The following is a 57,671-nucleotide window of genomic DNA, read 5'->3' on the forward strand; positions in this document are numbered from 1 at the left end:
ATATCATGGTCTATATCTACAATACCTCTTAGAGTGCCGTATGTTCCAACATCTATACCATAACCCCCTCCAGTTTTACCTATTCCAACAATATTATTGTTGGCGTAAAGCACACCTCGATCAAATGAAACGGTAAAAGCTCTTTGTAAAAAAGGAACCTCACCATTACCTTGAGTTGCATTTATGTCTATATACCATAAATCAAAACTCTGTAAAACTTGATCTGTATTAAAAGCAGATTCTTCAATAAAATCATCTTCTATGATTACATCTGCATAACAAGAAACCATTAAAGTGGCCAAAAGAAAATAACCTGCAAGTAGTTTTATTGTTTTCATATGATTTTATTTTAAGATTACTAACACAGAAACAATCACCATGCCAAAATTTATAAAACACTGATGCATAGCTAATGATGAGCACACAAATTATTGGTAAATTTGTACCATGGAAAAGGATGTGAAATTTGCAGTATTAGGTGGTGGTAGCTGGGCAACGGCCATCGTAAAAATGTTGACCAACAACCAAGAAATGGTAGGTTGGTACATGCGCAATTCAGATGCTATTGAACATATAAAAACTCAAAAGCACAATCCCAATTATCTTACATCAGTTGAATTTAAAACTGAACAATTATTCTTGACCGATGATATTAACGAAGCTGTAAATTTTGCAGATGTTTTAATCTTTGCTGTTCCTTCCGCATTTTTAGTCAGCGAATTAAAAAAACTTAAATCTCCTTTAAAGGATAAAATTATATTTTCTGCCATAAAGGGTATTGTACCAGAATCTGGTTTGATTGTCGGCGAACATTTTCATGAAATCTATAAAATTCCTTTTGAAAATATAGGTGTTATAACCGGACCATGTCACGCTGAAGAAGTTGCTATGGAAAGGCTTTCCTATTTGACCATTGCATGTGCTGATAAGGACAAGGCTGAATTAATTGCTGAAAACTTATCGAGCAACTATATTAAAACCAATATTAGTAAAGATATAATTGGTACAGAGTACGCGGCCATGCTAAAAAATATTTATGCTATCGCGGCCGGTATCGCTCATGGATTGGGTTATGGTGATAATTTTCAAAGCGTATTGATGAGCAATGCCATTCGGGAAATGAAACGCTATACAAAACGCATTCACAATATTGACCGAAATATTAATAAGTCTGCCTATTTAGGAGACCTTTTAGTAACCGGATATTCTATATTTAGTAGAAACAGAATGTTCGGCAATATGATTGGTAAAGGGTATACCGTAAAAAGTGCACAAATGGAAATGAGTATGATTGCTGAGGGATATTATGCAGCAAAAAGCGCTTATACTATAAAAGAGAGTTTCAAGAAAAAGGTTAAAACCCCAATTATTGATGCTGTTTATCAAGTACTTTATGAGAACAAAAACCCTAAGAAAGTATTTCTAGATTTAACCGATAAATTGGATTAATCACGGGTAAGCGAAAAATCTGAATGTTCCTTTAATTCAGCCTCTAGACTAGTTTTCCATTCTTGAACTATCTCATCAGAAACTCCAAATCTATTTTGGAATTCTTTTAGAATAGGTTTCATAAGAGTTCTAATGCTATCAATATCAAAATACAACCTACCAGTTCTACGGATAAAGAAATCCATAGGGTTCTGAACCATTTCATAATCGATACCAAAAGCAAGTTCTGCTTTTGCCAAGCGAACATATTTATCTTTCTCGACAATTTTTGCGTAATTATCTAGAATTATCTCTGTTTGCTTCCCGTAATTGGTTACTAAAAACCAAGCATCGTGTTCAGTAAATTTATCTCCTTTGATTCTATCGTATATTTCGGCGATGTATTTTTTTACGTGCTTAAACTTTTTAAAATCATCATTACCACACAAGAATATTTTCTCAGTATAGCAATCTTTCAGTTTAGTATCATATTCCTCTTCCATTCTTTTGGCAATGCGATCAACTACACGTTCGGCCATTTTTCTATAACCGGTTAATTTACCCCCAGCAATACTGATTAAACCAGTGTCAGAAACAAAAATCTCATCTTTTCTCGACAATTCAGAAGCAGATTTACCTTCCTCGTGAATTAATGGGCGTAAACCTGCCCACGACGACACAATATCTTCCAGTTCTAAATTAATTTCTGGAAACATATTATTTACAGCAGAAATCAAATAAATAGCATCAGCTAAATTTGTACGTACATTATCTTTACTGTCATTATAATTAGTGTCCGTTGTACCCACGTAAGTAACCTTACCTCTTGGAATGGCAAACATCATTCGGCCGTCTGGTATATCAAAATAACAAGATTGTTTTACCGGCAATTTCTCATAAGGAAAAACCAAATGCACGCCTTTGGTAAGATGTAATTGCTTTCCCTTTTTAGAATTATTTAAACTTCTTAATTCGTCTACCCAAGGACCAGCCGCACTGATTACAAACTTAGATTTAATGATAAATTCTTTACCCGTAGTTTGATCAGTAGCCTTTACACCTGCAACCTTTTCTTTATCATATATAAACTCATTCACCTTGGCATAATTTAATGCTTGAGCTCCAAAAAGCAAACTTGTTTTAATATTCTCAATGGTTAAACGGGCATCATCTGTTCTATATTCTGCATAATAACCTGCACCATTCAGAATTTTCTTTGGTAAAAGAGGCTCCAATTTCATGGCCTCCTTCTTTTCTAACATTTTTCGTTTATCATCTCCTGTTACCTGTGCCAAAATATCATAAACCTTTAGACCAATAGAAGTTAGCCATTTACCATATGATCCATTTTCAATTAAGGGTAACAACATTTTTTCGGGCAAAACCAAATGTGGTGCTAGTTTGTGAACAATAGCACGTTCTGAACCAACTTCTTTAACCAACCAAAAATCAAACTGTTTTAAATATCGAAGACCACCATGTATTAATTTAGTTGATTTACTACTGGTACCAGAAGCGAAATCTCCTTTTTCAAGCAAGGCAACTTTCAAACCACGTGACGCAGCATCTAAAGCTATGCCACCACCGGTTATTCCACCGCCAATTACTATCAAGTCAAATTCTTCTCTTTCTAAATTATCAATCGTTTTTTGACGTTCTAAATTGGTAAATTTTATGTTCTTCATCGGTGGATGTCTATTATAAATGTAAAGTCTAATTTTAAATTGAAATGTCGAATGCTATCTACACAGTATAGGATTCAGTTCATATCAAAGATATGAGGAGCATTTCACTAAACTTAGCTTGATTAATTATTTAATTGTAAAATTTGATGTCTAAGAATCACTCATCTTCCCATCCTTTGCATCTTTCAACCGCTTTTTGCCACTTTTTATATAATCGTTTTCTTTTTACCCTATCAAAAGTGGGTTTAAAAATTCTGTTCATCGGTCGGTTTTCATCAATATCAGACTGTTTCCAAAAACCAACTTGAATACCTGCTAAAAATGCAGCGCCCATTGCTGTTGATTCTATAATCTCTGGTCTGTGAACTTCAGAATCTAATATATCGGCCTGAAATTGCATTAAATGATTATTGGCACAAGCACCACCATCTACACGAAGATTTTTTAATTGAATGCCCGAATCATCTTCCATAGCCTTTAAAATATCCTTGGTCTGATAGGCAAGTGATTCTAATGTCGCCTTAGCAATATGCGCTTTGCCCGTATCTCTTGTTAGCCCAAATATGGCGCCTCTTGCATACATGTCCCAATATGGGGCACCTAAACCCGCAAAAGCAGGAACTACATAAACAGGGTTTTCACCTTCTATTGAATTAGCTAAATCTTCTGTTTCTTTAGCATCTTCAATTAGTTCTAAACCATCTCTTAACCATTGTATAGCTGCACCTGCTATGAAAACGCTTCCTTCCAATGCATAATTCACCTTACCATCTAATCCGTAGGCAATGGTTGTCAATAGTCCATTATTTGAAAATTGCGGTTCTTCTCCTGTATTCATTAACATAAAACAACCCGTACCGTATGTATTTTTTGCTGAGCCCTTCTTAAAACATCCTTGTCCAAAAAGTGCTGCTTGTTGATCACCTGCGATACCCGCAATCGGTATTTTAACACCATCATATTCAAAATAACCAAAATCAGCTGCCGAGGGTTTTACCTCCGGAAGCATGCTTTTAGGTATGCTCAATGCTTTCAGCATCTTATCGTCCCATTTTAAATTTACAATGTCATAAATCATAGTTCGAGATGCATTCGTGTAATCTGTGTAATGGTTATGTTCTTTTGTCATATTCCAGACTAACCAAGTATCTATGGTCCCCATTAATAAATCGCCTGCTTCAGCTTTATTTTTAGCGCCTTCTACATTATCTAAAATCCACTTAACCTTGGTACCCGAAAAATATGAATCGATTACAAGGCCCGTTGTTTTTTTAACATGTTCGGTAAGTCCTATTTTCTTAAGATGCTCGCAAATATCCGCAGTTCGTTTATCTTGCCAAACAATGGCATTATAGATTGGCTCACCAGTATTTTTATCCCAAACCACTGTTGTTTCTCTTTGGTTTGTAATACCAATACCCAGTATTTCTGAGGGTTTGACCTTCTCTTTCTTCAAGAGTTCTTGCAAAACTTCCATTTGCGAGGATAGTATTTCTTTTGGGTCATGCTCAACCCAACCCGATTTTGGAAAAATTTGCTTGAACTCCTTCTGAACCATTCCTTGAATAGCACCTGCATGGTCTACCAATAATGCCCTAGAGCTTGTAGTTCCTTGATCTAATGATATAATAAATTGCCTTGACATTTGAGTATAGTTATTTTTCTAAATATAGCTGAATTAAAAGCTATTTCAAAAAGGAAATAATTTAATAGATGAAAGAATAACTTAAACCAATTCAGGAATCTGAAATCTTAAAGTGAAGAATATTCTAGGCTGTATCGAGGAAAAAACCAAAGCTAAACATGGGCTTCCGTTTTTATTTTATATACTCTTTTTCTAAAAAGTAGCTAACAATAGCCTCTTTCATAAGAACAGTTTGCTCACCAGCCTTTAAAGGAGGTAGTTCTTCGTTGATAGTGTAATGCGGCCATCCATCTTCATCAAAAAAACTAAACTCATAAAATCCGTAAGGCTCCAAAAGTCTGCAGATTGCAATATGCATTAAATCTAGTTTATCGTCTTTCTTATATGTTCTATGGTATTGTCCTAGTTCTTGAACTCCAACCAAATATATAATTGCATCTAATTCTAAAGGGTCTCCATCCGAAAACTTTACAGAAAGCTTTTCGACCAAATAATCCCAACGCTCTTTTAATTGTATATCCCTTGCCATATTATTTATGTCTTGCTGTACTTATTTTGACTTTTCAAAGGTACAAATCAAAGTTCTATATTTGTTAAAACACTTCACGAATGGGGCTTTTAGATATACTTCTTGGAATACCTTTAATCTGGGGCTTATGGAAAGGTCTAAAAAATGGTCTTTTTATGGAAATAGCCTCAATAGTCGCATTAATTGCCGGTATTTATGGAGCTATTCATTTTTCGTACATCACCGGAAATTATTTATCTGAACACTTAGAATGGGATGAACGTAATATGAGTATTATCGCCTTTGTAATCACCTTCGTACTTATAATAAGTATCGTTCACTTAGCGGGTAATCTATTAACAAAAGTTGCAAACTTTGCCATGTTAGGTCTTTTAAATAAAGTTGCAGGAGGCATTTTTGGTATCTTAAAGGTTGCGATTCTTTTGGGTGCTGCCTTCATTTTTTTTGATAGAATGGACAGTACATTTAATCTATTGGACGACGAAACAAAAAAGCAATCTATTTTATATCAACCCATTAAGGATATAGGAGCCTTAATTTTTGAAAACGTTCTTAAAACCGAAGTTTTACCAAAGGAGTCTTCAGATGATCTTATTTCAATATGATCAAATAATACACTAATCTTACTTTTTGCACACTTCATCGAATAAGCTTTTTTGTTTCTAGACCGCATGTGTTTTTTCAATAATATTACTATATCGATACCCCTTTCGATAGAGAACATAGAACATTCTCGTCTTACTGACCTACTGCGCTAAGCCGAAAGGCTATAACAAAAAGACACTATATGAAAATGAGATTGCTTTATGCGGTCCCTGTCTTTTTATTACTTTTTCTTGATTCTTGTACAAGCGATTCTATTGAAGAAACGTCTATATTAGAAGCAGAAAATGTTGTAACTATAGAGCAGGACCTATTGGATATTGTAAATGAGCATAGGTTAACTTTAAATGCTAATACTCTAAAATTTAGTGATATAGCCTACAAATACGCTAACATTCATACCAATTATATGATTGCTAAAGGCAGTATTAGCCACGATAATTTTAGCTCAAGAGCTACTGATATCAACTCTGAAGTTGAAGTTGAAATGGTAGCGGAAAATGTAGCCAAAGATTATCTATCAGCTATAGATGCGTTTCAAGGTTGGTATAACAGTAGTAGTCATAAGAAAACAATGGAAGGCGATTTTACGCATACCGGTATTAGTGTAAAAAAAGATGAACAAGGTAATTACTATTTTACCCAACTTTTTTATAAGAAATAAGTAAAAATTTATACCCAACTTAGTTTTTAAACTGAAAAATCACCACGTTAAGCATCGTAATTTTAGCTTAACTAGGTTAATGTGTTTTGTTTTAAGGATAAAGTGGGAAAAATCATATTAAATGCATGTTTTTACGATGAAATCTAAAGTGCATTTAATCGATAAGGGCCAACAATAACTTATTTTACAGCTTAACGAGTTTTTTATAACCTCTATGGATATTCTACTTCTTTAAACAATCGATGGGATTACTTTTGGAGTATTATTAAATAAAAAATGTTCCCCAGCATGAGATTAGCATTACCTACAATAGCATTAATTATTACATTTTTATCTTCTTGTTCAAAAAATGAAAACTTTTCAGATTATGAAGATAACATCGAAAATCCATCTTCTAAAACAACTTTAGCTTCTTCAGAAACGCATAACGAGATAGAGACCGAACTTTTTAACATGATAAATAATCATCGATCTAGTATTGGTTTAAATGAAATGGAGTTTGAAAGCACTACATATTATTATGCAGGTCTTCATACCGAATACATGATTGAAAAAGGAAATACCAGTCATGCAAAATTTGGTGAACGAGCAGAAAACATTTCGAAAAGAACAGGAGCCGTTTTTGTAGCAGAAAATGTTGCGAAAGATTATGATACAATAACAGATGCTTTTGAAGCTTGGCTAGATAGCCCAGGGCACAGAAAAAACTTGGAAGGCAATTTTGATTATTCAGCTATAAGCATAAAACGAAATAGCAATGGAGACCTTTACTTTACTCAGGTGTTCTTTAGGTAGTCAGTTATAACTAATTTTTAAATGCCTTTGTTTTTCAAAGGCATTTTTTATGCTTAAGTTTTAGGTAAGAGGCAACGGTTTATTTAACTTTCAGATAAAATTAATTAGATGAGCATTAAAGCACCCTTCAACTTAAACAAATGGATTGAAGATAATAGAGCGCTACTTAAACCCCCGGTAGGCAATAAGAATCTTTACAAAGATTCAGGCGATTATATAGTAATGATTGTAGCTGGGCCAAATGCTAGAAAAGATTATCATTATAACGAAACAGAAGAACTTTTTTACCAGTTAGAAGGGAATATAGAAATTCATATTCAAGAAGATGGTAAAAAACGAACCATGAAATTAGGGCCAGGTGATATGTATCTACATCCTGCCAAAGTGCCTCATTCACCTGTTCGAAAAGAAGGTTCCATCGGTTTGGTCATTGAGCGAAAAAGAGCAGATATGAATGTTGATGATGGCCTTTTATGGTTTTGTGACAATTGTAATCACAAATTATATGAAGCTTATTTTACTCTTCATGACATTGAAAAAGATTTTCTATCCCATTTTAAGCACTTTTACAGCTCAAAAGAATTAAGAACGTGTAACAACTGTGGCACTGTAATGCCTGTAGACGAACGTTTCATTGTTAAAGAAGAATAATTGTTAGCCGCAAAGATAATTACCGCATTTGTTGCAATGATGCATATTTATATTCTATGGATGGAAATGTTTGCATGGACCACTAAAGGAAGAAAAGTCTTTAAAAATTTTCCTCAAGATTTGTTTGAACCTACAAAGCAAATGGCCGCCAACCAAGGTCTATACAACGGTTTTTTAGCTGCAGGCTTAATTTGGTCTTTAATAATTAATGACCCATTTTGGTCAGGTAACGTTGCCATTTTCTTTTTGGGTTGTGTTTTCATAGCAGGATTATATGGTGCCATTTCGGTCACTAAAAAGATTTTCTATATTCAGAGTGTTCCCGCATTTATAGGAATTGTACTATGGAGTATCATAAAATTTTCATTGTAGGCTTTTGGTTGGTATAAAGCATAATATTCTTCGTATTTTTGTAATAAATCTAACAGAAACCGCATAAAAAGTTATAAAATGTCAAAAATAGCAGCAGATTTTGGAATACATGATGCCCTAAAAAAATTGGGAATCAAGGATGTTAATGAAGGTACCTCAACAGGTTCCAATAATTTTTCATCAGGAGATATCATTTCATCATACTCCCCAGTAGACGGTTCATTAATCGCTAAAGTGAAAACAACAACTAAAGCTGATTATGAAAAAGTAATGAGTACAGCTACCGTAGCTTTTAAAGAATGGAGAACAAAGCCGGCACCGTTACGTGGTGAAATTGTAAGACAATTTGGTGACAAACTAAGGGAACTAAAAGAGCCTTTAGGTAAACTAGTTTCCTATGAAATGGGAAAGAGCTACCAAGAAGGTTTAGGTGAAGTTCAAGAAATGATAGATATCTGTGATTTCGCTGTTGGTCTATCTCGTCAATTACACGGACTAACAATGCACTCTGAAAGACCTGGACATAGAATGTATGAACAATATCATTCGTTAGGTGTGGTAGGTATAATTTCTGCATTCAATTTTCCCGTTGCCGTTTGGGCATGGAATACCGCATTAGCTTGGATTTGTGGCGATGTTTGTGTTTGGAAACCATCAGAAAAAACACCCCTTTGTGGTATTGCCTGTCAAAATATAGCTTCTTCAGTTCTTAAAGCCAATAATTTACAAGAGGGTATTTCTTGCCTTATTAATGGCGACTATAAAGTTGGCGAACTAATGACACAAGATAACAGAATTCCATTAGTATCTGCTACCGGTTCTATTCGTATGGGTAAAATTGTTGCACAAGCTGTCGCAGCGCGTCTTGGCAAATCATTATTAGAACTTGGTGGTAATAATGCCATTATCGTAACTCCAGATGCTGATTTAAAAATGACGGTTATTGGCGCTGTATTTGGTGCTGTAGGTACTGCTGGCCAACGTTGTACTTCGACCCGTAGATTAATTATTCATGATTCAATGTACGATAAAGTAAAAGACGCAATAGTTGCTGCGTACCAACAATTAAGAATTGGAAACCCATTGGACGAAAACAACCATGTTGGTCCATTAATTGATACCGATGCTGTTGCACAATACAAAAAAGCATTAGAAAAAGTAGTTGCTGAAGGTGGTAAACTAATTGTAAAAGGTGGCGTATTAGAAGGTAAGGGGTATGAGAGTGGCTGCTATGTAAAACCAGCTATTGCAGAAGCAAAGAACAATTTTGAAATCGTACAGCACGAAACTTTTGCTCCTGTTTTATATCTTTTAAAATACTCTGGAGACGTTGAAAATGCAATAGCTATACAAAATGGTGTTGTTCAAGGTCTTTCATCAGCAATAATGACCAATAACCTTCGTGAGGCGGAACATTTTCTTTCTGCATGGGGAAGTGATTGTGGAATAGCTAATGTTAATATCGGTACTTCAGGTGCAGAAATTGGTGGAGCCTTCGGTGGTGAAAAGGAAACTGGTGGTGGTCGTGAAAGTGGTTCAGATGCTTGGAAAGTTTACATGCGAAGACAGACCAATACAATTAACTATACCACAGAGCTACCATTAGCCCAAGGTATAAAGTTCGATCTATAACATAGATATCATTTCCTTTGTATGTTCATGCATTAAGCTGATTTCCATTCGATGATTCGGGTGACCAGCTGCCATGTAATAGGGCTTGAATGCCCAATATAACAAACATGCAAAGGAAATTTATTATACCCTTTATTTTTTTCTTCATTGGTATCGTATATTATCCTCAACAGTAAACTACCAATATTTGTTACACCTTCTTTCAAGATTTGTACAGCTTTACATAAATATTGTATAATCGGAATATTTGCATATCTATTTTGGGCATAAAAAAATCCTGTCGACATTAACGAAGACAGGATTTTTTAACCAACTAACTCAAAACTTTAAAAACGCATACTCAATGCCCAAACGTTGTGGGGAGAAATATACCTTTAAATATTTACGCAAAATTGCAAATAAAAGTTGTTCCAAACCCTAAAATTTTTGTTATCAAACTATATGATTGTATAGTTGGTATACATTTAAGTATAACTGGAAATTTACATAATCACTGACTGTAAGGTAATTAGGTTGCAATATTTTAACATTTTTAAGATTTTTTTAATACATTGTACGTTAAACACGAACATATTCTACAATGACAAAAGCAACTACCAATTTATTATTGATGTTGATTACCATTGTAGCTAGCACATTCTTTTACATAACCTGTTGTAGCGAATGCGGTACAACAGCTACAACAGATCAAGCTACAGAACAAGTAATCATTATAGAACCCGAAGCAATCGCATACCTTTTTGCCATTGATGGTAATGGATTTTCGTACAGCACTAATGGCAATTATAATTTTAATGTTTCCTCCCATACTATTTTAATGCCCTTGAGTGTAGAATTAACTAAAGGTATTACTGGTTTGCCAAATCATCTAGAAACCAATGAAAATAATGTTGTTAACATTACTGGATTTTACGCTAGTGATGAAAAAAACAATACTGCATTCCCTAATTTAGGACTTGCCAGGGCTAATACTATAAAAAATGATTTAGCCTCTAAAGGTATTTCTACCGCACAAATAAATACCATAGGTAAGTTAATAGATGATATGATTGCCAAAGATGGCACCTATTGGGGAGCAGCTGTTTTCGACATTGAAGAAGAGTCACAAACCGATAACTATGATCTAAAAGTATTATATGAGAAAATTAATGCAGATTCACTAATTCTTCATTTCAATACAGCAGAAGCTTCTATAAATTTAGATGCAGCACAACGCCATAAAGTAGCTGATATTTCTAGATACTTTGATAAGGTTGATGGTGCTACTGCAAATGTAGTAGGCCATACAGGTAATACTGGTAAAGCAAGTAGTACTAGCATGAGATTGGGACAAGATCGCGCAGATTTTGCAAAAGATTATCTAATGAAAAATGGTATTGCTTCAGATAAAATAGTGGCAGCATCTAAAGGCCAAACAGAACCAATTGCGAGTATAAAAAACAGAAGAGCCATAAATACCTTAAATTAAAACATACACTAATCTTATAAATAAGTAAATCATGAATTTTGAAAATATGAATATTTGGTGCTGGATTATTCCAGCTTTAGTTGGTATCATCTGCGGCATATTAGGCTATCTTATTGGCAAAGGATCTACGAAAGTGGAAGACAATTCTACCGAAATATTGAACCTTAAAACAAGTAACAGCAAATTAAAGGCTGATTTAGATGCCTGTAACCAAAAAGTTATTGCTGCTAGTAAAGTTGTGAAGACCGCACCAAGTACTACAAACACAAATCTTGGCGAATCTGCTGCCTCTTTTGCTTCTGGTGCTGCGACAAGTAAAGGAATAGCATTCGATGCATCTGCTGCAAAAGCTGTTTTTGGCAAGAACATTAAACAAGATGATTTAAAATTAGTGGAAGGTATCGGACCAAAAATTGAAGGTATGTTTAAAGATCATGGCATAAAAACATGGAAAGCCCTATCTGAAACGAGCCTTGCCGATTGCCAAAAGATATTAGATACTGGCGGAACAAGATATAAAATTCATGATCCAGCTTCTTGGCCAATGCAATCTAAAATGTGTTATGAAGGCAAATGGGAAGAATTAGCCAAGTGGCAAGAAGAACACAAACACGGTAAATTATAATATAGCATTCAATCCAAACAAAAAATCCCGATCATAACTGATCGGGATTTTTTAATTTTATAATGCTCCGTTTGCTTCAACCCATTTAAAATGGTATTGATCTTGCGGAAACTTCATGCGTTCTGCAATTCTTTCCAATCTTGCAGGTAGTTTAATTAAATATTCGCGAGCCTTTTCAGCTTCCTCGTTTAATGAACGCATACCTTCCAATTCCCAAAAGACATTCAATTTACTCAAAATTTCTACATAATCTTGCGCCGTATATACACCCAAACGCTGTGCGCAATTTGAGAAATTTTCAAAAGCAGAACCTATAGAACCACCAGACTCTCTTAAAAAATGCGCAGGCATTACAATTTTTTTCTTCATCATTTCCGCAAACGCAATCATCATTCCAGAAGGATCTTCACCAAAAATGGTTTTCACAAATTCTCTATATGCCAAATGATGTCTCATTTCATCACCTGCAATTATAGTACACATTTTACCTAAAAGGACATTTCCTTTTTTCTTAGCCATTTGGCCAACACGTTTATGTGAAATGTTGGTTGCTAATTCTTGAAATGAGGTATATACAAAGTTCTTATATGGGTCACGATCAGTTCCGATATCAAAACCATCTGAAATTAAATGCTGGGTTGTTAATTCTACTTCTCTCATATTTACCCTTCCAGATAAATAAAGATATTTGTTCAACACATCTCCATGTCTATTCTCTTCTGCCGTCCAAGCGCGTACCCATTTTGCCCAACCATTAGTTTTATGATCACCATGTTGGTCAATACCTACAACATCCATTAACCAAGACTCATAAGTTGGTAAGGCCTCTTCTGTAATTGTATCAGCTACCATGGTAACCCAGAAATCGTATCCTAAATCTTTAGATTCTTCTCGTAGTTCTTTTACTTCCTGCAAAAAAGTATCTTTTTCAGAATTAGGCAAAAAGTCTGTTGGCTGCCATATATCTTCAGGCTTTATAAGGAAAGATTCCATAAAACCCTCCACCTGTGGCTCTAGTGCCTGCATTACTTCTAATCTTATATTCTTAATTGGCATAATATGATTTTTATCAAAGTTCGTTAATATAATAACTCCTTTTTATGTAAAGTTAATGGTTTTCTCAGTTTCTGCCCTTTTCATTGGGATAAAACATATAAACAGGATCACTTTGCCAATATTTTTTAGTGTTTATATCAAATACCGTTAATGGACCTTTAAAGGCTGCCCCAGTATCAATATTCCAAACATTTGCTGCATTTTGTGGTGTAGTTTTTCCTATTCGTGTTACTGGCGTATGTCCTATATAAATTTCTGAGTAGTTTTTAAGCCTTTTTGGATAATGAATATGTTCTTGGTCCAATTCTTTATTTAATGAAAGAGCCAATTCCCATAAAGTACGATCCCAATAAAAGGTCTTCTTGAAATATTCGAATTCTATCCCTTTTAAATTAGTAAAACCAGCATGTAAAAACAATCTCTTTTCAGTATCTAAATAATAATTCTCTAAGTTTTCATAAAACTTGAGATGCATATTTTTTGTTTCTTCAGTGATGTTAGCGTAAGAATTCACTGTTGCTTCACCACCATGCATAAACCAAGTTGGGTTGTCAGCTGCACCCGTTAACCATTCATAACAGAGTTCATCGTGGTTTCCTCTTAGAAATACACAATTATATTTTTCCTTAAGTTGAAGTAGATAGTTTATGGTTTCAACGGCCTCACTCCATCCATCAATATAATCCCCTAAAAAAACTAGGGTATCGTTATTAGTAATCGTCGCCTTTTGAAGTACTTGTTTCAAAGCTTGTAATCCGGAATGGATATCACCTATGACCAGTGTTCTTTTTAAACTCATTTAGCAAAAATCGCAAATACTGCTATAATCACAAGGATAAAAAGCACTAAAAAAAAGATTTTCCAAAATGAATAAGGTCTATTGCCGCTTAATACACCTGTTTGGCCATTGATATAGAAATTATATTCCTTACCATCATATGTATATGAACTTAAGTAAATTGGAAGTAATATATGTTTGAATTTTTCATCTGATAACTTAATATCGGCATTTGCTATTCTTTGGGTATCGCCTCCAATGTCTCTTCGAATCCAATTATAAGCAATATTCTTAGCCTCTTGAAAAGATTTACGATGACCTTCCTTCAATGAAACGGTATATTTCTCGGTTACAAAACCCGACAGATATTTTGAATTAAAAACAACTAAATCTTTAAGGTTCCAAAATGCAACTTTAGCCGGAATTTCTTTTCTCTTTTTCTCAGAGGCATTGATTAGGATATCGTCTACAAAACCATCAACATTACCAGATACATAGGTCCATTTAGTTTTTCTAACCTGTCTTGTACGTTTACCCTTATCACTATTATACGTTTGAGTCTCATAATAATAATCACCCTTTTGCCCCTGATAAGAAGCGAACAGCTTCGCATCAAAAGTCCAGTAAGGCAAATAAAGTCCATGTAGTCCTTCTGGATCAAGGGCAGCCTTTTTAAGTTTATCAGGCGCAAACCATATTTTGTTTACCCAATCTTTAAAAATAGAATGAGCTTTTTTTGAATCAAGTTGAAAAGGCACTAATGCCCCAGGTAAAATCCATCCTTCTTTTTCAGTGTCTTCACGAATTAATGGCTCACCACAATAAACACAATTAAGCGATTTATAATTTTCCTCTACATGCTGATTGGCACCACAATTTTTACAATGTAAGAGCTCAATAGTTTCTGTGTAGGCATTCTCACCAACAATTTTTAAGTAATGTTCTAATTCAAGTTCCTCAAAACTACTTTTAGATTGTTCAATGAATTCTTCATACCCGCAATATTCGCATGTAAGTTGATGTGAGCCTGGTTTAAATTTTAACTCGGCGCCACAATTGGGACATGCTTTTTTATATTCCGATTTCTGAATATGGTCCATAGTGCGTATCCCTTATAATAAAAGGGCGTGTATTTCTGCTTTTAGAAACGTTATGATGTTGGTAATGGAGGCGGAGTATTACCTCCTAAAAACGATTTTAGCTCCTCTATTTCTTTTAACTCCTTCCAACTGGCCATACCTTGTTTCCAAATTAGCGAATCTCTATTAATTATTCTACTAGCAAACAGTTCTTTCAATTTCTCATAGGGAACTGGCCCCAATTGTTGACCGCTTACCGCATAAAAATAAACAACTTGAGCAGGAATTGGTGGAGGAGCTTGTGGCTGTGTTGCTTGACCGCCGAATGGTTGCGCACCGGGCTGACCCATCAAACCTCCCATTTGTTGTGCCAATACAAAGCCCATACCCATACCCATACCTGCACCTGCAGTACCACCTTCATTTTTAGCGGCCAATTCCATCGCTTTCGCAGCTTTAAATTGTGCTAATTTGGCCATATCTAACTTATCTAACCGGCTATATTCAAAAATTTCTTTTTTCAATTCTTCCGGCATCGATACATTTTCGATGTAGAATTTCTCTAACTCAATACCAACTCTATTAAATTCAGGCTGCATTACCACTTGGCATGTTTCTGAAAGCTCACTCGTATTTGCCGCGTACAATTCAATCGGTAAATTAGCTTCTCCAACTGTATCGGTAAAGCGAGTTACAATTAAACTTTTTAAGTGTTCATTAATTTCATAATTAGTGAAATTACCGTCAGTGCCCACTACATCTATGATGAATTTACCAGGATCACTAATTCTAAAGCTATAGGTTCCAAAAGCTCGTATCTCAACCAACCCGAACCTATCGTCGCTTAACATAAATGGGTTTTTCGTTCCCCATTTCTCATCGGTAAACAAGCGGGTATTTACAAAATAAATCTCAGCCTTAAACGGACTGTCGAATCCGTATTTCCACCCTTTTAAGGTAGTAAGAATAGGAAGGTTTTTTGTGTTTAATGTGTATGTTCCCGGTTTAAAAACATCTGCCAATTGCCCTTCATTGATAAATACTGCGGTTTGCCCCTCGCGAACAATTAACTGCGCATTATTCTTAATTTCATTTTGATAACGTTCAAAGCGGTGAACTATGGTTTCATTGTTAATATCTAGCCATTCGATTATATCAATAAATTCATGACTTAGTTTCTGTTTAATATCGTCAAATATGCTCATGGTCAGAGTGTTTTTTTAAATATGTAATTCAAGATATAAATTTCATCCTCAGACCCAAAAAAAAGAACCGTTTTAATTCCAATAAATAATCTGTTAACTACCAAAATTTAATAATTCCTTAAGATTATTTAGGAAGTAGAAACAAATTCTAATTAACTTAGGATTTCTAATTTTCATTTAGATTTATGAAAAAGATATTCTGCATTGGCGAATTGTTAATTGATTTTGTTGCTGAAAACCAAGGCAAAGATTTAACAAAAGCAAAGGAATTTTCAAAAAAAGCAGGCGGCGCTCCTGCTAACGTCTCTTGTGCTATTAGTAAATTAGGCGGTGACAGTGTGTTTATTGGCTGTGTTGGTAACGATCCGTTTGGCACCTTTTTATTACGGATTTTAGAAGATGAAAAAGTGGACATTTCGTTAGCACAAAAATCTGATACATTTACCACATTAGCTTTTGTTTCCTTAGATGAAGACGGTGAACGTGATTTTGTTTTTAGTCGTGGGGCAGATAGAGAACTTGCCTATGATTCGTCTCATAAATCTTATTTCAAAAACAACATCATTCATTTTGGTGCTGCTACCGCTCTTTTAGGTGGCCCTTTAGAGGAAGCTTATAGTAGGTATTTATTTGATGGACTTACCAAAAATGCTTTTATCAGTTTTGATCCCAATTATAGAGTAGACCTCTGGAAAAATAAAGTTGATAGTTTTAAACGTAAATGTGAACCTTTCATTGAAAAATCACATTTGTGTAAATTTAGTTTAGAAGAAGCTCAACTTCTGTCGGGCAAAGAAGATGTAAAAGAAGCTTGTAAAGTGCTTCATGAAATAGGCACTGAAATAATCGTTATTACACTTGGTAGTGAAGGAACATGGTTAAGCACCAAAAAATTTCAAAAAACTATACCCAGTATCAAAGTAACTCCGAAAGACACTACTGGCGCAGGCGATGCATTTATTGGATGTCTATTGCAACAAATTGCCAAACATTCTAGTATTGATGCATTGTTGGCAGATGAAAGCATCCTTACCAACATGGTAGCTAGGGCGAACAAAGCTGGCGCTATAACCACTACTAATTTTGGCGCAATTGAATCGTTACCCACATTACAACAATTAGATTCTTAAAATGAACCAAGCTGAACTACACCGCTTATTGGCCTCAAAAAGTCAAATAAAAAAAGGCGCGTTACCGTTAAAATCTTTATACGACCAAAGATTGTCAACCAATCTTACCCTTATTAAGACTCAATTTTTTTCATTATACAAAGACACTGAACATAAAGCATATTTTTTTAAGCTTTTAGAGCAATTAGAGCATCTTTTTAAAGAACGACCTACTGAATTAAAACAGCAGGACATAGAACGATTAAATTCTGGGAACTGGTATCAAAGTGAGAAAATGGTGGGTATGCAACTATATGTAGACCGGTTTAATAAAGACATCAACGGTCTAAAAGAGAAGTTGCCATACTTTGAAAATCTTGGAATCAATTTTCTTCACTTAATGCCAATTACTACCCGACCTTCTGGGGAAAATGATGGTGGTTACGCGGTGAATAGCTATCATGAGATTGATAGCAAATATGGCACTAAGGATGACTTTCTTGCTTTGACTAAAAAAGCTAGGGAGAAAAAAATGTTCTTAATGCTAGATTTTGTCGTAAACCATACTTCCGATGAATTTGAATGGGCCCAGAAAGCAAAAAACGGAAGCCTACATCATCAAAATTATTATTACACTTTTTCTGACCGCCTTATACCAGATGAGTTCGAGAAAACATTACCAGAAATATTCCCTCAGTCGGCACCAGGTAATTTTACCTATAATGAGGAAATGGAAAAATGGGTAATGACCTGTTTCAATAATTACCAGTGGGATTTAAACTATAGAAATCCTGAAGTGTTTATTGAAATGTTAGGCAATTTAATGGCCTTGGCTAATTTAGGAGTAGATGTTATCCGTTTTGACGCCCTTGCATTTTTATGGAAAAAATTAGGCACACTTTCTCAAAACCTACCAGAAGCCCATACTCTTATTTCACTCTTTAGAATGTGCCTACAAGTAATCGCACCAGGGGTTATTCTATTGGCAGAAGCTATTGTTGCTCCAAGAAATATTATTAAATATTTTGGTGAAGATATCACAGAAGGCAATGAATGTGAAGTTGCCTATAATGCCTCTTTAATGGCATTATTATGGAATTCAATTGCCACTAAAAAAGCCTCTTTAATGCTAATGAGTTTAACCGAAATTCCTAATAAACCTAACGATGCTACTTGGATTAATTATATAAGATGCCATGATGATATCGGCCTTGGTTATGATGATGATTTTGTTCGCTCGATGGGTTCAGACCCTACTGCCCATAAACAATTTATACTAAATTATTATACTGGTAAATTAGAGTGGTCACCGGCCAAAGGATTAATGTTCATGTACAATCCGAAAAACGGAGACGGTAGAATTACCGGAAGCGCAGCGTCTTTGTTAGGACTGGAAACTGCATTGGAACTGAAGAATAAGAATATCGTTGATTATGCCATTGCAAAAATTCTAATGATGCACGGCATAATTTTATCTTACGGTGGTATACCTATGATTTACGCAGGTGATGAAATTGGCACATTGAATGACTATACGTACGAGCAAAACGAGGACCATGTAAATGACAACCGCTGGGTAAATAGACCTATGCACAACTGGAATGTTGTTTCTGAATTAAAAAAAACAGATGATAGTCCGTCTGCGATTATTTATCAAGGTTTAAAAAAAATGATTCGTTTACGAAAAGAACATGACATTTTTCAAGATGTAAATGATATAAAAATACATGGCTGTCTTAATCAACATATTTTTGTCTATGAAAGAACCAATGGAAACAAAAGCATTTGGGTGTTATCTAACTTCAATGAGGTTACCGAAACATTAGATATCGGTTGGTTACTTTCAATCGGAATTCACGCGGGCAAGAACTCGATAGATTTACTAACAGGAAATTCCTTTGAACTTATTCATAATGAACTGCCTTTGAAACCTTTTCAACAGCTTTGGATAACTAACACTTAACTATACTTAACCTTCCTAAGAACTCGAAGCGCCTCCTTCAACGAAGCATTAATGCCCGGATATTTAGATTTTAAGATTTGTCTTGCACTTTCCATTTCCTCTTTAGCTTCCTCAAAACCGTTTAAGTAACAAATGAGATAGGTATCTGCCAAATAAATTAGGCTTTTAACCTCAGCAGGATTCAAAGCTTTTTCACTCTTGGCTTTTGTAACCAACGCATTGTTATTTTTAATTATTTCTTCAAGTTTTTTTCGATTATGCTTTGGCGGATTAAAAAGCAAATCGCTATTAATTTGATAGGTGCCATTCTCACTAAAATTGATGACCACTTTTTCTAAAGGGTAATATTTTTGCTTAGACCCGAGTCCTAACTCAACAAACTCTATTATAGTAAAAGAATTATCATCAATACTTATTTTAACCTCATCTAAATTTGAATAGAACAATTTAACTTGTTCATTGATCAATTCAATATCTACTCTATAGTAATACGTTTCTCCGTTAACAATTTTTTTATTACCCGCCCAACAGACTACAAATTGCTCTTTAAACACTTTATAATAACTTTCTAAATCTTTGTGTCGATAGTTTAGAAAGTCAATAACACCATCTAAAGTAAGCTCAATATTATTCTTAGCATGTTGTTCTATAGTAGCTACGGCATCAACATTAATGTTTTTCAATTCAATATCGTAAACTTTGGGTAAGCTAATGCTGCCCTCCCTAAAAAAAACCGAACCACCATAATACTTCCAAATGTTCTTTCTTAATGAGCATAATTTTCCAATAGATTTTATGGTTACTAGACCCACTACCTTACCATCAGGTAAATTTGGAAATGGAATATTCTCGTAAGATATACGAGGAGGATTATTTAAATAAGCATTGACCAAATTCTGAATCTTGCTGTCATCAAAAAAATCTACACCTACTATTTTGTTTTCCTCATCTTCAACGCCAACAACAATAAATGAATTGTTCGAAGGGTTGCTATTGGCCAATGCACAAACATGTTTTAAAAATTTTGCCTTACCCTCCTTTTCACCAATATTAATGAAGCGCTTTTTATCGTAAAAACTATTCTCGTCGTTATGTGCGAGTAAGTTTTTTACCAATAAGCGTTTATTAATCATTTTATGGGTGTTTGACTATTATCGTTTGTTGAATTTAAAAAGATTAGGATTTATTTACAATAGTTGAAGAAGCCTGAGCAGTAGGCATAACTATTAAATCGGCTATATTTACATGATAGGGCCTAGTAATTACAAAGTGAATTATATCTGCTATATCTTCTGGTTTTAGTGGCTGAAAACCTTTGTACACATTCTCTGCCCTGTTTTCATCACCTTTAAATCGCACATTACTGAATTCGGTTTCCACTAGACCTGGGTTTACGGCACCTACGCGTATACCGTAAGGGTTCAAATCTATTCGCATTCCTTGGTTTATTGCATCTACAGCATGCTTACTTGCGCAATACACATTCCCTTTTGGGTAAACCTCTTTACCTGCAGTAGAACCAATATTAATAATATGGCCCGATTTTCGTTCTACCATTTGGGGTATCAAAGCTTTAGACACATACAACAAGCCTTTCACATTAATATCTAGCATGGCATCCCAGTCATCAACACTACCTTCTTGAATGGTATCTAAACCGTGGGCGTTACCCGCATTATTTATTAAAATATCAATTTTAGCAAAGTCTTTTGGTAATGAGGAAATCGCTTTTTGCACCGAATCTTTCTCTCGAATATCAAAATTTAAGGTATGGACTTTCACTTCCTTACCAAGTTCTTCTTTTAGGGCATCTAATCTTTCTTGGCGTCTGCCACATAAAACTAAATCTATCCCGTTTAAGGCAAAATTAATCGCTGTAGCTTTACCAATTCCGCTAGTAGCTCCTGTAATAAATGCTGTTTTTTTCATTTTTGTTTTTTAATTACGCAACTTCATGTCCTTCATTCGCTTCTAATAATATAAACCAATCTTGCAATTCCATTTCAATGTTAACAGCTTCCATAGCCATTTTCAATCTTTTCGGTGTTGCAGTACCCACCACGGGATGAATCTTTGATGGGTGTTTTAAAATCCAAGCTAGTAATAATTGGTCTTCAGTAGCATTATATTTTTTGGTTAAAACGCTCAGCACATCTTTGATTCTTTTGTTCGATTGAGATTTTTCCCTAAAATAATTACCTAATGGACTCCAACTCATAGCGAGCCTATCATGAATGATACAATCATCTAAAGTCCCGTCGTTCATTACCTCATTAGATGATAATGAATATTCTACTTGATTGGCATCAACCCTAGTTTCTTTTTCTATAAACTTAATCTGTGACGGCGTAAAATTTGACACACCAAATTGTTTGATTTTTCCCTCTTTCTTTAATTTTCTTATAGCCTCTGCTATTTCTGCCGGATTCATTAATGGACTAGGCCTATGCAATAAAAGCAGATCTAAATATTCAGTCCGTAGCATTTTTAATGACCTTTCTACTGACCAAATGATGTAATCTCTATTGTAATCGTAATGCTTTACTTTATTTACTCTTTCTTCAGCATCAAACTGAATGCCGCATTTACTAATCAATTGAATATTTTCTCTTTTAATAACGCTTTTAGCAAATGCTTTACCGAATTGTTCCTCGTTGGTATAATCGCCATAAATATCTGCATGATCGAATGTCGTGATATTGTTTTCTAGGCAATGATTGATCAGTTCAATCATTGCTTTGGTGGAATGTTGTTTTCCCCATTTTCCCCAGGTCATAGTACCAGCGATTATTCTCGAATATTTCAATGTATTGTTCATAGGTTAATGAATTTAAAAAGAATTCCCTTAAAAGCTTCATAAAAATAAGGGGTTTTCGCATTTTTTAACCTATCATTAACAGCTACTGAATGAATAAATTTTCAATTTGCATGACTGTTAAAATTAGAAGCGTTAACAATCAATAATATATAGTTTTAAATGGAAGAAAATACGTCAATTGACATTAGTGCCGTAAATGAGAAAATAGCTCAAGAAAGTGCTTTTATCGATTTATTGATGCTTGAAATGAATAAGGTAATTGTAGGCCAGAAATATATGGTCGAACGATTATTAATTGGTCTCTTGGGACAAGGACATATTTTATTGGAAGGTGTGCCTGGTTTAGCAAAAACACTAGCGATAAATACACTTTCAAAAGCAGTTAAAGGAAGTTTTAGCAGAATACAGTTCACTCCAGACTTATTACCTGCCGATGTTGTAGGAACAATGATTTATAATATGAAGTTGAACGACTTTTCTATTAAAAAGGGTCCTATTTTCGCGAATTTCGTTTTAGCCGATGAGATCAATCGGGCTCCTGCAAAAGTACAGTCTGCCCTTTTAGAGGCGATGCAAGAGAAGCAAGTTACCATAGGTGATGAGACTTTTATTTTAGACAAGCCCTTTTTAGTAATGGCTACGCAAAACCCGGTGGAGCAAGAAGGAACATATCCGCTTCCTGAAGCGCAAGTTGACCGTTTTATGTTGAAGACAGTTATCGATTATCCGAAAATCAACGAGGAACAATTGATCATGCGTCAGAATTTATTAGGAAACTATGAAACGGTAAATGCCGTAGTATCCATAGAACAAATACTAAGTGCTCAAAAAGCTGTTCGCGAAGTATATATGGACGAGAAAATTGAAAAATATATTCTTGATCTTGTTTTTGCGACTAGATATCCTGAAAAATATAATTTAGAAAGCTTAAAGCCTCTAATTAGTTTTGGTGCTTCACCAAGGGGAAGTATCAACTTAGGTATTGCAGCTAAATGTTATGCCTTTATAAAAAGAAGAGGTTATGTAGTCCCAGAAGATGTTCGTGCTATAGTACACGATGTTCTTAGGCATAGAATTGGAATTACTTACGAGGCAGAAGCCGAAAATATCACCTCTGTAGATATTATAAATAAGATCGTAAACGAGATAGAAGTACCCTAAAGTTATTTTGCAGTTATCAGTTTGCGATTGATAATTTTATTTCGATTGCATAATTTTCAATGCTGATTCCTGATTAGTTAACTACTGTTTGAAAAACAAAATGGATACCAAAGAGCTACTCAAAAAAGTACGGAAAATAGAGATTAAGACGCGACGTCTATCGGACCATATATTTGGTGGGGAATATCACTCTACCTTTAAAGGTAGGGGTATGACGTTTAGTGAAGTACGGCAGTATCAATTTGGTGACGATGTTAGAAATATTGATTGGAACGTTACTGCTCGTTACAATGAACCTTACATAAAAGTTTTTGAAGAAGAGCGAGAACTCACCATGATGCTCATGGTCGATATAAGTGGCTCAGAGCTTTTTGGAACTACCAATCAATTTAAAAACGAAATTGTTACCGAAATATCGGCAACTTTAGCATTTAGTGCTTTACAGAATAACGATAAAGTCGGCATCATTTTATTCTCTGATCAGATTGAACTTTTTATACCTCCAAAAAAAGGTAAAACGCACGCTTTACGCATTATACGTGAGTTGTTAGAATTTAAACCTAAAAGCAATAAAACAGATATTGCACAGGCATTGAAATTCTTAAGCAGCGTAATGAAAAAGAAGGCTATAGTTTTTGTGCTTTCTGATTTTATTGATGATGGCTATGAAAAAACACTAAAAATTACAGGTAGTAAACATGACTTAACAGGAATTCGAGTCTTTGACGAACGTGAAGAGTCAATACCCAATCTAGGTATGATACAGGTTGAAGATGCTGAAACCGGAAAATTGCAATTGGTAAATACCCAATCTAAAAAAGTGCGAAATGCCTATGCAAAATTTCATAGAGAACGTGTTACGTATTTTAAAGAATCGTTTACTAAATCTGGCTGTGGAACTTTAGATTGTAGGGTTGACGAAAGTTATGTAAAAAAGTTATTGGGTTATTTTAAAAGAAGAGGTTGATACTAATGGTTAATAATACTAGTATAATTAAAAAAGGCATTTCGAACTTACATCGAAGCATGCCTATCTTCGTATTTCTTCTATTTGTCATTCAAAATTTTGCTCAAGACAGACCTACGATAAGCACTAAAATAGACACCACCTACATTAAAATAGGTGAACAGGTGCATTGGACAGTGACAGTTGATATTGACTCCACATCTATGGTTATTTTTCCTGAAGGGCAAACTTTTTCACCTTTAGAAACGGTTCAGGCATTTGCAACGGATACTACTAGAAAAAAAGATCGCTTAACATTACAAAAAATATACGCGCTAACTCAATTCGATTCTGGGGCATATAAATTACCCTCTCAACGAATTGATATAAACGGAATGGGTTTCATGACCGATTCTATGTTGATTACTGTAGCTACCATTCCTGTAGATACTTTGAATCAAAAAATGTACGACATTAAACCGCTGATTAATGTTGAGAAAAGCAATATCGAATTTTGGAAATATGTTCTTATCGGTATTTTGGTTCTGCTGGTTTTAGGAGCACTTTTCTATTGGTTTGTATTACGCAGGAAACCATTAACAGAAGAAGAGAAGGTAGCACTTTTACCTCCATACGACAGAGCATTATTAGAACTAAAACGTTTAGAAAATTCTAAATATTTAATTCAAGACGAGTATAAACAATACTACTCTGAGCTAACCTCTATTGTTCGTTCTTATTTAGAGGAAGATGCGCATGTTACCGCTTTAGAAAGTACCACCGGGCAACTAATTGAAAAATTAGAACTCTTAAAAGATGCAGGCGAGTTAAAATTGGACGATGATACCATTAAACAATTTCAACAAATATTACAGACGGCAGATTTAGTGAAATTTGCTAAAAATAAGCCATCGACCCTAGTAGCTGAGCAAGACAGAAAGATGGTAGAACAAATTGTGGTTAAAACCCATGACGCCCTGCCAGAACCAACCGAAGAAGAATTATTAGAACAAGCTGAATACCAAGAGGAACTTGAACGCAAGGCGAAAAAGAAAAAGATAAAGGTGGCCATTATTTCTGTTATAGCCATTATTCTTATAGGTACCACTATAGCTGGTATAAAGTATGGATTTGGTTATTTAAAAGATTCTGTTTTTGGACATCCAACCAAAGAATTATTAGAAGGTGAATGGGTGCGAAGCAGTTATGGTTTCCCTCCAGTTCAATTAGAGACGCCACAGGTTTTAGTTCGACAAGAAATTAAGCTGCCACCAGAAGCAAAAGCAGCAATTGCTGACATACAATCATTTGGATATACGAGTGCTATTGGTCTATTTACAGTGGGCACTACTTCCATAACACTTAATCAACAAGACGCTGAACCTGATTTCGAAAAAACGATTGAACAGATACTGTCTAATTTTGAAGGTCAGGGGGCAAAAAACATCATCACCAAACAAGAAGAGTTCTCTACAATTAGTGGAATAAAAGGAGTGAAGGTCTATGGAAGCGGTAAGTTTTTAGTACCTAATTCTAAAGAATTGATTAATGGTAAGTACACCGTATTACTTTTTGGCGGTAAAGGCTTTCAACAATATGTTATTCTTACTTGGTTAGAAGATGATACATATGCCCAAGAAATAGTTGACCGAATTTTGGCATCGGTAGAAGTTAAAACAGAATCATAAATGTTCGAGAATATATCATTTGCTAATCCTGATTTCTTTTGGCTGTTTTTAGTACTGCCATTAGCTATTGTGTGGTATATATTTAAACAAAAAGAAGAAACTGCATCGCTTCGTATTTCTAGCGCAAAAGGTTTTAGCTACAAAAGCATATTGCCAAAATTAAAACCTGGTCTTTTTATATTAAGATTATTGGCCCTTGGTGCCATTATTGTTGCCTTGGCAAGACCACAAACAGAAGACATTTCCACTAGAACCAAAACAACTAAAGGAATCGATATCGTTATGGCCATTGACGTGTCCTCTAGTATGCTAGCCAGAGACCTTAAGCCAAATAGGCTATCTGCACTTAAAGATGTTGCGGCAGATTTTATCAAGAAAAGACCAAATGACCGCATCGGTCTGGTCGTTTATGCAGGAGAAGGTTATACTAAAACACCTGTAACCACCGACAAATCAATTGTACTCAATGCCCTTTCTGAAATCACTTACGGCCAATTAGAAGACGGTACTGCCATCGGCATGGGATTAGCCACTTCGGTCAACCGTTTAAAAGAAAGTACAGCAAAAAGTAAAATCATCATTTTATTGACCGATGGTGTTAATAATTCAGGTTTTATAGAACCACAAACGGCATCAGACCTGGCTATCGAATTTGGTATAAAGACCTATACTATTGGTTTGGGAACAAATGGTAATGCCCTTTCCCCTATTGCATATAATGCAGATGGTTCTTTTAGGTATGGTATGCGCCAAGTTGAAATAGATGAAGAATTACTAAAAGATATAGCACAAGCTACAGGTGGTAGATATTTTAGAGCTACAGATAATGAGTCGTTAGAAGAAATCTATGACGAAATCAATAAATTGGAAAAAACGGAGATTGAAGAATTCAAATATTACCGATACGAAGAGAAGTTTAGACCATGGGTTTTATTGGCGGGTGCGCTACTATTATTAGAATGGATTTTAAGAAACACGCTTTTTAGAAGTTTTGTATAATATGGTACAGTTAGACGAAAAAATATATTTCTACTTGCTCATTATCATTCCAGTGATGGTGATACTGTTTCTATTTGTTTTAGTGTGGAAAAAGAGAACAAGAAAGAAATTCGCAAACACCGAACTATTAAAAAGGTTGACTCCTAATCGTTCATCTAACAAAGGGGTCTTAAAGCTTATTGTATTAATTCTTGGATTGGCTTTATTAATTGTTGGTCTGGTGAACCCTAAGATTGGTACAAAATTAGAAACCATAAAAAGAGAAGGTGTAGATATTGTTTTTGCAGTAGATGTTTCTAAGAGTATGCTTGCTGAAGATATTGCTCCAAATAGAATTGAAAAGGCAAAAAGATTAGTGTCAGAGATTATAAATCAATTGGCCAGCGATCGTATTGGCATAATAGCATACGCAGGTCAGGCTTATCCTCAATTACCCATAACTACAGATTATAGTGCTGCAAAGATGTTCTTGCAGGGCATGAATACCGATATGCTAACTTCACAAGGTACCGCTATCGACCAAGCGATTGAACTTGCAACGACCTATTATGATGATGCCGAACAAACCAATCGTGTATTATTCATAATTTCTGATGGTGAAGACCATTCTGAAGGTTCTACTTTAGATGCGGTAGAAGATGCCGTTGATGAAGGCATCACTATTTATACTATTGGAGTGGGTAAAGAAAAAGGCGCCCCTATACCTATTAAAAGAAACGGAATATTAGAAAGTCTAAAAAAAGATAATCAAGGTGAAACCGTGATTACAAAACTAAATAAAGAGGTTCTTATTGATATTGCAAGCGAAGGCAATGGTGGGTATATTGATGGCTCAAATACAGAAGCCGCCGTAGAATTTATTAAGAATGAATTGTTACAAATGGATAAAAAGGAATTTGAGGCCAAGCAGTTCGCAGAATATAAGGACCAGTTTCAATGGTTTATTGGAGTAGCATTGTTGCTACTCTTTTTAGATATTTTCATCTTGGATCGTAAGACCAAGTGGTTAAAGAAACTTAATTTGTTCAATGAGAAAAGACATGAATAAAATAGGCATCGTATTTTTATTATTTTTTGTGTGCTTGTCTTCTTTTGCACAAGAAGCTGACGAGAAAGAAAAAGAAAAGGCATTAAGATCCTCGACCAACCTAACCTGGGATGGCAATAAAGCATTGTCCGAAGATAATTTTATCACTGCTGAAGTTGATTATAGAAAGGCAATAGCAAAGAGCCCTGATAATAGCGTAGCCCCTTATAATTTAGGAAATGCCTATTATGCCAATGAAACGTATAATGAAGCTTTTGGCAGATTTAAAGAGGCTGGCGAAGCATCAACATCTAAGGATGAGAAGCACAAGGCTTATCATAATATGGGAAATGTATTTATGAAGCGCAAAGATTACGCCAAAGCAGTAGAAGCGTACAAAGAAGCTTTAAGAAATGACCCTACAGATGAAGAAACAAGATACAACCTTGCCTTGGCAAAAGAACTTTTGAAAAAAGACGAAGAGGAGAAAAAACAAAATCAAGACGATAAGGATAAAGAGAACCAAGACGAAAATAAAGACCAGGATAAAAAAGACGAGGGCGACGAGGATAAGAAGGATAAGGGAGACGAAGGTGACAAGGGTGATGAAGGTGATCAGAATGAAGAGAAAAAAGACGAGAACAAAGAAGGTGAAGGGGATAATAAGGGAGATCAAAAGAAAAAGCCTGAACAAGGCGACAATCAACAGGAACAACAGCAACCTAGACCCAATCAACTTTCGAAACAACAGGTTGAAAACTTGTTAAGAGCTATGCAAAATGCAGAGAAAAAGGTTCAAGACAAAATTGATGCTAAAAAAGTAAAAGGTGCTAAGATTAAAAACGAAAAAGATTGGTAGACTATAAGGCTATAATTAAACTTACGTTAGTACTAACGGTATTTCTATCATCATTTTTGATGATGGCTCAAGGTAACGATGCCGTAACTTTTGAAATGAAACTAAGCAAACCTAAGCTTGGTTTAAATGAAAGACTTAGGGTAGACTTTGTAATGAACCGTGACGGCGATAATTTTAATCCGCCAGATTTTGAAGGATTTAAAGTGATTATGGGACCATCACAATCAATTAGCTCTTCATGGATTAATGGAGTAAGAAGTTATTCTAAATCTTACTCATACACACTTTCACCTACTGCCAAAGGAAAATTTACGATTAAACAGGCCACAATAGTTATTGGAGGCGAAACCTACAAATCGCTTGCAAGCGAAGTAGAGGTGACTGCAGCAGTAGATAAACCTAGCGATCAAATGACCGCGGATGATGTAGCTGATGAAAACCTACATTTAGTTGCAGAAATTTCTAAGACTGATCCGTTTTTGAACGAAGCAATTACGGTCATCTATAAATTATATGTGAGTCCGAATATTAGCGTATCAAATTATCAACCTTTAGATAATCCTACCTATAATAATTTTTGGAGTCAGGATATAAAGGTTTCAGCCTTAAGTGCCCAAAATGGAACCTATAAAGGCAAACCTTATCGTTATGTTATTTTAAAACGTGTGGTACTCTATCCTCAAAAATCTGGGAAATTGGATATTGAACCTCTTTCTCTTGATGTGACCGTAGATGTGCCAACGGGAAGACGCGATTTTTTCGGACAAAGAATGTATGCCCAAACTAATAAAACAGTATCTGCGGGTAATAGAACTATTAATGTAAAGCCATTACCATTGGCCGACCAACCTTCTGATTTTAATGGAGCGGTAGGAGATTTTGATTTTGCCGTTACAACCAGTAAGAAAAGTTTAAACGCTACCGAATCTTTACAAGCAACCGTTGAAGTAAACGGAAAAGGAAACCTTAAGCTTTTTAAGCTTCCTGAACTTGAATTACCAAGTTCCTTAGAAGTCTATGAGCCAGAATTTACCGAAGGGGTTAGAACAACATTAGCTGGTATGCAAGGTAAGGTTAGTAATCAATACACTATCGTACCTTCATTTAGGGGAAAATATCCAATTGCACCGTTAAGTTTTAGCTTTTTCAATCCAACAACTGAAAAATATACGACATTAACTTCAGATGAAATTGTCATTAACGTATTAGAGGGTCCGCTGAGTTCAGATAGTAATTCTGATGCTTCCACAAATAGTTCAAAACAATCTGTTGTTGCAAGTAAAAATCAGTTTAATTTCATAAAACTGACCCCAAACTTAACCAGCAGATCAATTTCTTATTTTTTCGGCTCCACGTCATTCTATCTTTGGTTATTATGCCCTCTTTTGTTAATTCCTCTCGCCATTGTATTTAGAAAGAAAAGAGATGCCATTGTTGGCGATGTGGCTGGTAATAAAATAAGAAGAGCGAATAAATTAGCTAGAAAATACCTTTCTGCAGCTAAGAAGCAACTAGGTAACAAAGACTCTTTTTATGTTGCCTTAGAAAGAGCTCTGCATAATTATTTGAAAGCAAAATTAAAGATTGAGACTTCTGATTTCAGTAAAGATAAAATTGTCGAATTATTACATAAAAAAGAAATAGAAAAAAGTACTATACAAGGCTTTATTGCATTATTAGAAAATTGTGAAGCGGCAAGATATAGTCCTTTTTCTGATGTGCAAATGCAGGCCGATTATGCAACGGCAAGCGAGGTAATTTCCCTAATGGATAAACAATTATAAGCATGTTCAAAAATCTAGCTATATTTTTTAGCCTTTTTACAGTTCTATTGTGCACTGCGCAGAACAATAAATTGTTCGACGAGGCTACAGCTGCATATAATTCTGGTGAATATGAAAAAGCTATAGGTTTCTACACCGATATACTAGATAATGGTGAACACTCAACTGCTGTCTATTATAACTTGGGTAACACATATTATAAGCTTAACAAAATAGCTGAGAGCATTTATTATTACGAGAAAGCATTATTATTATCACCGAATGATGAAGAAGTAAAAACCAATCTAAGCTATGCTCAAAACATGACTTTAGATGCCATAGGCACAATGCCCGAGACTGGATTATCTAAACTATATAAAAGTATAACAGGTAAATTTACATTCGACCAATGGGGTTATTTTGCTATAGCCTTCATGTTCTTATTTGTTCTTTTGTATATTCTTTTTTACTATGCGAACGCCTCTACTCTTAAACGGTGGTCATTCATAGGTAGCATACTTGCCTTATTCATATGTATCATTGCAATAGTATTTGCATATATACAGCGAAGGGATTTTAAAGATTTACAACCTGCAATAATTTTTGCAGAAGAAAGCTCCATAAAATCTGAGCCAAATGTTAGCAGTCAACAGGTTTTTGTGATACATGCCGGTACTAAAGTGAACGTCATAGATCAATTAGACGATTGGAATAGGATACAACTTGCAGACGGTAAAACAGGATGGATTCAAAAAAACGAGTTGAAATTGTTAAAAGATTTTTAAAAATTTGTTAACAGTATTTAAAAGTTAGAATATTATCTTAGTCATCGATTTTAAAATATGATATTTCTTGCACGCATCACTATTCTACTACTATGGCTTTTTGCAGTTACTGCACCAAGCATCATTACGTTATGCGATATTGACAACCCTATTGTCGTGACTAACCTCAATGAGGAGGAACAACAAGAGTCAGGCAAAAAATCAATGGGCGAAGAAAAATTTGTGAAAGAAAATTTTCTTGACTTTACATTAATCCCATTAACTAAAAAATTATCGGTGAATAACTTTCTTATTTTAAGAAGTTTCAATCTTTCATTCGAAATCCTTTCCCCCCCTCCCGAACATTTAGCTTAGTAATTTATTTATTTTTAAATTGACTAATCTGTCTTATATATACATATAAGACATTATTTATAAGTTATATGTTCAAGCATTTAAAAAGCGATTTTCCCGCGAGTATCGTCGTATTCTTTGTAGCCCTACCCTTGTGTTTGGGAATCGCGCTTGCTAGTGGTGCCCCATTATTTTCAGGAGTAATTGCTGGTATTGTAGGTGGTATCGTCGTAGGCGCCTTAAGTGGTTCCAAAATCGGTGTAAGTGGACCCGCAGCAGGTTTAGCTGCAATTGTTCTCGTTGCTATTGGATCGCTTGGTGGTTATGAAAACTTCTTGGTGGCAGTCGTTTTGGCGGGTATTATTCAAATTATTTTTGGAATTGTAAAAGCAGGAATTATTGGGTATTATTTTCCATCTTCCGTCATTAAAGGAATGTTGACAGGTATTGGTATCATCATCATTTTAAAACAAATTCCTCACTTTTTTGGATATGATTCCGATCCGGAAGGAGATTGGGCATTTTTTCAAGTAGACGGACAAAACACATTTACCGAAATCTTAGATACCTTAAATAATATTAGTCCGGGAGCTACATTAATTGCAGCAATTGGTTTAGGAATCTTAATTCTATGGAGTAATGTACTTTCTAAAAAAGGTAAAATATTTCAATTGATTCAAGGTCCCGTCGTTGCTGTAGTTGTTGGTATTATTTATTATATCATGACCAAAGATCATGAAGTGCTCTCCATATCTAAAGACCATATGGTTAGCGTACCTATACCTGAAGGAATTTCTTCGTTTCTTGCACAGTTCAGTTTTCCTAATTTCAGCGCCATCACCAACCCTCAAGTTTGGGTTACCGCCTTTACCATGGCATTAGTGGCTAGTCTTGAAACACTACTTTGTGTTGAAGCTACCGATAAATTAGATCCTGAAAAAAATGTAACTCCCACCAATAGGGAATTATTGGCCCAAGGTACTGGTAATATTATTTCAGGTTTAATAGGTGGTTTACCGATCACCCAGGTTATAGTTCGTAGCTCTGCGAATATACAATCTGGTGGTAAAACTAAATTATCGGCTATTATTCACGGTTTTTTATTACTGATTTCAGTGATCCTAATACCGACACTACTAAATATGATACCACTCTCTGTATTGGCCGCCATACTATTTGTAGTTGGGTTCAAACTGGCAAAACCTTCCCTTTTCAAAAAAATGTATCAATTAGGTTGGAAACAATTTCTACCATTTATTGTAACCGTTCTTGGCTTAGTTTTTACCGATATGCTTATGGGTATTTTATTAGGTTTAGCCGTAGGTATTTTGGTTATAATAATTAAAAGTTACCAAAACTCACACTTTCTTCATATTGAGGACAAAAGTGATGGAATGCACAGAATTAAAATGACCCTTGCAGAAGAGGTGACATTCTTTAATAAAGGGGCCATACTAAAAGAATTGGACAGTTTACCAAGAGATACCTACTTAGAATTGAACCTATTAAATACGCGCTATTTAGATTATGATATCATCGAAATTTTAGAGGACTTTTCGTTTAAAGCCAAGGAAAGAAATATTGATATAAAACTAATCTCAAAACGGGGTATAGTAGAAAACCCCTCTAGTTATATTGATTTTTTTGAAAAAAGACCAAAGTCAGAAAAAAGCTTAAGTTGAAAATTGATGCCGATTAGTTAAAGGATAAGATTATGAATCTTATCCAAGCATAAAAAACAATAAAAGTAAAAAAATTATGAAAGCACATACTAGAGAAACACAAGCTACAATGACCCCAGAAAAGGCATTGCAATTTTTAAAAGAAGGAAACCAAAGGTTTCAAAATAATTTAAAAGCAAACCGGAATCTTTTAGAGCAGGTCAATGATACAAGTGATGGGCAATTCCCATTTGCAACAATTTTAAGCTGTATCGATTCAAGGGTGTCTGCAGAGCTGGTTTTTGATCAAGGTCTTGGTGATATATTCAGTGTACGAATTGCGGGTAATTTTGTAAATGAAGATATTTTAGGAAGCATGGAATTTGGTTGCAAACTTGCTGGAACTAAATTAGTAGTAGTATTAGGACATACCAGCTGTGGCGCCATAAAAGGAGCTTGTGACCATGTTCGTTTAGGAAACCTAACTGCATTGATCAATAAAATTGAGCCTGCAGTGGCAGCTGTTAAAGAACCTAAGGATGAAAGTTTAAGAAACTCTCAAAACCTAGAATTCGTAGATGCGGTCTCTACAAAAAATGTTGAAATCACCATAGAAAATATAAGGGAGCGAAGCCGAATCTTAGCAGAGATGGAAAAATATGGTGAAATATTGATTGTTGGCGCCATGTATGATATCTCAAATGGTGAAGTAACTTTCTATTAAATTAGATTCAAAAAATTGTATTAAGCTCATAAATGGATTTTCCATATTTATTACTTATATAAACTATCTTTCTGCCCATAATATATTCCATATAACGTTATGAATTTAGCCAAGGTCTTTGAAAATAATAAAGTTTGGATACAGGAAAAACTTTCTTCGGAATCGAATTATTTTGAAGAACTGGGTAAAGGTCAAAAACCAGAGCTATTATATATAGGATGTTCTGATAGCCGAGTAACCGCAGAAGAACTTATGGGTCTTAAACCTGGCGAGGTTTTTGTACATAGAAACATTGCGAATATGGTCATCAATATAGACCTAAATTCTATGTCGGTTGTAGAATATGCAGTGCAACATTTAAAAGTGAATCATATTGTGGTTTGTGGTCATTATGCCTGTGGTGGCGTAAAAGCCGCTATGCAATCTGCAGACCTTGGTCTTCTAAACCCTTGGTTACGATGTATACGTGATGTCTACCGACTTCATAAAGACGAGTTAAACGCAATTAAGGATGAGGAAATAAAATATGATCGGTTGGTAGAATTGAACGTTCAAGAACAATGTGTAAACTTGATAAAGACTGCGGTAGTACAAAAAGCCTATAGAGACCGTGAACTAAAAGTTCATGGCTGGGTGTTTGACGTTCATAACGGTAAACTGGTTGATCTAAAAATAGACTTTGAGGGAATATTACATGACATCATGGAGATATATCATTTAGATTAATCTATATAGCCTATTTTGTTTACAAAATGCTTAAACGCCATCAAATATTACAACCCATACCCCTAATCAAAACCCGTAAAAAACAGGACTTACTGTGGTAAATGTTATAAATTTGCTTTTTTTAGTAGCATAACATGATTGATAAGATAAAGGAACAGATTTCTGAAGTGAATGCTTTTACAACTGATAATTTAGCAGATGTAGAATCGTTTAGAATTAAATATTTAGGTAAGAAAGGAATCTTAAATGACTTTTTTGCTGAGTTCAAGAATGTTCCAAATGAACAGAAAAAAGAATTCGGTCAAACGATAAACGAATTAAAGCAGGCTGCAACCGAAAAAGTAGAGGCTTTAAAAGAAACACTAGAGAAGAGCAACTCTGATGAAAAAGTGTTAGGTGATTTATCTCGACCAGGAAACCCTATAGAGCTTGGTTCACGCCATCCTATTTCTATTGTAAAAAACCAGATAATTGATATATTTTCAAGAATTGGTTTTAATGTATCAGAGGGTCCGGAAATTGAAGATGATTGGCATAATTTTACCGCATTGAATTTGCCAGAATATCATCCGGCACGTGATATGCAAGATACTTTCTTTGTTCAAACTGACCCAGATATCCTTTTGCGCACCCATACCTCTTCGGTTCAAGTTCGTTATATGGAAAATAATAAGCCACCTATACGAACTATATCCCCAGGTAGAGTTTATAGAAATGAAGCAATTTCAGCAAGATCGCATTGTTTCTTTCACCAGGTTGAAGGCTTATATATTGATAAGGATGTTTCTTTTGCCGATTTAAAACAGACACTTCAATATTTCACGACAGAACTTTTCGGAAAATCAAAGATTAGGCTTAGACCTTCTTATTTTCCTTTTACCGAACCTAGTGCCGAAGTTGATGTTTATTGGGGCTTAGAAACTGAGACCGATTATAAAATGACTAAAGGTACTGGTTGGTTAGAAATTATGGGGTGCGGTATGGTAGACCCTAATGTGCTTAAAAACTGTGGTATCGACCCAGAAGTATATTCCGGTTTTGCCTTTGGTATGGGTATTGACCGTATAGCCCTATTGTTACATCAAATTTCAGACATACGATTGTTAAGTGAAAATGATTTGCGTTTTCTAGAGCAATTTAGAAGCGCTCTTTAATAGCAACTTGTGAAAAAAGATATTGAAATATCTATTGCCAAAGATGTTTATGTTGCCATTATTCGTGAATGGAACGAAGAATTTTTGGATAAGGACTGGAATGCCTATATCATTAACAGCCGAGTCACACCTATAGAATTGACAATGGTTGTTTCAAAAGGATATGAAGGTGACCGAAAAACCTCTATTATGAGACATTCTATTGGTGAAGTAGCAGCTAAATCGTATAAGAAGATAGAGGTAGTTCAAGAAGATGTTCTTACATTAAACAATGAGTTCTACGTCACGTATTATGCGGAAAATAAATTATTTGAAAAACGATTTCTTTTCGAACAGAATAGTGTGAAAGAAAGTAATCTTGTTACCATTCCTATTTTGGATAAGGACGGAATCTACGCGAAATAAACTACCCATTAAATACATTTTTTTTAGATTCTTGGTTTTTCCCAAAATCCTCCATTAGCAAAACCCAGTTAAACACAAACGAAGAACGTTAAATACTTAAAAAATAGGCTAATTATTTATTTTTAGTAGGTAATCTATAACTCAATAGTATCCTCACAAAATTTTAACGCTTCTAAAAAAATTAAGTTCTTTTGGTTTTTTTGTTTCCGAACTAACAGTATCTTTGCCTCTTCATCATTAAAATTATGAGTAAAGAAGAGATAAAAAATAAGTTAATAGAAGAGCTCGGCGTTCATTTTGAAAGTGAGTACGATATACCGCCATTGGCTGCTAGAATATTTGCAAATTTGGTTCTTACGGATGAAGACGGACTAACTTTTGAAGATTGTCTACTTAAAAGAGGCGCTAGCAAAAGTTCAATTTCGACTTCGCTCAACCTTTTATTACAAATGGATTTCGTAAACTATTTTACAAAATCAGGGGATCGTAAACGTTATTTTAAAATTGCCGAAAAAAATACCTTCTTTATTAAGAAACTAGATCGATCATTAAAACAACTCGAAAGGGAAAGTGATATACTACACAAAATTACGGAGTATAATGAGCAATATCGACCAGAAAAACATAAAGAAAATAAAAGTAAAAAAACGATATATACCAAGTGTATAAAAGATATGACCGCAACGCTTAAAACAACCATTGCTGAATTAAAAAAACAAGAAGAATAATTTTTTTAATATTTAAGTTCGTTTTTTACCGAACATTCCGAATTAACAAGGCCATATCAATAATTAATCTAATTAATATCCCTCTAAAATGAAAAAGTTATCAATTATAGGAATCATAAGTGCTACCCTTCTTTTGAGTTCCTGCTTTGGAACATCAGAAAAACCAGCGCAAGGAGCCGCTGTGTCTTCTCCACCAAGTTTAAAGGTTGGTGAATTAAAAAAACAAGATCTTACCGTCTATACTGAATTTTCCACTACACTAGAAGGTAAACAAAATGTAGAAATATGGCCAAAAGTATCTGGTTTCGTACAGGAGGTTTATGTAGAAGAAGGTCAAAAAATTAAAAAAGGTCAACTACTATTTAAATTGGAAACTCAAACTTTAAATCAAGATGCTAATGCTGCAAAAGCATCAGTAAATGTTGCAGAAGTTGAAGTGAGCAAACTTAAGCCGCTAGTTGATAAAGGTATTATCAGCGAAGTACAACTTGAGACTGCAAAGGCAAAACTTGAGCAAGCTAAGGCAAGTTACCAAAGCGTTGCATCAAATATTGGCTACGCCCGTATTACAAGCCCCGTAGATGGGTATATCGGTGAAATCCCTTTTAAAATCGGTGCTTTGGTGAGTTCTGCTATGGGCAAGCCATTAACTACTGTTTCTGATATTAGCGAGGTACGTGCCTACTTTTCTTTAAACGAAAAAGAGCTTTTAAAGCTAAAAGAGTCTATGCCTAAGAATGCTAAAAACCTTATGGATATTGAAAAGGCCCCAAAAGTTACATTAATTATGATTAATGGTGAAGAATATGCCGAGCCTGGTAAGATTGCAATGATAAATAATATCATTAACAGTACCACGGGCAGTGTTACCGCAAGAGCTGATTTTGACAATAAAAGCAATTTATTAAGTAGTGGTAGTACTGGAAAAATTAAAATTCCTACAATATATACAGGTGCATATGAAATTCCTCAAGCTGCCACAGTAGATCTTCAAGGAAAGAAATTAGTTTATGTTCTAAAAGATGACAATACAGTGACTACCATGCCTATAAACATAGTTGCGAATACCCAAAAAGGTTTTATCGTTGAAAAAGGAATTAATGATGGAACCACTATTGTTCTTGAAGGTGTAACTAAAATTAAAGACGGAATGACCATTAGTCCGGTTAACGAATAATCCGAAATTCAATCTAATAGATAAATAGAGAACAATGTTTCAAAAATTTATAGATCGTCCAGTACTTTCTACGGTGATATCGATTATCATAGTTATTCTAGGTGTTTTAGGTTTAACGACACTACCTATTGAACAATATCCTGAAATCGCACCTCCAACTATACAGGTTACAGCTTCATACACTGGGGCAAACGCAGAGACAGTACTTAATAGTGTTATTACACCACTTGAGGAACAAATTAATGGTGTAGAAGGCATGTTATACATGACGTCTAACGCGAGTAACGATGGTGCTGCTTCCATAAATGTATTTTTTGAACTAGGTACAGATCCAGATATTGCGGCGGTAAACGTACAGAACAGAGTAGCTCGTGCCAATAGTGTTTTGCCACAAGCTGTAGTACAAACTGGTGTAATCACCCAAAAATCACAAACTAGTGCACTTATGTTCTTTTCATTGTTTTCTGACAATGAAAATTACGATGCCACATTTGTTGAAAACTATGCAAGAATCAACTTAGTACCCAAATTACAACGTATAAAAGGGGTTGGTAACGTTACGGTTTTTGGTGCCAAGGATTACTCTATGAGAATATGGTTGAACCCAGATAAAATGGCAGCTTACAACCTTATGCCATCTGATATTCAAAATGCACTTAGAGAACAAAATCTTGAGGCGGCTACTGGTAAAATCGGTGAGAACGCCGATGGTGTCTATGAATACGTGTTGAAATATAAAGGCCGTCTTTCAGAAGTAGCCGAATATGAAGATATCATTATTAGAGCTCAAGAAAACGGACAGTTCTTGCGTGTTAAGGATGTTGCGGAAGTTGAATTGGGTGCCTTCAATTATGGCACTAAAAACGAAGGTATGGGTAAACCCGGTACCGTTCTTGGTATATTTCAAACATCTGGTTCAAATGCAAATGATATTATTAATTCCATTCTGACCATCTTAAAAGATAGTAAGCAAGATTTTCCAAAAGGAATGGATTATGTGATTCCCTTTAACACTAAAGATTTTTTGGATGCTTCTATCGGGCATGTAGTTCAAACCCTTATAGAAGCATTCTTATTGGTATTCATTGTAGTATTCTTATTTCTTCAAGATTTTAGGTCCACTTTAATACCGGCCATTGCAGTACCCGTAGCGATTATAGGCACGTTCTTCTTTCTCTCGTTATTTGGTTACTCCATTAACATGTTAACGCTTTTCGCCATGATACTGGCTATTGGTATTGTGGTAGATGATGCCATTGTAGTGGTCGAAGCGGTTCATGCCAAGATGGAAGAAGGAGCTACGAACGCAAAAACTGCCACCAAATCGGCAATGTCTGAGATTTCTGGAGCCATTATATCGATTACCTTGGTTATGTCTGCCGTATTTATTCCAGTTTCTTTTATTAGTGGTTCTTCCGGAGTTTTCTACCAACAATTTGGTGTCACTCTAGCGATTGCTATTCTTATTTCAGCAGTAAACGCCTTGACATTGAGTCCTGCTTTGGCAGCTCTTTTCTTAAAGCCACATAATCCATCCGAAGAACAAAAAAAAGGCATTACAAAACAATTCTTTTCTGCTTTCAACACCGGTTTCAATGCTATTACCGACAAATATGTTGGGTCAGTAAAATTCATCGCCAATAGAAAATGGATTACCATAGTATCACTAGTAATATTTACAGCAATAACCGTATTATTATTTAAGACAACACCTGCTGGTTTTATTCCTAATGAAGATAGGGGTCTTGTTTTTGCCGATATTAGTTTACCTCCAGGTACAACCTTAGAACAAACACAATTAACGGTAAAGAAACTTGATTCTATATATGCCTCAATGGATATCATAGAAGCTAGAATGAATATTACAGGTTTTAGCTTATTAAATAGGGTAAATGGTGGTTCTTATGCCTTCTCTGTATTAAGGCTTAAAAACTGGAGTGAAAGAACAGATCCATCACAATCTGTAGATGCAGTGGTTGGTAGTCTTTTTAGTAAAACTGCTGGTCTAAAAGATGCGAAAGCGTTCTTCTTTACACCACCTAGTGTTCAAGGGTTTGGTAACTCTACTGGTTTTGAGATGAACCTACAGAGTAAAGACGCTGATGATTGGCAGACCGTTGGCCAAACTACGAATGAGTTTTTGGCCGCATTAAACGCCAGGCCTGAAGTACAATATGCTATAACTCAATTCAACCCAAACTTTCCTCAATATGAAGTGCAGGTAGATGTGGAGAAAACTAAAACTGCGGGTTTAGCGGTTACAGATGTTTTCAGCGCAATGCAAGGGTATTATGGAGGACTGTATACTACTGACTTTAATAAATTTGGTAAGCAATACCGTGTTATGATTCAGTCAAAACCTGAAGACAGGGCAAATGAACAATCGCTTAATCATATTTTTGTGACTAACGGAAATGGTGAATCGGTTGCTGTATCTCAGTTTGTTTCATTAAAGAAGATTTATGGACCTGAAATCGTTAGTAGATTCAACCTTTTAAGTTCAGTCAAAATTAACGGTGCCATGAACCCTGGTTACTCTACCGGTGATGCTATTAAAGCTATTGAAGAAGTTACCGCTCAGGTTTTACCTTCTAATTATACTTACGAATATTCGGGGCTTACTAAAGAAGAAAACAGTGCAGGTAGCCAAACTATCATCATATTTATACTGAGTTTGGTATTTGTTTATTTCTTATTAAGTGCTCAGTACGAGTCGTATATATTACCTTTTGCCATACTTCTTTCATTACCCGTAGGTATTGCGGGTGCTATAGCATTTATAAATTTAGCAGGACTTGAAAACAACATATACTTTCAGATTGCTTTAATAATGTTAATTGGTCTACTTTCTAAAAATGCTATTCTTATTGTGGAGTTTGCGCTTCAACGTAGAAAGCATGGTATGTCTATATTAGAATCGGCTTTAGATGGAGCAAAAGCCCGTCTTAGACCTATTTTGATGACTTCATTTGCCTTTATTTTTGGTTTAATGCCATTGGCATTATCAACAGGTATTGGTGCGATAGGCAATAGGTCTATTGGTATGAGTGCCGTTGGTGGCATGCTAATAGGTACCATATTCGGGGTATTTGTAATACCAGCATTATATGTCATTTTCCAAACCCTACAAGAGCGCATTACCGGTGCTCCACAAGAATCTATTGAAGAATCAAAGAATTAGAGAAATCATGAACAAATTAGTAACTAATAAACTTATATTGGTAGCCCTAATTCCGCTTTTGCTGTCTTCTTGTTTTACAGCAAAGACATATGAGCGACCAGAATTAGAAATTGAAAATCTGTATAGAACCGATAATTTACCACAAGACAGTGTGTCTTTTGCATCAGTTTCCTATAAAGACCTTTTTACTGATTCCCATTTAAAAACGTATATACAAAAGGGACTTGACAATAACCTAGATATTCGCATCGCCCTACAAAGTATTGCAGCTGCCGAGGCATATGTTAAACAGGGTAAAGCAGGATATATACCTACCATAAATGGTGCGGCTACCGCAACAAGAACGGCGAGAACTAGTGAAAATGGACAATTTGGAAATTTTTTCACACAGCCTTTTAATCAATATGAAACTTCAGGAACTGTTTCTTGGGAAGCTGATATTTGGGGTAAAATTAGAAGTACTAAACGTGCTAGTGATGCAAGCTACCTTAAAACTGTAGCGGCTCACAAAGCTGTAAAAACTAGTCTTGTGGCACAAATTGCCATAACGTACTATCAAATATTGGCCTTAGACCAACAGATTACGGTAACTGAGGAAACTATAGAAAATCGTTCTAAAAGTGTAGAGACTATTATAGCTCTTAAAGAAGCTGGGCAAGCGAACCAGGTTGGTGTAGACCAAACTGCCGCACAACTTTATAGTGCGCAAGGTCAATTATTAGACCTTAAAAACTCATTGTATCAAACAGAGAACACCTTTAGTATTTTATTAGGTGAGCAACCGCAGTCATATTCACGTAGCACGCTAAATGAGCAGTCATTGGCAAATGAAATGAAACTTGGTGTACCAGCACTTTTACTTCGGAACAGACCAGATATCATGCAAGCGGAGTATAGCTTAGTCAATAGTTTTGAAATGACCAATGTTGCAAGAAGTAACTTTTACCCATCTATTAAACTTTCGGCACAAGGCGGACTTCAAAGTTTGGAGCTTGAAAATTGGTTAGATTCGAGCTCTATTTTCGCTAATCTCGTAGGCGGACTTACACAACCCATTTTAAATGGCAGAAAGATAAGAACAACCTATGAAGTAGCTAAAGTACAACAAGAGCAATCTTTATTAAGTTTTAAAAAAGCGCTTTTAACCGCTGGAAAAGAAGTGTCTGAAGCTTTATATGATTACAACAATTCTGTTGAAAAGGAAGTTTTTGTATCCAAACAGGTGGCAGCCTTAAAAAGAGCTGAAAGTAATTCTGAAGAATTATTGAACAATGGATACCTAACGTATTTAGACCTTTTAACCGCTAGAGAAAATTCCTTAAATGCAGAACTTAACTTGATTAACAACAAATTCACACAATTGTCTGCTACCGTAGAACTATATCGTTCTCTTGGAGGTGGATGGCAATAGAGATTTGTAAACGATACCTGCAGGGAAAAGCTTGAATTTATAAAGGGTAAGACTAAAAAGAAGTAAAAAGCTTAAGCCTTACCCTTTTTTAGTAAATGACTAACCAAAGTGCAATAAATTAAGATTAAGTATACTGTGAAAACACGACAAATTAATTGTCTACCATGCCTTAAAAGGCTTTATACTTAATTGAGAGTTGTAATATTTAACCTCGCCTGTAACTTCCTCGCCTAACCAATCAGGTTTTTGAAACCTTTCATTTTCAGAATTCAATTCTATTTCAGCTACAGTTAATCCTTCATTATCACCATAAAATTCATCAACCTCATACACATGATTTCCTAAGACAATTTCATATCTGCATTTCTCAAGAATTCCTTTATCACATAACTCAAGCAAATTATCGGCGTCTTCTACAGAAATCTCTTTTTCCCATTCAAATCTAGACGTACCCGCTTCATTAGATTTTCCTTTTACGGTGATGAATCCTACATCACCTTTTATTCTTATTCTAACCGTTCTGTTGGCGTCGGTATTTAAAAACCCTTGAACTATTCGTGTTTTAGACCTTGCCAAAGATTTATAAGAATCTGATTTTACCAAAAATTTACGCTCAATTTCTATCATATGATTAGATGCATCTACTATCCTTAAACTAAGATAAGTCTTAAATTTGCTTATGCCCAATGAAATGCCTTTACGGAAAATTATCCACGTCGACATGGATGCATTTTATGCATCGGTTGAAGAATTGGACAATCCTGATTTAAAAGGGAAGCCATTGGCTGTTGGAGGCAGCGAAAAGAGAGGTGTTGTTTCTGCTGCAAACTACGAAGCTCGTAAATTCGGAGTGCGAAGTGCCATGAGTGGTTATATTGCTAAAAAAAACTGTCCCCATATTACTTTTGTAAAACCAAGATTTGAGCGTTATAAAGAGATATCTAAAAAAATTAGGTCTATCTTTTTCGAGTATACTGATTTAGTCGAACCTTTATCTCTTGATGAAGCTTACCTAGATGTTACAATAAATAAAAAAGGAAATCCTTCGGCTACCCTATTAGCAACTGAAATTCGGCAACGCATTCTGGAAGAAACAGGGTTAAATGCATCCGCAGGAATATCTATCAATAAATTCATTGCTAAAGTAGCTAGTGATATTAATAAGCCCAATGGACAAAAAACAGTAAACCCTGAAGAAGTAGCTTCATTTTTAGAAGCTCTTGATATTCGAAAATTTTATGGTGTGGGTAAGGTTACTGCCGAAAAAATGTATCAATTAGGTATTTTTACGGGTAATGACCTTAAGAGTAAACCTATTGAATTCTTAACAGAAAAATTCGGGAAGACTGGCAGCTACTATTATAATGTGGTTAGAGGAATTCATACAAGTGAGGTTAAACCTCATCGTATTCCGAAATCTGTAGGTGCAGAACGAACATTCAATGAAAACTTAAGTAGTGAGATTTTCATGTTAGAGCGTTTAGAACATATAGCTGAAGAGCTAGAACGCAGACTTAAAAAAGCTGCTATTGCTGGTAAAACTATTACGCTTAAAATAAAATATAGTGATTTCACCCTAAACACTAGAAGCAAAACTATACCTTATTTTATTGCTGATAAAACGCTAATATTAGAAACTTCAAAAGAATTATTGTATCAAGAAGAGTTGCAAAACTCAGTTCGCCTATTGGGTATTTCGCTTTCTAACTTAAATACTGATAATAAGGCTATTAAAAATATTGATGATAAATCAATATTGGTGCAATTAAAGTTCGATTTCTGAGTATTCAACCCTCAATTGACCACTTTTATCTAAAAATTATAAATGTTAACAAAAATTAACTGCATTTACTTGTACAAACCATTTCACTAGAATAATTTTGTACCCTTAAATGAAAAAGAGTTTTTTAAAGTTTCTTCTTTCTATTTGTATACTTTTATCTAGTGTATACAGCCCTCTATTTGCTAACATCAATTCAGGGGAAAATTCATTATATACTATTGAACAACAGTTCGCTATATCAACACATTCAAACCTGTTAAATAGTGTTCGAAATCAGAATGCCACAATTAAAGGCTCCTTTGATAATGCCGATAAGGTTTTAGAAATAGATGCTACTGAAATTGAGGAAGAAGAAGAAAATGAACATTCTTTTATCAAAAAAGGAGGAGAGTTTTATTACACCTCAACAACATTCTATCTTTTATCTCTATTATTTCTATTTAGTTTCTTCACGAATAACAATAGATTTCAAAGGCTATTTACTCATTTTTCTTATATAAATAGGCGCTTCGTTTTATTTCAAGTATTTAGATTATAATTTTTTCGGGCAATTTTTTATTGTCCAAAGTACCACTTCATTTGGACTTGTTAGATCTGAAATTCTAAAGTCCTAAAATTTATGCGTTTTCGCATTTCTATAAACTTATAGTACCAATCTATTTTAATTTAAAAATTATGACCAAGAGAACTCTCCTGTTCGCCTCAGTGTGTGCCTTGTTTTTATATACAAGCTGCGAATCAAAAAAAGAGAAAAAGGAAGAACACGCCAAATTTCTAGTTACAAGTCCTATCAAAAAGGATACATCAATTACAAAAGATTATGTAAGCCAAATACACTCTATTCGGCATATTGAAGTAAGGGCTCTTGAACGGGGCTATTTAAAACAAATTCATGTTGATGAAGGCCAATACGTTAAAAAGGGCCAGCAGATGTTCAACATTATGCCCAACATTTATGAGGCGGATTTACAAAAAGCAAGAGCAGAAGCAAAAGTTGCAGAAATTGAGCTACAAAATACTCAGTTATTATTAGATGGCAATGTTGTATCAAAAAATGAGTTGGCTATGGCCAAAGCAAGTTTTGACAAAGCGAATGCAGAGGTTACCTTAGCACAGACCCATTTAGGATTTACAAATATTCGTGCTCCATTTGATGGTATTATGGACCACTTGCATGTACGAGAAGGGAGCCTTTTAGATGAGGGTGAATTATTGACCACCTTATCAGACAACTCACAAATGTGGGTTTATTTCAATGTACCAGAAGCTGAGTACTTAGATTATATTATTAGTACTGACAAAGACACCAAAAAGGAAGTTGGTCTGTTAATGGCCAACAATAAGCCATTTAATCAAGTGGGTATTGTTGAAACTATAGAAGGTGAATTCAACAATGCAACAGGTAACATCGCGTTCAGGGCAACTTTTCCTAATCCTGATAAAATACTAAGACACGGTGAAACTGGCAGTATTCTTATGACGATTCCTTTAAAAGACGCATTGATTATTCCGCAAAAGGCAACTTTCGAGATCTTAGATAAAAAATTCGTGTTTGTTGTTGATCAAGACAATGTCGTAAAACAACGTGAAATCTTCATTGGTGCTGAAATGTCCAACTTATTTGTTGTAACCAAAGGCCTAACTGAAAAGGATAGAATTATTCTTGACGGTATACGTATGGTAAAAGATAATCAAAAGATAGAATCTGAGTTTGTATCACCTAAGAAAGTGCTGTCAAGTTTAGACCTATACACAGAATAACAATATCCAAATACATTAAGATATGTTCAAAAGATTTATACATAGACCCGTCTTGGCTATTGTTATTTCGGTAATTATAGTTTTTACAGGGTTATTGGCAATCAAACAATTACCAATATCCCAGTTCCCTGAAATTGCACCTACAACGGTGAATATTTTCATCGCTTATCCGGGTGCAAGTGCAGACGTGCTAATTAATTCAACAATTATTCCCTTAGAAACCGCTATTAACGGTGTACAAGGAATGCGATATGTTGCTTCAGATGCTACAAGTGCTGGAGAAGGAACCTTACGTATCATTTTTGAACCCGGTACGGACCCTAACCAAGCGGTAGTAAGGGTAAAGACCAGGGTAGATCAAGTGATGCCCAACTTACCCGAGTTGGTTCAGATGGAAGGCGTAGTAATTACCCCTGTACAGCCCAGTATGTTAATGTACGTAAACCTCTACAGTAACAATGAGGACGACAACGAATTGTTTTTGTATAACTACGCTTATACCAAAATTGTTCCAGAAATACAACGTATCAATGGTATTGCAAGTGCCCAAATATTAGGAAGCCGAAAATATGCCATGCGTGTTTGGCTAAAACCTGACCGTATGCGTGCTTATAATGTTTCTGCCGAAGAAGTGATGGAAGCTATGCAAGAACAAAGCATAATCGCCAGACCAGGTAGATTGGGTGGTAGTTCTGGTAAAAAATCGCAATCATTAGAATATGTACTTACCTATGAAGGGCGATACAATGAGCCTGAACAGTATGAAAACATTATCGTTAGAGCGAATGAAGAAGGTGAAATTCTAAAGTTGAAAGATGTAGCAGATGTTGAATTGGGTAGTGAATTCTTTGATATTTACTCCAATTTAGATGGGCATCCTTCTGCATCTATGATTCTAAAGCAGACTGTAGGTAGTAATGGTAAAGATGTTATCGATGCGGTAAAAGTTAAATTAGAAGAACTAAAAGTAGATCTTCCTCCTGGTTTAGAATATCAAGTAAGTTATGATGTATCGAACTTTTTAGATGCCTCTATCGATAAGGTATTACACACACTTAGAGATGCATTTATTCTTGTGGCCATAGTTGTATTTCTTTTTTTAGGAGATTGGCGTTCTACGTTAATACCTATTATAGCGGTACCCGTTTCTTTAATCGGATCATTCTTTGTAATGCAAATGTTCGGGTTATCAATTAACCTAATTACCCTATTCGCATTGGTATTGGCTATTGGTATTGTTGTAGATAACGCAATTGTAGTCGTAGAGGCCGTTCATGTAAAAATGGAAGAAGAAAACCTATCACCATACAAAGCCTCATCAGAAGTTTTGGGTGAAATTGGTGGTGCCATTGTCGCAATAACCTTGGTAATGGTTTCGGTATTTATTCCTATTTCATTTATGTCTGGTCCTGTTGGGGTTTTCTATAGGCAGTTTTCTATAACTATGGCAGGATCAATTGTAATTTCGGCTATAGTTGCCTTGACCCTTACCCCTGTTCTTTGTGCTATGATGTTGAAAAACAATCATGGTAAGCCAAAACGTAAATCTCCAATTGATAAATTCATTGACTGGTTTAACAAGGGATTTGAGCGACTTACAGGAAGTTATGTAAAGCTTTTAAATAAAATTGTTGCAAGAAGAATGGTAACCTTTGGTCTTCTCATCGCTTTCTGCGCAGCCATATTTTTTACCAATGAATCACTTCCTGCTGGGTTTATACCCAATGAAGATCAAGGTATGATCTATGCAATTATTCAAACACCACCAGGCGCAACTTTAGAGCGTACTAATGATGTTGCTAGAAAATTGCAGGAAATATGCGAAGAAATGGAAGGTGTGGAATCAGTTTCCTCATTGGCCGGTTATGAAATCATGACAGAAGGTAGAGGTTCAAATGCTGGTACTTGTTTAATCAACTTGAAACCATGGGGCGAACGTGAACACTCTGTACACGAAATAATGGAAGAGCTTGAAGAGGAAACAAAAGATTTAGGCGCTGTAATCGAATATTTTGAACCTCCTGCAGTACCTGGTTTTGGTTCTTCTGGCGGATTTTCTATGCGTTTACTAGATAAAACCGAGAACACCGACTATCATGTATTCGAAAAAATTAATAACGATTTCATGAAAGCTCTAGGCGAGCGCGAAGAATTAACAGGATTATTTACTTTTTACTCTGCTAATTATCCTCAATACGAATTGAAAATCAACAATAAGATTGCCATGCAAAAAGGTGTTAGCATCGGCAAGGCAATGGAAAATCTAAATATTTTAATAGGTAGTACCTATGAACAAGGTTTTATTCGTTTTGGTAGATTCTTTAAAGTGTATACGCAGGCTGCACCTGAATACAGAGCATTGCCTTCAGATTTAGAAAAATTGTTCGTAAAGAATGAAGAAGGTGAAATGGTGCCTTATTCCGCATTCATGTCTTTGGAGAAGAAACTTGGCCCTAATGAGATTACCAGATATAACCTTTATAATTCTGCTGCTATTAACGGTCTACCAGCTAAGGGTTTCACAACTGGTAATGCCATTAACGCTATTAAAGAAGTAGCCAAAGAAACCTTACCTAGAGGTTATGATATTGCTTGGGAAGGTTTATCGTATGACGAGGCCAACAGAGGTAGCGAATCATTATACATTTTTATCGTGGTATTAATTTTCGTTTATTTCGTGCTTGCTGCTCAATACGAAAGCTTTCTACTACCATTCGCTGTAATACTTTCTTTACCAGCTGGTATATTTGGCTCATTCTTACTCTTAAAAATGACCGGATTGGCTAACGACGTTTATGCCCAAATTGGAGTAATTATGCTCGTAGGTCTTTTAGGTAAAAATGCGGTTTTAATTGTAGAGTTTGCGGTTCAAAAACAAAGACAAGGAGCAACTGTTTTAGAAGCTGCAATAGAAGGTTCTAGAGCAAGGTTTAGGCCAATTTTAATGACATCGTTTGCATTTATAGCAGGGTTAATCCCTCTAATAGTCGCATCAGGTGCCGGTGCCATAGGTAACCGAACTATTGGTGGTTCTGCCCTTGGTGGTATGCTTATCGGTACAATTTTCGGGGTTATCGTAATTCCTGGGCTGTACTTTGTATTTGCAAAACTTGCCGAAGGACGCAGTCTTATTAAAGATGAATCATCCGAACCTATTTCTGAAGAATTCATGAGAGCTAGTGAAGGGGATAGCAAGACCAAACAAGCAATCAAAGAATTAAAGTCAATGATTAAAAAACTAACCAAAAGAGAAAACAATGATTAACATTATAAAATTCTTTATGAAGCACGGTAAACTGCTTTTGGTGCTATTACTAGGCGTTTGCGTTTTTAACTCTTGTGTTCCTACTAAAGAACTTAAACAAGAAAATAAAAACCTACCATCGCAGTATGTACAACAATCGACTGATACAACTAATAGTGCAATTATTCAATGGAAAGATTTTTTCAAAGATGATAACTTGATAAAGCTTATTGACACAGCATTGGTTAATAACCAAGAGTTGAACATCATGTTGAAACAAATTGATGTAGCTCAGAATGAAGTTAAAGCTAGAAAAGGTGAATACTTACCTTTTATCACTTATGGCGCAGGAGCCGAGGTTGAAAAAGTTGGTGAGTATACCCGTAATGGCGCTGTTGAAAAAAATCTGGAAATAAAGGAAGGGGAAGAATTTCCTGAGCCACTAACGGATTACTCTGCAGGAATTTTTGCCTCATGGGAGCTTGATATCTGGAAAAAACTGCGTAATTCTAAAAAAGCAGCTGTTCTAGAATATCTTTCAAGTATTGAGGGTAAGAATTTTATGGTAACTAGAATCATTGCAGAAATTGCAGATTCTTATTATGAGCTTTTAGCACTAGATAATCAGCTAGCATTTATCGAGCAAAATCTTGAATTACAAGAGAATGCCCTTAAAATGGTTCGATTACAAAAAGAAGCTGCGCGTGCTACAGAACTTGCTGTTAAAAGGTTCGAAGCAGAAGTCTTTAAAAACCAAAGCCATAAGTTTGAGGTACAACAAGAAATTGTTGAAATGGAAAACAAGCTCAATTTTTTAATTGGGCGTCAACCTCAATACATTGCTCGTAATTCATCAGGTTTTATCGAAACAGAGATGGATACTATTTACTCAGGAGTACCTTCGCAGTTACTTCAAAACAGACCTGATATTAGACAAGCGGAATATGAATTGGAAGCAGCCAAACTTAATATCAAAGTCGCTAGAGCAAATTTTTATCCTAGCATAGGTATAAAAGCTGGCATTGGGTTACAGGCTTTCAATCCGAAGTATTTATCGGCTACTCCTGAATCGCTTATGTACAGCGCTATGGGTGATATCGTGGGACCTTTAATAAATAGAAATGCAATAAAAGCAAACTACAATACGGCTAATGCAAAACAAGTACAAGCTGTTTTTGAGTTTGAAAAAGCAATTTTGAATGGCTATATAGAAGTTGTGAATCAGCTTTCTAAAATGGCAAACCTTAAAAAGAGTTATAATTTAAAGGAAAACCAAGTGAAGGCTTTGACAGAATCTATTGATTTATCTACTCGATTATTTCAATCTGCAAGAATTGAATACATTGAGGTGTTGTTAACGCAACGTGAAGCCTTAGAATCAAAAATGGAGCTGGTAGAAACTAAAAAAGACCAATTAATGGCAAGGGTAAATGTTTACCAAGCTTTAGGTGGTGGATGGAATTGATAATCTTATTTAAACTTTTTAATTAATTAAGACGCAAACCCTAATAGAGAAATTCTATTAGGGTTTGTTTTTTGTTCAAAATTCTACCCCAACAGACCATTTAAACTCGAGTTTGTCCCACATTTTAAATTATTTTCCTTGAATTTATGTTCAACTTTTTAATTGTAATTTAATTTATTAGGGACATTATATTAAACATTTATGTTAATCATCGCTTAACATTATCGCTATTTTAATCGTTTTTTTAACTTTAATTCAAATTGCTGTGAAAAAGAAAATTTTATTTATTACTCTAAGCTAGATTGCATGATAGATTTAAAAGATTACGACAACGCCGTAATCAAGTTTAGAAAAAGATTAAACTATGTCATTTTACCTGTTCTTTCATGGGATTTCTACGCCGAAAATCTTGAAAGTATTTATAAATCTGAAGAAGACATGATCGCTCTTATGAGTTTAAGGTCATTAAATTCTTGGAATATAGATACTGAAGCATTAGATGAGAGATTGAAGGTCAAAAAAAATGTGGTAATTGTAACCGACACTAATTTAAATATTGTTTTTGCTACAAAAAATATTTGGGAGATGAATCAATATCACCCAAATGAAATTTTAGGTAAAAAGCCTAAGATGTTTCAAGGCAGTAAGACTTCAAAATCTACTCTAAAAATAGTCTCTGAAGCAGTTAAGTCAAATAAGCCTTTCGAGGTTACCATAGTTAACTATCGTAAAGATGGCTCTACCTATAACTGTTGGATTCAAGGTCAACCAATTTTTGACCAAAAAGGAAAGGTAGTTAATTTCATTGCCTATGAGAAGGAAGTTGCTTAAAGAAAAATAAGACAAAAAAATGGGTCACTTTTCAGTGACCCATTTTTTTTCATTTCCGTTAGAACGGCTAAATATCGCCGGATTCTATCTCAGTTACTCTTAGCGTATTAACCATACCTTTATCTTTCATAGGCATCGCCGCAAGACTGATTAACATATCGCCAACTTCTATGTATCCTTTTTTGAATGCCATACGGTTTACATCATCAATCGTATCATCAGTAGAAACATTCTTGTCATAATAAAAAGCTTTCACCCCCCATAAAAGATTCAATTGCGTAAGTATTCTTTTATTCGATGTAAATACAAGTATGTGTGCACTTGGTCTCCATGCCGAAATTTGAAAAGCGGTATATCCACTATTGGTCAAGGTAGAAATTGCCTTTGCTTTTATTTCATTTGCCATTAATGCTGCATGGTAACAAATAGATTTAGTTATAAATCTTTTTGTACGAATATGTGGTGGATCATGAGGAACACGAATTAAATCTGAACCTTCAACACTTTGTAAAATACTTGACATTTTTTGAATTACTTCAACAGGGTAATTACCCACCGATGTTTCACCAGATAACATAACAGCATCTGCACCATCCATAACCGAGTTAGCAACATCATTAACTTCTGCTCTAGTTGGTGTAAGACTAGTAATCATGGTTTCCATCATTTGCGTTGCAATAATTACCGGAATCCTAGCTTTCTTGGCACGTAGTACCAATTGTTTTTGAATTAAAGGAACTTCATGAGCAGGTACCTCAACACCTAAATCTCCACGAGCAACCATAAGTCCATCACAATACGCTACAATCTTATCAATATTCTCAACCGCCTCTGGCTTCTCAATTTTTGCTATAATTGGAATTTTATGGGCAGAATGTTTATTGATAATATTTTGCAGATCAATCAAATCTTGACTGAAACGAACGAAAGATAGGGCAATCCAATCCACTTCTAAACTAATTGCAAATTCGGCATCCTTAATATCCTTAGGTGTTAGTGCCGGTAATGAAATGTTCGTGTTTGGTAGATTTACACCTTTTTTAGATTTAAGTGGCCCACCTTGAATAACCTTGGCCAATACTTCATCATTTCCATTGGTTTTAACTACTTCAAACATTAGTTTACCATCATCCAATAGAATGCGTTCCCCAGCCTTAACATCTCTAGGAAATTCTTTGTAATTCATGTACACCCTTTCAGCAGTACCCTCAAAAGGTTTCCCGGTAACAAATGTTATTTCATCACCAGGACTAACTACAACATCGCCTGCCATTACACCTACACGTAGTTTAGGACCCTGCAAATCTGCTAAAATGGATGTGTTTGTATCCATTTCTTCATTCAATTCACGTATCATTTTAACACGTTCCGTTACATCATCATAATCGGCGTGAGAAAAATTTATTCTGAAGACATCTACTCCTGCATTGATCATGCTCCTGAGTACCTCTTTCTTGCTGGTTGCAGGCCCTAAAGTGGCTACAATTTTCGTCTTTTTTACAGTTGGCATTTTTAAAATATTAAATTGTTCTTCGATTTTAGTTTTTCTGTACTTATTTCATACGCTGCCATAACCCTTGGCAACATAAGTATATTTTTAATTAACGAGTTTGTATCGAATTCCTTCTCCGTTTCTATTTTCAATAGATAATCAACATCCTTATATTCAGGTATAAGCCTTGGTTTAGAAAATGTTGTTTCGTTCTGGAATAAATCATTATTGGAAATCAGTTCTTGTTCACTGCCGTGGTTAGCAACTAACACCCAATACATGTCATGAAATTCATCATCCCAATCAAAAATTGGAAATGATTTATTTTCATCAAGATTAAAATCTTTTCTTGTTCTTACAAATTTTGCTTTAACACTTTGATTTAATCCATAGACTAAAGCATAATCGTCTAAAGTAGTATGTAATGCTATTAGGATAAAAGATTCATCATAAAAATCATCATTTATTTTATAAATAGCTGCCATACTCCAAGAAAAGCGTAAATATAAAACTAATAAGCTTTAAAGCCTAGTTTCACAAATTGATATAAACATTATAAAAGTTATTAAAATGTTAGCATTTTATCATTTTGGCTTAAGATTAATTCTCCATCTTGTTCTGAAGTGCAAAGAATGCTCTTTTTGAAGCTCTCTCTTCTGCCTTCTTCTTTGAAGTTGCCCTGGCTTTGGCTACCACATTACCTCCAATAGAAAGTTTAACTGCAAAATGTTTTAAAGCATCATTTCCTGTATCGTCATAAACATCAAAATCAAAAGTTTTCTTTTGCTTTTGACACCATTCAATGACTAAACTCTTATAGCTTATAACTCTGCCTTCTAATTGCTCAATATCCACATAGGGCTCTATCACCCTCTTTTTAATAAACTTATCACAGTAATTATAACCTCTATCTAAATAGATTGCACCTACCAGAGCTTCAAAAACATTACCATGAATATTTTGGCCAAAGTGCGATTTAGGGATTCTACTTTCTACAAAATTGATTAACCCCAAATCTTTACCAAGCTCATTAAGGTGTTCTCTACTTACTATTTTAGAACGCATTTTGGTAAGATAACCCTCATCACCCTCGGGAACTTCATTATAAAGATGCTTGGAAATTATAGTACCTAACATAGAATCGCCTAAGAATTCTAATCGTTCATAATTCATAGCATTTCCCTTTTCATCTTTTTTATTCAAAGACCTATGTAAAAAGGCCTTTTTATAAAATGATAATGTTTTAGGCTTGAATCCTAAAATTTTGGTGACCCCCAAAAAAAAATCCCCATCCTCTTTAGAATGGGAATTAAATAAGTTTGTGGGAAAAGACATAAAATTATTAATCTAATTTTTTAAAAACCACACATGCATTATGGCCACCAAAGCCAAATGTATTACTCATCGCTACTCTAACATCACGTTTCTGCGCTTTGTTCAAAGTTAGGTTTAAATTAGGGTCGATATTTTCATCTACCGTAGTATGATTAATTGTAGGTGGCACTATACCATGTTCCATTGCCAATATTGAGGCTATGGCTTCTATAGCTCCTGCAGCACCCAATAAATGTCCTGTCATAGATTTGGTAGAATTGATATTTATATTTTTTGCATGCTCACCAAAAACTTTTGTAATCGCTTTTAATTCCGCTACATCACCTAGTGGTGTAGAAGTACCATGAGTATTTATGGCATCTACATCTTCTATTGATAGACCAGCATCTCTTAAACAGTTCTCCATTACTCTTACCACTCCGATTCCATCAGGGTGAGGTGCCGTCATATGATAAGCATCACTTGACATTCCGCCTCCTGCTACTTCAGCATATATTTTTGCTCCTCTAGCAATTGCATGCTCATATTCTTCTAGAACCAATGCACCAGCGCCTTCCCCTAAGACGAAACCATCTCTGGTTGCATCAAAAGGTCTTGAAGCCGTTTCTGGACTTTCATTTCTAGTAGATAAAGCGTGCATTGCTCCAAAACCACCCATACCTGCAATAGTAACTGCAGCTTCACTACCACCTGTTACGATTACATCACAATGTCCTAAACGTATATAGTTTAAGGCATCTATCATTGCATTGGCCGAAGAGGCACAAGCAGAAACAGTAGTATAATTTGGCCCCATAAAACCATGCTTTATGGAAATATTTCCTGGTGCAATATCTGCAATCATCTTTGGTATAAAGAAAGGATTGAATCTAGGAGTACCATCTCCATTTGCAAAATTCATTACTTCATTCTGAAAAGTTTCCAAACCTCCTATTCCTGCTCCCCAAATAACACCAACACGAAATTTATCGACTTTTTCTAAATCTAATTTAGAATCAAGAATGGCTTCGTCAGATGATATAAGAGCATATTGTGCAAATCTATCTAGCTTACGGCCTTCCTTTCTGTCAAAATAATCTTCGGTACTGTAATTTTTCAGCTCACAAGCAAATTTAACTTTGAACTTTTCTGTATCGTAATAGGTTATTGGTGCAGATCCGCTTTTACCGCTTATCAATGCATCCCAATATTCCTCAATATTATTACCTATCGGGGTAAGTGCCCCCAATCCTGTAACTACAACTCGCTTTAACTGCATTTAACTTGTTATTTGTTTAAATCTAAACCAAGCGTAAATTAAAAAAAATTATCCATGCGGAGCATTTACCACATGGATAATTTGAATTCTATTTAAGAATACATGATTTTACTTCGCTTCTTCTATATAGCTGATGGCTTGACCAACAGTTGCGATATTTTCGGCTTGATCGTCTGGAATTTGAATATCAAATTCCTTTTCGAATTCCATTATCAACTCTACTGTATCCAATGAATCTGCGCCTAAATCGTTAGTAAAGCTAGCTTCCGTTACCACTTCGTTTTCATCAACTCCTAATTTATCTACGATGATAGCTTTAACTCTTGATGCAATGTCTGACATAATAATATTTGTTTTAAAAATTTAAATTGTAGGCAAAAATAAAAAACTTTGGTTTAATTACACTAATTGTCGTTAAAATGTATTGTAATTTAATAAAATTAAATACAAGTGCTGTAATTTTACCATATTTATATTTTGTTTCGGCAACGTTGAAAAAGGGTATTGAAAGAGGTGAGTTAATAGAACTATAAATGATAATCGTTTTTTTCTAAATCCTGACAAGCTTCTTGTTTACTATTTTTGCTCCGAACTTAATTAGTTGTTTTGCTCTCTTTTAAAGACCATTTCTATTGAAAACCAAACAAATTATTCTTTTTGCCTCAGGTTCTGGGTCGAATGTCGAAAACATTGCCAACTATTTTAAATTCAGAAAGGACGTTACTATATCCTGTGTACTTACTAACAAAACCGATGCCAAAGTCATTGAACGTTGTAATAGACTTGAATTAAATGTAATTTATTTTAATCGACAGGCATTTTCAAAAAGTGATTTCGTTTTAAAAATGTTACAATCACTTAATCCAGATCTTATTGTCTTAGCAGGATTTCTTTGGAAAATACCTGAACCTATAACTAATGCTTTTCCAAATAAAATCATCAACATTCATCCTGCCTTATTACCTAAATATGGTGGCAAGGGTATGTACGGAATGAAAGTTCACAATACTATTAAAGCAAATAACGAATCAGAAACCGGCATTACTATACACTATGTAAATGCTCACTATGATGAGGGCGCCATAATTCAACAAGAAAAAACAGCAATTGATAGCAAGGATACCGCTGAGGATATCGCGAGTAAAGTACATCAATTAGAATACGAGTTTTTCCCAAAAGTTATTGACGATTTATTATTTAAAAAGTAATGGCCAAAAAAGGAAAGTTCTATGTAGTCTGGAAAGGTAAAAAACCAGGCATTTTTGATTCTTGGGCAGCATGCAAGGCTGCTATTACCGGTTATGCAGGTGCAGAATACAAATCTTTCGAATCTTTTGATATTGCAAAGAAAGCCTATAATGGAAATTATGCTGATTATAAAGGAAAGAAGAAAACAGCATCGACCCTATCAAAAGAAGAACTATTAAAAATGGGCCTGCCTAACTATCATTCTATTTCTGTTGATGCAGCCTCAAGTGGTAATCCTGGAGTTATGGAATACCAAGGGGTAGACACCAAAACCGGCAAAAAACTATTCAGACAAGGGCCTTTTCCTCAAGGCACTAACAACATTGGTGAATTTTTAGCCATTGTACACGGACTAGCATTCTTAAAGGAACGCAATAGCGACCGTATTATTTATACCGATTCGAGAACGGCCATGAGCTGG

54 protein-coding genes (2 of these 54 running past the window's edge) are annotated in these 57,671 nt (G+C 35.0%); 37 read left to right on the forward strand and 17 right to left on the reverse strand.

Going from position 1 to position 57,671, the window contains the following annotated elements; translation table 11 throughout:
• Window positions 1–338, reverse strand: the 5' end (the start) of a protein-coding gene (locus BMY56_RS05930; protein WP_091621198.1) for a nicotinic acid mononucleotide adenyltransferase. It extends 577 nt beyond the left edge of the window; 338 of the gene's 915 nt are visible here — the first part of the coding sequence; it begins with the start codon at window positions 336–338; the stop codon falls past the left edge of the window.
• Window positions 339–447: 109 nt separating this feature from the next.
• Here BMY56_RS05930 and BMY56_RS05935 point away from each other — a divergent pair, with 109 nt between their 5' ends.
• The gene (locus BMY56_RS05935; protein WP_091621202.1) at window positions 448–1,449 is read left to right on the forward strand and encodes an NAD(P)H-dependent glycerol-3-phosphate dehydrogenase; all 1,002 of its coding nucleotides are present in this window, start codon (window positions 448–450) and stop codon (window positions 1,447–1,449) included.
• On the opposite strand, the gene BMY56_RS05940 is transcribed toward BMY56_RS05935, so the two are convergent.
• From BMY56_RS05940 to BMY56_RS05950, 3 genes are all read right to left on the reverse strand, one after another.
• Window positions 1,446–3,113: a glycerol-3-phosphate dehydrogenase/oxidase gene (locus BMY56_RS05940; RefSeq protein ID WP_091621205.1), complete on the reverse strand. Its 1,668-nt coding sequence runs from the start codon at window positions 3,111–3,113 to the stop codon at window positions 1,446–1,448. The two genes, BMY56_RS05935 and BMY56_RS05940, sit on opposite strands and share 4 nt — an antisense overlap.
• A gap of 157 nt (window positions 3,114–3,270) precedes the next feature.
• The gene (gene glpK, locus BMY56_RS05945) at window positions 3,271–4,758 is read right to left on the reverse strand and encodes a glycerol kinase GlpK (RefSeq protein ID WP_091621208.1); all 1,488 of its coding nucleotides are present in this window, start codon (window positions 4,756–4,758) and stop codon (window positions 3,271–3,273) included.
• A gap of 172 nt (window positions 4,759–4,930) precedes the next feature.
• The gene (locus BMY56_RS05950; RefSeq protein ID WP_091621210.1) at window positions 4,931–5,287 is read right to left on the reverse strand and encodes a hypothetical protein; all 357 of its coding nucleotides are present in this window, start codon (window positions 5,285–5,287) and stop codon (window positions 4,931–4,933) included.
• A gap of 80 nt (window positions 5,288–5,367) precedes the next feature.
• Here BMY56_RS05950 and BMY56_RS05955 point away from each other — a divergent pair, with 80 nt between their 5' ends.
• The 8 genes from BMY56_RS05955 to BMY56_RS05995 all read left to right on the forward strand — a co-directional run bounded on the left by BMY56_RS05955 (window position 5,368) and on the right by BMY56_RS05995 (window position 12,097).
• Window positions 5,368–5,892 (forward strand): CvpA family protein, encoded by a 525-nt coding sequence (locus BMY56_RS05955; protein ID WP_091621213.1) that lies wholly within the window; start codon window positions 5,368–5,370, stop codon window positions 5,890–5,892.
• A 182-nt stretch (window positions 5,893–6,074) separates the two neighbouring features.
• Window positions 6,075–6,554: a CAP domain-containing protein gene (locus BMY56_RS05960; RefSeq protein ID WP_091621216.1), complete on the forward strand. Its 480-nt coding sequence runs from the start codon at window positions 6,075–6,077 to the stop codon at window positions 6,552–6,554.
• A 288-nt stretch (window positions 6,555–6,842) separates the two neighbouring features.
• The gene (locus tag BMY56_RS05965) at window positions 6,843–7,349 is read left to right on the forward strand and encodes a CAP domain-containing protein (protein ID WP_177170924.1); all 507 of its coding nucleotides are present in this window, start codon (window positions 6,843–6,845) and stop codon (window positions 7,347–7,349) included.
• A gap of 108 nt (window positions 7,350–7,457) precedes the next feature.
• Window positions 7,458–8,000: a 3-hydroxyanthranilate 3,4-dioxygenase gene (locus BMY56_RS05970; protein ID WP_091621296.1), complete on the forward strand. Its 543-nt coding sequence runs from the start codon at window positions 7,458–7,460 to the stop codon at window positions 7,998–8,000.
• 36 nt (window positions 8,001–8,036) lie between these two features.
• The gene (locus BMY56_RS05975; RefSeq protein WP_091621857.1) at window positions 8,037–8,372 is read left to right on the forward strand and encodes a DUF1304 domain-containing protein; all 336 of its coding nucleotides are present in this window, start codon (window positions 8,037–8,039) and stop codon (window positions 8,370–8,372) included.
• 78 nt (window positions 8,373–8,450) lie between these two features.
• Window positions 8,451–10,004 carry an L-piperidine-6-carboxylate dehydrogenase gene (amaB, locus tag BMY56_RS05980; RefSeq protein ID WP_091621299.1) on the forward strand — a complete coding sequence of 518 codons (1,554 nt, stop codon included), beginning with the start codon at window positions 8,451–8,453 and terminating at the stop codon, window positions 10,002–10,004.
• A 580-nt stretch (window positions 10,005–10,584) separates the two neighbouring features.
• A complete protein-coding gene (locus BMY56_RS05990) occupies window positions 10,585–11,472 on the forward strand; it encodes an OmpA family protein (protein ID WP_091621304.1) in 888 nt (295 codons plus the stop codon).
• Window positions 11,473–11,503: 31 nt separating this feature from the next.
• Window positions 11,504–12,097, forward strand: coding sequence for a hypothetical protein (locus BMY56_RS05995; protein ID WP_091621307.1), 594 nt, complete (start codon window positions 11,504–11,506; stop codon window positions 12,095–12,097).
• A 57-nt stretch (window positions 12,098–12,154) separates the two neighbouring features.
• Here BMY56_RS05995 and BMY56_RS06000 read toward each other — a convergent pair whose 3' ends face one another.
• From BMY56_RS06000 to BMY56_RS06015, 4 genes are all read right to left on the reverse strand, one after another.
• Window positions 12,155–13,153, reverse strand: a complete 999-nt coding sequence (locus BMY56_RS06000) for an acyl-ACP desaturase (RefSeq protein WP_091621309.1) — start codon at window positions 13,151–13,153, stop codon at window positions 12,155–12,157.
• Window positions 13,154–13,217: 64 nt separating this feature from the next.
• Window positions 13,218–13,952: a metallophosphoesterase family protein gene (locus BMY56_RS06005; protein ID WP_091621312.1), complete on the reverse strand. Its 735-nt coding sequence runs from the start codon at window positions 13,950–13,952 to the stop codon at window positions 13,218–13,220.
• Window positions 13,949–15,031 carry a TFIIB-type zinc ribbon-containing protein gene (locus BMY56_RS06010; RefSeq protein ID WP_091621315.1) on the reverse strand — a complete coding sequence of 361 codons (1,083 nt, stop codon included), beginning with the start codon at window positions 15,029–15,031 and terminating at the stop codon, window positions 13,949–13,951. Before BMY56_RS06010 ends, BMY56_RS06005 begins: the two co-directional genes overlap by 4 nt.
• 50 nt (window positions 15,032–15,081) lie before the next feature.
• Window positions 15,082–16,215, reverse strand: coding sequence for an SPFH domain-containing protein (locus tag BMY56_RS06015; protein ID WP_091621317.1), 1,134 nt, complete (start codon window positions 16,213–16,215; stop codon window positions 15,082–15,084).
• Between the two features lie 185 nt (window positions 16,216–16,400).
• Here BMY56_RS06015 and BMY56_RS06020 point away from each other — a divergent pair, with 185 nt between their 5' ends.
• Together BMY56_RS06020 and BMY56_RS06025 are read left to right on the forward strand one after the other, a co-directional pair.
• On the forward strand, window positions 16,401–17,345 hold the full coding sequence (locus tag BMY56_RS06020; RefSeq protein ID WP_091621320.1) for a carbohydrate kinase family protein: 945 nt from the start codon (window positions 16,401–16,403) through the stop codon (window positions 17,343–17,345).
• 1 nt (window position 17,346) lies between these two features.
• Window positions 17,347–19,287, forward strand: coding sequence for an alpha-amylase family protein (locus BMY56_RS06025; RefSeq protein WP_091621323.1), 1,941 nt, complete (start codon window positions 17,347–17,349; stop codon window positions 19,285–19,287).
• On the opposite strand, the gene BMY56_RS06030 is transcribed toward BMY56_RS06025, so the two are convergent.
• Genes BMY56_RS06030 through BMY56_RS06040 form a run of 3 tightly spaced genes read right to left on the reverse strand, consistent with a single transcriptional unit; the run spans window position 19,284 to window position 22,105 of the window.
• Window positions 19,284–20,420 carry an ATP-binding protein gene (locus BMY56_RS06030; protein ID WP_091621326.1) on the reverse strand — a complete coding sequence of 379 codons (1,137 nt, stop codon included), beginning with the start codon at window positions 20,418–20,420 and terminating at the stop codon, window positions 19,284–19,286. The genes BMY56_RS06025 and BMY56_RS06030 overlap by 4 nt on opposite strands.
• Window positions 20,421–20,463: 43 nt before the next feature.
• Window positions 20,464–21,216 carry an SDR family NAD(P)-dependent oxidoreductase gene (locus BMY56_RS06035; RefSeq protein ID WP_091621329.1) on the reverse strand — a complete coding sequence of 251 codons (753 nt, stop codon included), beginning with the start codon at window positions 21,214–21,216 and terminating at the stop codon, window positions 20,464–20,466.
• Between the two features lie 13 nt (window positions 21,217–21,229).
• Window positions 21,230–22,105 (reverse strand): aldo/keto reductase, encoded by an 876-nt coding sequence (locus tag BMY56_RS06040; protein ID WP_091621331.1) that lies wholly within the window; start codon window positions 22,103–22,105, stop codon window positions 21,230–21,232.
• A gap of 159 nt (window positions 22,106–22,264) precedes the next feature.
• On the opposite strand from BMY56_RS06040, the gene BMY56_RS06045 reads away from it, so the two are divergent.
• From BMY56_RS06045 to BMY56_RS06130, 18 genes are all read left to right on the forward strand, one after another.
• The gene (locus tag BMY56_RS06045; RefSeq protein WP_079511363.1) at window positions 22,265–23,266 is read left to right on the forward strand and encodes an AAA family ATPase; all 1,002 of its coding nucleotides are present in this window, start codon (window positions 22,265–22,267) and stop codon (window positions 23,264–23,266) included.
• Window positions 23,267–23,366: 100 nt separating this feature from the next.
• Window positions 23,367–24,233, forward strand: coding sequence for a DUF58 domain-containing protein (locus BMY56_RS06050; protein WP_091621334.1), 867 nt, complete (start codon window positions 23,367–23,369; stop codon window positions 24,231–24,233).
• Between the two features lie 5 nt (window positions 24,234–24,238).
• Window positions 24,239–25,900 carry a hypothetical protein gene (locus BMY56_RS06055; protein ID WP_394332494.1) on the forward strand — a complete coding sequence of 554 codons (1,662 nt, stop codon included), beginning with the start codon at window positions 24,239–24,241 and terminating at the stop codon, window positions 25,898–25,900.
• Complete coding sequence (locus tag BMY56_RS06060; protein ID WP_091621336.1) at window positions 25,901–26,899, forward strand: vWA domain-containing protein; 999 nt, start codon at window positions 25,901–25,903, stop codon at window positions 26,897–26,899.
• Between the two features lies 1 nt (window position 26,900).
• Window positions 26,901–27,947: a vWA domain-containing protein gene (locus BMY56_RS06065; protein ID WP_091621338.1), complete on the forward strand. Its 1,047-nt coding sequence runs from the start codon at window positions 26,901–26,903 to the stop codon at window positions 27,945–27,947.
• Window positions 27,928–28,785, forward strand: coding sequence for a tetratricopeptide repeat protein (locus BMY56_RS06070; protein ID WP_245737151.1), 858 nt, complete (start codon window positions 27,928–27,930; stop codon window positions 28,783–28,785). The genes BMY56_RS06065 and BMY56_RS06070 overlap by 20 nt, the downstream gene beginning before the upstream one ends.
• Before the next feature lie 59 nt (window positions 28,786–28,844).
• Entirely contained in the window at window positions 28,845–30,569 is a 1,725-nt protein-coding gene (locus tag BMY56_RS06075; RefSeq protein WP_091621340.1) for a BatD family protein, read from the forward strand.
• 2 nt (window positions 30,570–30,571) lie between these two features.
• Complete coding sequence (locus BMY56_RS06080; protein WP_091621342.1) at window positions 30,572–31,333, forward strand: tetratricopeptide repeat protein; 762 nt, start codon at window positions 30,572–30,574, stop codon at window positions 31,331–31,333.
• 57 nt (window positions 31,334–31,390) lie between these two features.
• Window positions 31,391–31,687: a hypothetical protein gene (locus BMY56_RS06085; RefSeq protein WP_091621345.1), complete on the forward strand. Its 297-nt coding sequence runs from the start codon at window positions 31,391–31,393 to the stop codon at window positions 31,685–31,687.
• Window positions 31,688–31,755: 68 nt separating this feature from the next.
• Window positions 31,756–33,348: a SulP family inorganic anion transporter gene (locus BMY56_RS06090; protein WP_091621348.1), complete on the forward strand. Its 1,593-nt coding sequence runs from the start codon at window positions 31,756–31,758 to the stop codon at window positions 33,346–33,348.
• Window positions 33,349–33,424: 76 nt separating this feature from the next.
• Window positions 33,425–34,051, forward strand: coding sequence for a carbonic anhydrase family protein (locus BMY56_RS06095; RefSeq protein ID WP_091621350.1), 627 nt, complete (start codon window positions 33,425–33,427; stop codon window positions 34,049–34,051).
• 99 nt (window positions 34,052–34,150) lie between these two features.
• A complete protein-coding gene (locus BMY56_RS06100; protein ID WP_091621353.1) occupies window positions 34,151–34,777 on the forward strand; it encodes a carbonic anhydrase in 627 nt (208 codons plus the stop codon).
• A 134-nt stretch (window positions 34,778–34,911) separates the two neighbouring features.
• Complete coding sequence (pheS, locus tag BMY56_RS06105) at window positions 34,912–35,931, forward strand: phenylalanine--tRNA ligase subunit alpha (protein WP_091621355.1); 1,020 nt, start codon at window positions 34,912–34,914, stop codon at window positions 35,929–35,931.
• Window positions 35,932–35,940: 9 nt separating this feature from the next.
• Window positions 35,941–36,336: a hypothetical protein gene (locus tag BMY56_RS06110; protein ID WP_091621358.1), complete on the forward strand. Its 396-nt coding sequence runs from the start codon at window positions 35,941–35,943 to the stop codon at window positions 36,334–36,336.
• 245 nt (window positions 36,337–36,581) lie between these two features.
• Window positions 36,582–37,064: a GbsR/MarR family transcriptional regulator gene (locus tag BMY56_RS06115; RefSeq protein WP_091621360.1), complete on the forward strand. Its 483-nt coding sequence runs from the start codon at window positions 36,582–36,584 to the stop codon at window positions 37,062–37,064.
• A gap of 88 nt (window positions 37,065–37,152) precedes the next feature.
• Window positions 37,153–38,241, forward strand: coding sequence for an efflux RND transporter periplasmic adaptor subunit (locus BMY56_RS06120; protein WP_091621363.1), 1,089 nt, complete (start codon window positions 37,153–37,155; stop codon window positions 38,239–38,241).
• Window positions 38,242–38,275: 34 nt separating this feature from the next.
• Entirely contained in the window at window positions 38,276–41,422 is a 3,147-nt protein-coding gene (locus tag BMY56_RS06125) for an efflux RND transporter permease subunit (protein ID WP_091621366.1), read from the forward strand.
• Between the two features lie 7 nt (window positions 41,423–41,429).
• Window positions 41,430–42,833: a TolC family protein gene (locus BMY56_RS06130; RefSeq protein WP_091621369.1), complete on the forward strand. Its 1,404-nt coding sequence runs from the start codon at window positions 41,430–41,432 to the stop codon at window positions 42,831–42,833.
• Window positions 42,834–42,992: 159 nt separating this feature from the next.
• Here the strand turns inward: BMY56_RS06130 and BMY56_RS06135 are convergent, their stop codons facing one another.
• Window positions 42,993–43,460 (reverse strand): CYTH domain-containing protein, encoded by a 468-nt coding sequence (locus tag BMY56_RS06135; protein ID WP_091621372.1) that lies wholly within the window; start codon window positions 43,458–43,460, stop codon window positions 42,993–42,995.
• Window positions 43,461–43,512: 52 nt separating this feature from the next.
• Here BMY56_RS06135 and dinB point away from each other — a divergent pair, with 52 nt between their 5' ends.
• From dinB to BMY56_RS06165, 6 genes are all read left to right on the forward strand, one after another.
• Window positions 43,513–44,616 (forward strand): DNA polymerase IV, encoded by a 1,104-nt coding sequence (gene dinB / locus BMY56_RS06140; RefSeq protein ID WP_091621374.1) that lies wholly within the window; start codon window positions 43,513–43,515, stop codon window positions 44,614–44,616.
• Between the two features lie 109 nt (window positions 44,617–44,725).
• Window positions 44,726–45,154, forward strand: coding sequence for a hypothetical protein (locus BMY56_RS06145; RefSeq protein WP_091621377.1), 429 nt, complete (start codon window positions 44,726–44,728; stop codon window positions 45,152–45,154).
• 137 nt (window positions 45,155–45,291) lie between these two features.
• A complete protein-coding gene (locus BMY56_RS06150) occupies window positions 45,292–46,377 on the forward strand; it encodes an efflux RND transporter periplasmic adaptor subunit (protein WP_091621379.1) in 1,086 nt (361 codons plus the stop codon).
• A 22-nt stretch (window positions 46,378–46,399) separates the two neighbouring features.
• Entirely contained in the window at window positions 46,400–49,642 is a 3,243-nt protein-coding gene (locus BMY56_RS06155) for an efflux RND transporter permease subunit (RefSeq protein WP_091621382.1), read from the forward strand.
• Window positions 49,635–51,086, forward strand: a complete 1,452-nt coding sequence (locus BMY56_RS06160; RefSeq protein ID WP_245737152.1) for a TolC family protein — start codon at window positions 49,635–49,637, stop codon at window positions 51,084–51,086. Before BMY56_RS06155 ends, BMY56_RS06160 begins: the two co-directional genes overlap by 8 nt.
• A 306-nt stretch (window positions 51,087–51,392) precedes the next feature.
• The gene (locus BMY56_RS06165; protein WP_091621385.1) at window positions 51,393–51,917 is read left to right on the forward strand and encodes a PAS domain-containing protein; all 525 of its coding nucleotides are present in this window, start codon (window positions 51,393–51,395) and stop codon (window positions 51,915–51,917) included.
• Window positions 51,918–51,984: 67 nt separating this feature from the next.
• Here BMY56_RS06165 and pyk read toward each other — a convergent pair whose 3' ends face one another.
• The 5 genes from pyk to BMY56_RS06190 all read right to left on the reverse strand — a co-directional run bounded on the left by pyk (window position 51,985) and on the right by BMY56_RS06190 (window position 56,344).
• Window positions 51,985–53,427, reverse strand: coding sequence for a pyruvate kinase (gene pyk / locus BMY56_RS06170; protein ID WP_091621388.1), 1,443 nt, complete (start codon window positions 53,425–53,427; stop codon window positions 51,985–51,987).
• A 2-nt stretch (window positions 53,428–53,429) separates the two neighbouring features.
• Window positions 53,430–53,894, reverse strand: coding sequence for an IPExxxVDY family protein (locus tag BMY56_RS06175; protein WP_091621391.1), 465 nt, complete (start codon window positions 53,892–53,894; stop codon window positions 53,430–53,432).
• A gap of 115 nt (window positions 53,895–54,009) precedes the next feature.
• Window positions 54,010–54,744: a ribonuclease III gene (gene rnc / locus BMY56_RS06180; RefSeq protein WP_091621394.1), complete on the reverse strand. Its 735-nt coding sequence runs from the start codon at window positions 54,742–54,744 to the stop codon at window positions 54,010–54,012.
• A 7-nt stretch (window positions 54,745–54,751) separates the two neighbouring features.
• Window positions 54,752–56,002: a beta-ketoacyl-ACP synthase II gene (gene fabF, locus BMY56_RS06185; protein ID WP_091621397.1), complete on the reverse strand. Its 1,251-nt coding sequence runs from the start codon at window positions 56,000–56,002 to the stop codon at window positions 54,752–54,754.
• A 108-nt stretch (window positions 56,003–56,110) separates the two neighbouring features.
• Window positions 56,111–56,344, reverse strand: coding sequence for an acyl carrier protein (locus tag BMY56_RS06190; protein ID WP_008269813.1), 234 nt, complete (start codon window positions 56,342–56,344; stop codon window positions 56,111–56,113).
• 290 nt (window positions 56,345–56,634) lie between these two features.
• On the opposite strand from BMY56_RS06190, the gene purN reads away from it, so the two are divergent.
• On the forward strand, window positions 56,635–57,210 hold the full coding sequence (purN, locus tag BMY56_RS06195) for a phosphoribosylglycinamide formyltransferase (protein WP_091621399.1): 576 nt from the start codon (window positions 56,635–56,637) through the stop codon (window positions 57,208–57,210).
• Window positions 57,210–57,671, forward strand: the 5' portion of a protein-coding gene (locus tag BMY56_RS06200; protein ID WP_091621402.1) for a ribonuclease H1 domain-containing protein. The gene runs 174 nt beyond the window's last position; 462 of the gene's 636 nt are visible here — the first part of the coding sequence; it begins with the start codon at window positions 57,210–57,212; its stop codon lies beyond the right edge, outside the window. The genes purN and BMY56_RS06200 overlap by 1 nt, the downstream gene beginning before the upstream one ends.

The sequence above is a fragment of the Maribacter orientalis genome, assembly GCF_900109345.1.
GTDB lineage: Bacteria > Bacteroidota > Bacteroidia > Flavobacteriales > Flavobacteriaceae > Maribacter > Maribacter orientalis.

Bases quoted from the DNA above. Each gene is read 5' to 3' on its own strand.
- BMY56_RS05990 (WP_091621304.1), top strand. From the start codon at position 10,585: ATGACAAAAGCAACTACCAATTTATTATTGATGTTGATTACCATTGTA.
- BMY56_RS06030 (WP_091621326.1), bottom strand. From the start codon at position 20,420: ATGATTAATAAACGCTTATTGGTAAAAAACTTACTCGCACATAACGAC.
- BMY56_RS06060 (WP_091621336.1), top strand. From the start codon at position 25,901: ATGTTCGAGAATATATCATTTGCTAATCCTGATTTCTTTTGGCTGTTT.
- BMY56_RS06045 (WP_079511363.1), top strand. From the start codon at position 22,265: ATGGAAGAAAATACGTCAATTGACATTAGTGCCGTAAATGAGAAAATA.
- BMY56_RS05950 (WP_091621210.1), bottom strand. From the start codon at position 5,287: ATGGCAAGGGATATACAATTAAAAGAGCGTTGGGATTATTTGGTCGAA.
- rnc (WP_091621394.1), bottom strand. From the start codon at position 54,744: ATGTCTTTTCCCACAAACTTATTTAATTCCCATTCTAAAGAGGATGGG.
- pheS (WP_091621355.1), top strand. From the start codon at position 34,912: ATGATTGATAAGATAAAGGAACAGATTTCTGAAGTGAATGCTTTTACA.
- BMY56_RS06020 (WP_091621320.1), top strand. From the start codon at position 16,401: ATGAAAAAGATATTCTGCATTGGCGAATTGTTAATTGATTTTGTTGCT.
- BMY56_RS06130 (WP_091621369.1), top strand. From the start codon at position 41,430: ATGAACAAATTAGTAACTAATAAACTTATATTGGTAGCCCTAATTCCG.
- BMY56_RS06135 (WP_091621372.1), bottom strand. From the start codon at position 43,460: ATGATAGAAATTGAGCGTAAATTTTTGGTAAAATCAGATTCTTATAAA.
- BMY56_RS05940 (WP_091621205.1), bottom strand. From the start codon at position 3,113: ATGAAGAACATAAAATTTACCAATTTAGAACGTCAAAAAACGATTGAT.
- BMY56_RS05935 (WP_091621202.1), top strand. From the start codon at position 448: ATGGAAAAGGATGTGAAATTTGCAGTATTAGGTGGTGGTAGCTGGGCA.
- BMY56_RS05970 (WP_091621296.1), top strand. From the start codon at position 7,458: ATGAGCATTAAAGCACCCTTCAACTTAAACAAATGGATTGAAGATAAT.
- BMY56_RS06065 (WP_091621338.1), top strand. From the start codon at position 26,901: ATGGTACAGTTAGACGAAAAAATATATTTCTACTTGCTCATTATCATT.
- BMY56_RS06090 (WP_091621348.1), top strand. From the start codon at position 31,756: ATGTTCAAGCATTTAAAAAGCGATTTTCCCGCGAGTATCGTCGTATTC.
- BMY56_RS06095 (WP_091621350.1), top strand. From the start codon at position 33,425: ATGAAAGCACATACTAGAGAAACACAAGCTACAATGACCCCAGAAAAG.
- BMY56_RS06190 (WP_008269813.1), bottom strand. From the start codon at position 56,344: ATGTCAGACATTGCATCAAGAGTTAAAGCTATCATCGTAGATAAATTA.
- BMY56_RS06010 (WP_091621315.1), bottom strand. From the start codon at position 15,031: ATGGACCATATTCAGAAATCGGAATATAAAAAAGCATGTCCCAATTGT.
- BMY56_RS06155 (WP_091621382.1), top strand. From the start codon at position 46,400: ATGTTCAAAAGATTTATACATAGACCCGTCTTGGCTATTGTTATTTCG.
- BMY56_RS06055 (WP_394332494.1), top strand. From the start codon at position 24,239: ATGGTTAATAATACTAGTATAATTAAAAAAGGCATTTCGAACTTACAT.
- BMY56_RS06100 (WP_091621353.1), top strand. From the start codon at position 34,151: ATGAATTTAGCCAAGGTCTTTGAAAATAATAAAGTTTGGATACAGGAA.
- BMY56_RS06015 (WP_091621317.1), bottom strand. From the start codon at position 16,215: ATGAGCATATTTGACGATATTAAACAGAAACTAAGTCATGAATTTATT.
- BMY56_RS06160 (WP_245737152.1), top strand. From the start codon at position 49,635: ATGATTAACATTATAAAATTCTTTATGAAGCACGGTAAACTGCTTTTG.
- BMY56_RS06085 (WP_091621345.1), top strand. From the start codon at position 31,391: ATGATATTTCTTGCACGCATCACTATTCTACTACTATGGCTTTTTGCA.
- BMY56_RS06075 (WP_091621340.1), top strand. From the start codon at position 28,845: ATGATGGCTCAAGGTAACGATGCCGTAACTTTTGAAATGAAACTAAGC.
- amaB (WP_091621299.1), top strand. From the start codon at position 8,451: ATGTCAAAAATAGCAGCAGATTTTGGAATACATGATGCCCTAAAAAAA.
- BMY56_RS05995 (WP_091621307.1), top strand. From the start codon at position 11,504: ATGAATTTTGAAAATATGAATATTTGGTGCTGGATTATTCCAGCTTTA.
- BMY56_RS06165 (WP_091621385.1), top strand. From the start codon at position 51,393: ATGATAGATTTAAAAGATTACGACAACGCCGTAATCAAGTTTAGAAAA.
- BMY56_RS06145 (WP_091621377.1), top strand. From the start codon at position 44,726: ATGAAAAAGAGTTTTTTAAAGTTTCTTCTTTCTATTTGTATACTTTTA.
- BMY56_RS06125 (WP_091621366.1), top strand. From the start codon at position 38,276: ATGTTTCAAAAATTTATAGATCGTCCAGTACTTTCTACGGTGATATCG.
- BMY56_RS05965 (WP_177170924.1), top strand. From the start codon at position 6,843: ATGAGATTAGCATTACCTACAATAGCATTAATTATTACATTTTTATCT.
- BMY56_RS06040 (WP_091621331.1), bottom strand. From the start codon at position 22,105: ATGAACAATACATTGAAATATTCGAGAATAATCGCTGGTACTATGACC.
- pyk (WP_091621388.1), bottom strand. From the start codon at position 53,427: ATGCCAACTGTAAAAAAGACGAAAATTGTAGCCACTTTAGGGCCTGCA.
- BMY56_RS06000 (WP_091621309.1), bottom strand. From the start codon at position 13,153: ATGCCAATTAAGAATATAAGATTAGAAGTAATGCAGGCACTAGAGCCA.
- BMY56_RS06115 (WP_091621360.1), top strand. From the start codon at position 36,582: ATGAGTAAAGAAGAGATAAAAAATAAGTTAATAGAAGAGCTCGGCGTT.
- fabF (WP_091621397.1), bottom strand. From the start codon at position 56,002: ATGCAGTTAAAGCGAGTTGTAGTTACAGGATTGGGGGCACTTACCCCG.
- BMY56_RS05955 (WP_091621213.1), top strand. From the start codon at position 5,368: ATGGGGCTTTTAGATATACTTCTTGGAATACCTTTAATCTGGGGCTTA.
- glpK (WP_091621208.1), bottom strand. From the start codon at position 4,758: ATGTCAAGGCAATTTATTATATCATTAGATCAAGGAACTACAAGCTCT.
- BMY56_RS06050 (WP_091621334.1), top strand. From the start codon at position 23,367: ATGGATACCAAAGAGCTACTCAAAAAAGTACGGAAAATAGAGATTAAG.
- BMY56_RS06120 (WP_091621363.1), top strand. From the start codon at position 37,153: ATGAAAAAGTTATCAATTATAGGAATCATAAGTGCTACCCTTCTTTTG.
- BMY56_RS06070 (WP_245737151.1), top strand. From the start codon at position 27,928: ATGAGAAAAGACATGAATAAAATAGGCATCGTATTTTTATTATTTTTT.
- BMY56_RS06175 (WP_091621391.1), bottom strand. From the start codon at position 53,894: ATGGCAGCTATTTATAAAATAAATGATGATTTTTATGATGAATCTTTT.
- BMY56_RS05960 (WP_091621216.1), top strand. From the start codon at position 6,075: ATGAAAATGAGATTGCTTTATGCGGTCCCTGTCTTTTTATTACTTTTT.
- BMY56_RS06025 (WP_091621323.1), top strand. From the start codon at position 17,347: ATGAACCAAGCTGAACTACACCGCTTATTGGCCTCAAAAAGTCAAATA.
- BMY56_RS06080 (WP_091621342.1), top strand. From the start codon at position 30,572: ATGTTCAAAAATCTAGCTATATTTTTTAGCCTTTTTACAGTTCTATTG.
- dinB (WP_091621374.1), top strand. From the start codon at position 43,513: ATGCCCAATGAAATGCCTTTACGGAAAATTATCCACGTCGACATGGAT.
- BMY56_RS06005 (WP_091621312.1), bottom strand. From the start codon at position 13,952: ATGAGTTTAAAAAGAACACTGGTCATAGGTGATATCCATTCCGGATTA.
- BMY56_RS06035 (WP_091621329.1), bottom strand. From the start codon at position 21,216: ATGAAAAAAACAGCATTTATTACAGGAGCTACTAGCGGAATTGGTAAA.
- BMY56_RS06150 (WP_091621379.1), top strand. From the start codon at position 45,292: ATGACCAAGAGAACTCTCCTGTTCGCCTCAGTGTGTGCCTTGTTTTTA.
- BMY56_RS05975 (WP_091621857.1), top strand. From the start codon at position 8,037: ATGATGCATATTTATATTCTATGGATGGAAATGTTTGCATGGACCACT.